General features: G+C 69.0%; 46 protein-coding genes and 1 pseudogene. 25 read left to right on the top strand and 22 right to left on the bottom strand.

Going from position 1 to position 50,721, the window contains the following annotated elements:
* Positions 1 to 47: 47 nt before the first annotated feature.
* From CKO28_RS11430 to lon, 5 genes are all read right to left on the bottom strand, one after another.
* Positions 48 to 821 carry an MlaE family ABC transporter permease gene (locus tag CKO28_RS11430; protein WP_200340912.1) on the bottom strand — a complete coding sequence of 258 codons (774 nt, stop codon included), beginning with the start codon at positions 819 to 821 and terminating at the stop codon, positions 48 to 50.
* Positions 822 to 826: 5 nt separating this feature from the next.
* The gene (gene alr, locus CKO28_RS11425) at positions 827 to 2,017 is read right to left on the bottom strand and encodes an alanine racemase (protein ID WP_200340911.1); all 1,191 of its coding nucleotides are present in this window, start codon (positions 2,015 to 2,017) and stop codon (positions 827 to 829) included.
* Complete coding sequence (locus CKO28_RS11420) at positions 2,004 to 3,515, bottom strand: replicative DNA helicase (protein ID WP_200340910.1); 1,512 nt, start codon at positions 3,513 to 3,515, stop codon at positions 2,004 to 2,006. The genes alr and CKO28_RS11420 overlap by 14 nt, the downstream gene beginning before the upstream one ends.
* Before the next feature lie 252 nt (positions 3,516 to 3,767).
* The gene (locus CKO28_RS11415) at positions 3,768 to 5,012 is read right to left on the bottom strand and encodes an SAM-dependent methyltransferase (protein ID WP_200340909.1); all 1,245 of its coding nucleotides are present in this window, start codon (positions 5,010 to 5,012) and stop codon (positions 3,768 to 3,770) included.
* Positions 5,013 to 5,643: 631 nt separating this feature from the next.
* Positions 5,644 to 8,052 (bottom strand): endopeptidase La, encoded by a 2,409-nt coding sequence (gene lon / locus CKO28_RS11410; RefSeq protein WP_200340908.1) that lies wholly within the window; start codon positions 8,050 to 8,052, stop codon positions 5,644 to 5,646.
* A gap of 411 nt (positions 8,053 to 8,463) precedes the next feature.
* Between lon and CKO28_RS11405 the strand changes: the two genes are divergently transcribed.
* Positions 8,464 to 8,796 carry a non-heme iron oxygenase ferredoxin subunit gene (locus CKO28_RS11405; protein WP_200340907.1) on the top strand — a complete coding sequence of 111 codons (333 nt, stop codon included), beginning with the start codon at positions 8,464 to 8,466 and terminating at the stop codon, positions 8,794 to 8,796.
* A gap of 7 nt (positions 8,797 to 8,803) precedes the next feature.
* Positions 8,804 to 10,054, top strand: a complete 1,251-nt coding sequence (locus CKO28_RS11400; RefSeq protein ID WP_200340906.1) for an NAD(P)/FAD-dependent oxidoreductase — start codon at positions 8,804 to 8,806, stop codon at positions 10,052 to 10,054.
* Here the strand turns inward: CKO28_RS11400 and CKO28_RS11395 are convergent.
* From CKO28_RS11395 to CKO28_RS11385, 3 genes are all read right to left on the bottom strand, one after another.
* Positions 10,037 to 10,723, bottom strand: coding sequence for an exopolysaccharide biosynthesis protein (locus CKO28_RS11395; protein ID WP_200340905.1), 687 nt, complete (start codon positions 10,721 to 10,723; stop codon positions 10,037 to 10,039). The two genes, CKO28_RS11400 and CKO28_RS11395, sit on opposite strands and share 18 nt — an antisense overlap.
* A gap of 519 nt (positions 10,724 to 11,242) precedes the next feature.
* Positions 11,243 to 11,935 carry a GTP cyclohydrolase I FolE gene (gene folE / locus CKO28_RS11390; RefSeq protein WP_200340904.1) on the bottom strand — a complete coding sequence of 231 codons (693 nt, stop codon included), beginning with the start codon at positions 11,933 to 11,935 and terminating at the stop codon, positions 11,243 to 11,245.
* Positions 11,936 to 12,153: 218 nt separating this feature from the next.
* Complete coding sequence (locus tag CKO28_RS11385) at positions 12,154 to 12,579, bottom strand: GlcG/HbpS family heme-binding protein (RefSeq protein WP_200340903.1); 426 nt, start codon at positions 12,577 to 12,579, stop codon at positions 12,154 to 12,156.
* Between the two features lie 304 nt (positions 12,580 to 12,883).
* On the opposite strand from CKO28_RS11385, the gene CKO28_RS11380 reads away from it, so the two are divergent.
* From CKO28_RS11380 to CKO28_RS11360, 5 genes are all read left to right on the top strand, one after another.
* The gene (locus CKO28_RS11380) at positions 12,884 to 13,846 is read left to right on the top strand and encodes a 2-hydroxyacid dehydrogenase (protein WP_200340902.1); all 963 of its coding nucleotides are present in this window, start codon (positions 12,884 to 12,886) and stop codon (positions 13,844 to 13,846) included.
* A gap of 320 nt (positions 13,847 to 14,166) precedes the next feature.
* Positions 14,167 to 15,333 carry a TRAP transporter substrate-binding protein gene (locus CKO28_RS11375; protein WP_200340901.1) on the top strand — a complete coding sequence of 389 codons (1,167 nt, stop codon included), beginning with the start codon at positions 14,167 to 14,169 and terminating at the stop codon, positions 15,331 to 15,333.
* A gap of 349 nt (positions 15,334 to 15,682) precedes the next feature.
* Positions 15,683 to 16,279, top strand: a complete 597-nt coding sequence (locus CKO28_RS11370; RefSeq protein WP_200340900.1) for a TRAP transporter small permease subunit — start codon at positions 15,683 to 15,685, stop codon at positions 16,277 to 16,279.
* On the top strand, positions 16,276 to 17,598 hold the full coding sequence (locus CKO28_RS11365; protein WP_200340899.1) for a TRAP transporter large permease: 1,323 nt from the start codon (positions 16,276 to 16,278) through the stop codon (positions 17,596 to 17,598). Before CKO28_RS11370 ends, CKO28_RS11365 begins: the two co-directional genes overlap by 4 nt.
* 121 nt (positions 17,599 to 17,719) lie before the next feature.
* On the top strand, positions 17,720 to 19,078 hold the full coding sequence (locus CKO28_RS11360; protein ID WP_338050109.1) for an amidase: 1,359 nt from the start codon (positions 17,720 to 17,722) through the stop codon (positions 19,076 to 19,078).
* 72 nt (positions 19,079 to 19,150) lie between these two features.
* Here the strand turns inward: CKO28_RS11360 and CKO28_RS11355 are convergent, their stop codons facing one another.
* Positions 19,151 to 19,345 (bottom strand): hypothetical protein, encoded by a 195-nt coding sequence (locus CKO28_RS11355; protein ID WP_200340898.1) that lies wholly within the window; start codon positions 19,343 to 19,345, stop codon positions 19,151 to 19,153.
* A gap of 200 nt (positions 19,346 to 19,545) precedes the next feature.
* On the opposite strand from CKO28_RS11355, the gene CKO28_RS11350 reads away from it, so the two are divergent.
* The 3 genes from CKO28_RS11350 to CKO28_RS11340 all read left to right on the top strand — a co-directional run bounded on the left by CKO28_RS11350 (position 19,546) and on the right by CKO28_RS11340 (position 22,699).
* The gene (locus CKO28_RS11350; RefSeq protein ID WP_338050110.1) at positions 19,546 to 20,454 is read left to right on the top strand and encodes a 2-hydroxy-3-oxopropionate reductase; all 909 of its coding nucleotides are present in this window, start codon (positions 19,546 to 19,548) and stop codon (positions 20,452 to 20,454) included.
* A 249-nt stretch (positions 20,455 to 20,703) separates the two neighbouring features.
* Complete coding sequence (locus CKO28_RS11345; RefSeq protein ID WP_338050108.1) at positions 20,704 to 21,963, top strand: ABC transporter substrate-binding protein; 1,260 nt, start codon at positions 20,704 to 20,706, stop codon at positions 21,961 to 21,963.
* 166 nt (positions 21,964 to 22,129) lie between these two features.
* Positions 22,130 to 22,699, top strand: a complete 570-nt coding sequence (locus CKO28_RS11340) for a nicotinamidase (protein ID WP_200340896.1) — start codon at positions 22,130 to 22,132, stop codon at positions 22,697 to 22,699.
* A gap of 167 nt (positions 22,700 to 22,866) precedes the next feature.
* On the opposite strand, the gene CKO28_RS11335 is transcribed toward CKO28_RS11340, so the two are convergent.
* The gene (locus CKO28_RS11335; RefSeq protein WP_200340895.1) at positions 22,867 to 25,533 is read right to left on the bottom strand and encodes an AMP-binding protein; all 2,667 of its coding nucleotides are present in this window, start codon (positions 25,531 to 25,533) and stop codon (positions 22,867 to 22,869) included.
* A gap of 508 nt (positions 25,534 to 26,041) precedes the next feature.
* Between CKO28_RS11335 and clpS the strand changes: the two genes are divergently transcribed.
* Positions 26,042 to 26,377 carry an ATP-dependent Clp protease adapter ClpS gene (gene clpS / locus CKO28_RS11330; RefSeq protein ID WP_200340894.1) on the top strand — a complete coding sequence of 112 codons (336 nt, stop codon included), beginning with the start codon at positions 26,042 to 26,044 and terminating at the stop codon, positions 26,375 to 26,377.
* A gap of 7 nt (positions 26,378 to 26,384) precedes the next feature.
* Positions 26,385 to 28,772, top strand: coding sequence for an ATP-dependent Clp protease ATP-binding subunit ClpA (gene clpA, locus CKO28_RS11325; RefSeq protein WP_200340893.1), 2,388 nt, complete (start codon positions 26,385 to 26,387; stop codon positions 28,770 to 28,772).
* A 100-nt stretch (positions 28,773 to 28,872) separates the two neighbouring features.
* Here clpA and CKO28_RS11320 read toward each other — a convergent pair whose 3' ends face one another.
* The 9 genes from CKO28_RS11320 to CKO28_RS11280 all read right to left on the bottom strand — a co-directional run bounded on the left by CKO28_RS11320 (position 28,873) and on the right by CKO28_RS11280 (position 36,542).
* The gene (locus CKO28_RS11320) at positions 28,873 to 29,325 is read right to left on the bottom strand and encodes a copper chaperone PCu(A)C (protein WP_200340892.1); all 453 of its coding nucleotides are present in this window, start codon (positions 29,323 to 29,325) and stop codon (positions 28,873 to 28,875) included.
* Positions 29,326 to 29,492: 167 nt separating this feature from the next.
* Positions 29,493 to 30,668, bottom strand: coding sequence for a GNAT family N-acetyltransferase (locus CKO28_RS11315; RefSeq protein ID WP_200340891.1), 1,176 nt, complete (start codon positions 30,666 to 30,668; stop codon positions 29,493 to 29,495).
* A 433-nt stretch (positions 30,669 to 31,101) separates the two neighbouring features.
* Positions 31,102 to 32,484 carry a glutamine synthetase family protein gene (locus tag CKO28_RS11310; RefSeq protein WP_200340890.1) on the bottom strand — a complete coding sequence of 461 codons (1,383 nt, stop codon included), beginning with the start codon at positions 32,482 to 32,484 and terminating at the stop codon, positions 31,102 to 31,104.
* Positions 32,485 to 32,544: 60 nt separating this feature from the next.
* Complete coding sequence (locus tag CKO28_RS11305) at positions 32,545 to 32,796, bottom strand: hypothetical protein (RefSeq protein WP_200340889.1); 252 nt, start codon at positions 32,794 to 32,796, stop codon at positions 32,545 to 32,547.
* 189 nt (positions 32,797 to 32,985) lie between these two features.
* Complete coding sequence (locus CKO28_RS11300) at positions 32,986 to 34,455, bottom strand: cryptochrome/photolyase family protein (RefSeq protein WP_200340888.1); 1,470 nt, start codon at positions 34,453 to 34,455, stop codon at positions 32,986 to 32,988.
* Positions 34,456 to 34,687: 232 nt separating this feature from the next.
* Positions 34,688 to 35,476 carry a flagellar type III secretion system pore protein FliP gene (gene fliP / locus CKO28_RS11295; protein WP_200340887.1) on the bottom strand — a complete coding sequence of 263 codons (789 nt, stop codon included), beginning with the start codon at positions 35,474 to 35,476 and terminating at the stop codon, positions 34,688 to 34,690.
* Complete coding sequence (locus CKO28_RS11290; RefSeq protein WP_200340886.1) at positions 35,473 to 35,784, bottom strand: flagellar biosynthetic protein FliO; 312 nt, start codon at positions 35,782 to 35,784, stop codon at positions 35,473 to 35,475. Before CKO28_RS11290 ends, fliP begins: the two co-directional genes overlap by 4 nt.
* A gap of 33 nt (positions 35,785 to 35,817) precedes the next feature.
* Positions 35,818 to 36,183, bottom strand: a complete 366-nt coding sequence (locus tag CKO28_RS11285; RefSeq protein ID WP_200340885.1) for a hypothetical protein — start codon at positions 36,181 to 36,183, stop codon at positions 35,818 to 35,820.
* The gene (locus CKO28_RS11280) at positions 36,180 to 36,542 is read right to left on the bottom strand and encodes an EscU/YscU/HrcU family type III secretion system export apparatus switch protein (protein WP_200340884.1); all 363 of its coding nucleotides are present in this window, start codon (positions 36,540 to 36,542) and stop codon (positions 36,180 to 36,182) included. Before CKO28_RS11280 ends, CKO28_RS11285 begins: the two co-directional genes overlap by 4 nt.
* Before the next feature lie 247 nt (positions 36,543 to 36,789).
* Here CKO28_RS11280 and CKO28_RS11275 point away from each other — a divergent pair, with 247 nt between their 5' ends.
* Together CKO28_RS11275 and CKO28_RS11270 are read left to right on the top strand one after the other, a co-directional pair.
* Positions 36,790 to 36,957 carry a hypothetical protein gene (locus tag CKO28_RS11275; protein WP_200340883.1) on the top strand — a complete coding sequence of 56 codons (168 nt, stop codon included), beginning with the start codon at positions 36,790 to 36,792 and terminating at the stop codon, positions 36,955 to 36,957.
* On the top strand, positions 36,944 to 37,378 hold the full coding sequence (locus tag CKO28_RS11270) for a type II toxin-antitoxin system death-on-curing family toxin (RefSeq protein WP_200340882.1): 435 nt from the start codon (positions 36,944 to 36,946) through the stop codon (positions 37,376 to 37,378). Before CKO28_RS11275 ends, CKO28_RS11270 begins: the two co-directional genes overlap by 14 nt.
* A gap of 196 nt (positions 37,379 to 37,574) precedes the next feature.
* Here CKO28_RS11270 and csrA read toward each other — a convergent pair whose 3' ends face one another.
* On the bottom strand, positions 37,575 to 37,850 hold the full coding sequence (gene csrA, locus CKO28_RS11265; RefSeq protein WP_200340881.1) for a carbon storage regulator CsrA: 276 nt from the start codon (positions 37,848 to 37,850) through the stop codon (positions 37,575 to 37,577).
* Positions 37,851 to 38,025: 175 nt separating this feature from the next.
* Between csrA and flgB the strand changes: the two genes are divergently transcribed.
* The 9 genes and pseudogenes from flgB to alaS all read left to right on the top strand — a co-directional run bounded on the left by flgB (position 38,026) and on the right by alaS (position 47,508).
* A complete protein-coding gene (gene flgB, locus CKO28_RS11260; protein ID WP_200340880.1) occupies positions 38,026 to 38,433 on the top strand; it encodes a flagellar basal body rod protein FlgB in 408 nt (135 codons plus the stop codon).
* 77 nt (positions 38,434 to 38,510) lie between these two features.
* Entirely contained in the window at positions 38,511 to 38,918 is a 408-nt protein-coding gene (gene flgC, locus CKO28_RS11255; RefSeq protein ID WP_200340879.1) for a flagellar basal body rod protein FlgC, read from the top strand.
* A gap of 119 nt (positions 38,919 to 39,037) precedes the next feature.
* A complete protein-coding gene (fliE, locus tag CKO28_RS11250; RefSeq protein ID WP_200340878.1) occupies positions 39,038 to 39,352 on the top strand; it encodes a flagellar hook-basal body complex protein FliE in 315 nt (104 codons plus the stop codon).
* Between the two features lie 109 nt (positions 39,353 to 39,461).
* The gene (fliQ, locus tag CKO28_RS11245) at positions 39,462 to 39,728 is read left to right on the top strand and encodes a flagellar biosynthesis protein FliQ (protein ID WP_200340877.1); all 267 of its coding nucleotides are present in this window, start codon (positions 39,462 to 39,464) and stop codon (positions 39,726 to 39,728) included.
* Positions 39,729 to 39,747: 19 nt separating this feature from the next.
* Positions 39,748 to 40,506: a flagellar biosynthetic protein FliR gene (gene fliR / locus CKO28_RS11240; protein WP_200340876.1), complete on the top strand. Its 759-nt coding sequence runs from the start codon at positions 39,748 to 39,750 to the stop codon at positions 40,504 to 40,506.
* Between the two features lie 9 nt (positions 40,507 to 40,515).
* The gene (gene flhB / locus CKO28_RS11235; protein WP_200340875.1) at positions 40,516 to 41,601 is read left to right on the top strand and encodes a flagellar biosynthesis protein FlhB; all 1,086 of its coding nucleotides are present in this window, start codon (positions 40,516 to 40,518) and stop codon (positions 41,599 to 41,601) included.
* 175 nt (positions 41,602 to 41,776) lie between these two features.
* Positions 41,777 to 43,090: pseudogene (locus CKO28_RS11230) on the top strand (response regulator); the annotation flags it as partial.
* Positions 43,091 to 43,366: 276 nt separating this feature from the next.
* Positions 43,367 to 44,476 carry a recombinase RecA gene (recA, locus tag CKO28_RS11225; protein ID WP_200340874.1) on the top strand — a complete coding sequence of 370 codons (1,110 nt, stop codon included), beginning with the start codon at positions 43,367 to 43,369 and terminating at the stop codon, positions 44,474 to 44,476.
* Between the two features lie 365 nt (positions 44,477 to 44,841).
* Positions 44,842 to 47,508, top strand: a complete 2,667-nt coding sequence (gene alaS, locus CKO28_RS11220; protein WP_200340873.1) for an alanine--tRNA ligase — start codon at positions 44,842 to 44,844, stop codon at positions 47,506 to 47,508.
* Between the two features lie 345 nt (positions 47,509 to 47,853).
* Here the strand turns inward: alaS and gcvA are convergent, their stop codons facing one another.
* A complete protein-coding gene (gcvA, locus tag CKO28_RS11215; RefSeq protein ID WP_200340872.1) occupies positions 47,854 to 48,807 on the bottom strand; it encodes a transcriptional regulator GcvA in 954 nt (317 codons plus the stop codon).
* Positions 48,808 to 48,940: 133 nt separating this feature from the next.
* Here gcvA and CKO28_RS11210 point away from each other — a divergent pair, with 133 nt between their 5' ends.
* Together CKO28_RS11210 and CKO28_RS11205 are read left to right on the top strand one after the other, a co-directional pair.
* Positions 48,941 to 49,156, top strand: a complete 216-nt coding sequence (locus tag CKO28_RS11210; protein WP_200340871.1) for a hypothetical protein — start codon at positions 48,941 to 48,943, stop codon at positions 49,154 to 49,156.
* 134 nt (positions 49,157 to 49,290) lie between these two features.
* Positions 49,291 to 50,355: an IS630 family transposase gene (locus CKO28_RS11205; RefSeq protein ID WP_200340870.1), complete on the top strand. Its 1,065-nt coding sequence runs from the start codon at positions 49,291 to 49,293 to the stop codon at positions 50,353 to 50,355.
* A 163-nt stretch (positions 50,356 to 50,518) separates the two neighbouring features.
* On the opposite strand, the gene CKO28_RS11200 is transcribed toward CKO28_RS11205, so the two are convergent.
* The coding region (locus CKO28_RS11200; protein ID WP_200340869.1) for a transposase at positions 50,519 to 50,721 on the bottom strand (203 nt) is incomplete at its 5' end.

Raw genomic sequence — 50,721 nt, 5'->3', positions numbered from 1 at the left:
CCGCGGGGTGGCCTGCGGGGTGGCGCGGGCGTGGCCGTTCGTTTCGGTCATCGGGCGAAGAACAGCTCCGTGATCACGTAGTTGAACGACAGGATCAGGATCGAGGCCGAGACCACCGCGTTGGTGGTCGCGCCGCCCACGCCCTGCGCCCCGCCGCGGCTGTGGTAGCCGTGGTAGCAGCCCATCAGCGCGATCAGGAAGCCGAACACGCCGGCCTTCACGAGCCCGGAGACGACGTCCATCACTTCCAGGAACTCGCGGGTGTTGTTGAGGTAGACGGCCGGGTTGAAGCCCAGCTTGTAGGTCGACACCAGATAGCCGCCGAAGATGCCGATCGCATCCGCCGTCAGCACCAGGATCGGCAGGGTGATGATGCCGGCCCAGAGCCTGGGGGCGACCAGGTACTTGAACGGGTTGGTGGCGAGCGTGGTGAGGGCGTCGATCTGCTCGGTCACGCGCATCGTGCCGATCTCCGCCGCCATCGCCGCGCCGACGCGGCCCGCGACCATCAGCCCGGCCAGCACCGGACCGAGTTCGCGGGTGATCGACACCACCACGACGTTCGGGATCGCGCTTTCCGCGGAGAAGCGGGCAAAGCCGGTATACGACTGCAGCGCCAGCACCATGCCGGTGAAGATCGCCGTCAGCCCGACCACCGGCAGGGAATAGTAGCCGACGTCCAGGATCTGCCGGCCCAGGCTGCGCCAATAGAACGGCGGGCGCGCCATGTGCGAGACGGCGTGGGCGGTGAACAGGAACAATCGGCCGGCGGCGGCCAGGAAATTCAGGAAGGTCCGCCCGACGATCTGCAGCAGGACCATACGGTTCAGCCGCCCCCGCCGGTGTAGACGCGGTGATAGCGGGCGCCGAGGCTGGTCAGCACCTCGTAGCCGATCGTTCCGGCCTCGGCGGCCAGCGCGTCCTGGTCGTGCGCGTCGCCGATCACGTCGACGAAGTCGCCGGCGACCGGCGCCTCGTCGCCGAGGGCGGTGACGTCCAGCGTGATGGAATCCATGGAAACCCGTCCGACCACGGGCGCGAGGCGGCCCCCGACCGCAACGTGCCCGCTGTTCGAGAGATGGCGCAGCAGCCCGTCGGCGTAGCCGGCCGCGATCGTGGCGATCCGGCTTGGCCCCTGGGCGCGGAAGCTGGCACCGTAGCCAACCCCCCGATGAGCGTCAATCTGGCGGACTTGCAGGACGCGTGCCTTCAGCGTCACCACCCGCTGCATCGGGTTGGGCTGTCCGGGCGTCGGGTTGACGCCGTAGAGCGCCACCCCCGGCCGGGCCAGATCGCGGTGGTACGCGCGGCCTAGAAAGATGCCCGAGGAGTTGGCGAAGCTGACCGGCGCGGCCGGCAGCCGGGCGAGCGCGGCGTCGAAGCGCGCCAACTGGGCGGCGTTTTCCGGATGCGCCGGATCGTCGGCGCTCGACAGGTGGGTCATTACCTGGGCGAGGTCGATGTCGGCGAGCGGCGTGGGGTCTTCGGCCAGGCGGGCGACCTCGTCGTCGGGCAGGCCGAGCCGGCTCATCCCGCTGTCGACGTGCAGCGCGGCCGCCGGGCGCACGCCCGCGGCGCGGCCGGCGGCGCGCCACAGCTCCAGATCCCCCAGGCTGTTCAGCACCGGCGTCAGGCGGGCCTCCAGAAGCTCCCGTTCGGTGCCCGGCAGCGGGCCGTTGAGGACGTAGATCCCGGCCTCGGGCCAGCCCGCGTCGCCCAGCACGCGGCGCAGCTCCAGCCCCTCCTCGATCGTGGCGACGAAGAAGCTGCGCGCGCCCGCCGCCGCGAACGCGGGCGCCAGCCGGCCGACGCCCAGGCCGTAGGCGTTCGCCTTGACCACGGCCGCGCATTCGGTGCCGGGGGTCAGCTGGTCGCACAGCCGCCGGTAGTTCCAGGCGGCGGCGTCCAGGTCGACCTGCAGGATCGCGCCGGCGCGCCGCGCGGCGGGGTCCGCCTGCAGCGCCGCGCCGCGCCCGGCTGCGTGCGGCGCCGCGCCGCCGGCTTCAGCCGATTTCATCGGGCAGCTGATCCTCGCGGGCGAGGTTGCCGAACTTGGTGGTCGCCCCGTCGAAGGCGAGCTCGATCTTACCGGTCGGGCCGTGGCGCTGCTTGGCGACGATCGCCTCCGCCTTGCCCCACGCCTTTTCCAGGCGCTCGCGCCACTTGTCGTAGCGCTCCTGGTGCTTTTCCTCCGACTCGTCCGCGCGCTGGGTCGGCTCCGCACGCTCCAGGTAGTACTGCTCGCGGTAGACGAACATCACCATGTCGGCGTCCTGCTCGATCGTGCCGGATTCGCGCAGGTCGGCCAGCTGCGGGCGCTTGTCCTCGCGCTGCTCGACCGCACGCGAGAGCTGCGACAGCGCAATCACCGGGATGTTCAGCTCCTTGGCGATCATCTTGAGCCCGCGGGTGATCTCGGAGATCTCCTGCACCCGGCTTTCCGGCCGGCTGCCGGCGGTCGGCTGCATCAGCTGGATGTAGTCGACGATGATCATGCCCAGGCCCTGCTGGCGCTTCAGCCGGCGCGCGCGGGTCCGCACCTGGCCGACCGACACCGCCGGCGTGTCATCGATGTAGAAGGGCAGGGTGGAGAGCTCGTGGCTTGCCTGGACCACGCTCTCGAAGCTGTCGGCCGACAGCTTGCCGCGGCGGATGTCCTCGCTGGGCACGGTCGAGGATTCCGACAGGATACGGGTGGCCAGCTGCTCGCTCGACATCTCGAGCGAGAAGAAGCCCACGACCGCGCCGTCCTCGCCGCCGCTGTCGCGGTGCCGGCGGGCGGCGTTGAAGCCGACGTTGGTGGCGAACGCGGTCTTGCCCATGCCCGGTCGGCCCGCGAGCACGACCAGGTCGGAGTTGTGCATGCCGCCCAGCATCTCGTCGAGGTCGACGAAGCCGGTCGGCACCCCGGCGATCTGGCCCTCGCGCCGGTGCGCGCTCTCCGCCATCTCGATCGCGCCGGCGAGCGCGTGGCGGAACGACTGGAAGCCGCCCTCGGTCTGGCCGCTTTCGGACAGGTTGAACAGCTTCTGCTCGGCGACCTCGATCTGGCGCGTGGCGGGGCTGTCCAGGTCGTAGTCGAACGCCTCGTGGACTACTTCCTCACCCAGCTCGATCAGCTGGCGGCGCAGGTAGAGGTCGTGGACCGCCTTGCCGTAATGCTCGGCGTTGATGACGGTGACGTAGGCGCTCTGCAGCTCGGCCAGGTACTGCGCGCCGCCGACCTCCTGCAGGTCGCCGTCCTGCTCGAAGACGTTCTTCAGCGTCACCGCGTTGGCCATCTGGCCGCGGTTGATCAGCTTGCCGCAGGCCTCGAAGATCCGCGCGTGCACCGGATCGGCGAAGTGCTCCGCCTGCAGGAAGTCGGCGACCCGCTCGTAGGCTTGGTTGTTCGCCAGCACGGCCGCGAGTAGCGCCTGCTCGGCCTCGTAGTTGACCGGCGGGGCGCGGTAGCCGGTCTGCTCGCCGTCGCCGCCCGGGCCCGGCAGGTGCGCGATGTTGCTGCTGTCGCTCATGCGGCGAGCCTAGCAGAGTCGGGGTGCCGGGATGAAAGTTTGTGTGCGGGCGAGGCGAAATCACACAGGCCGTTGGCGCCGGTTACATCGGCTGCCCAACTTATTCCCTCTCCTCCAGTGGGAGGAGAGGGCGAGGGAGAGGAGGGTGCCCGCGGCATGAGCGCTCGTGGTTCCTCCTCCCCTAGCCCCTCCTCCCAGTGGAGGAGGGGAATCAGTTTGGGGGTGGAAGAGGGGGCTGACGGCCGCCGCCCGCTACTCCGCCGCGGCGCTCTGGCCCTCGGCGATCTGGGCGCGTTCCCAGTCGGTGATGTAGTCGCGGGTCAGCGGCACCGCGTCCTGGCGCCGGCTGAGCTGCATCTGGAACACCATCTGGCCCATCTGCCGGAACGACAGTTCGCAGCCGATCAGGTAGAACTCCCACATCCGGCAGAAGCGCTCGTCGTAAAGTTCGCGCACCCGCGCGCGGTTGGCCTGGAAACGGTCGTACCAGCGGCGCAGCGTCTCGGCGTAGTGCAGGCGCAGGATCTCGATGTCGGTGACCCAGAGGTCGCGCCGCTCGACCACCGACAGCGTCTCCGACAGCGCTGGCGTGTAGCCGCCCGGGAAGATGTACTTGCGCAGCCAGGCGTTGGTCGAGCCGGGCGGGCTCATCCGGCCGATCGAGTGGATCATCGCCACCCCGTCGTCGGCCAGCAGGTCGTGCACCTTGCGGAAGAACTCGTGGTAGTGCTGCGTGCCGACGTGCTCGAACATCCCGACCGAGACGATCCGGTCGTAGCGGCCGCTCAGGTTGCGGTAATCCTGCAGCTGAAACTGCACCTGCTCCTCGAGCCCGGCGTCCTTGGCCCGCTGGCGGCTCTTCTTGACCTGCTCCTCGGACAGGGTGACGCCGGTGACGTTGGCGCCGGCCTCGCGCGCCAAGTACATGGCCAACCCGCCCCAGCCGGAGCCAATATCGAGCACCTCCAGCCCCGGACGGTCGAGTTTGAGCTTGGCCGCGATGTGGCGCTTCTTGTTCGCCTGCGCCTGCTCGATCGTCTCGCTCTTGGGATCGAGGAAATAGGCGCAGGAATATTGCCAGTCGTCGTCCAGGAACAGGTCGTACAGTTCCCCGGACAGGTCGTAGTGGTGGGCGACGTTCTTCCGCGCCCGGCCGACCGGGTTGTAGTACAGCAGCGGCCGCAGCAGCGCGCCGGCGCGCTCGAACATGCCCCACAGCGGGTGGTTTTCCAGCCGCAGGACGTTGCGCCCGCAAATGTTCAGGAAGTCGTAGAGGCTGCCCTCCTCTACCAGAAGGCGGGAGTTCATATACGCCTCGCCCAGGTAGAGCTTGGGGTGGGCGGCGATTTTCGCCTCGGTCGCTCGGTCGGTGATCCGCACCGTCGCGTGGGGCTCGTCGCGGCGGCCGGAGCCGTAGGTTTCCGACCGACCCCGAGAGTCCACGACCGTGAGCGTCCCCTCGCGCACGATCTGGCGGAACAGGATGCCGGTAAGCATTGTCCCGAACCCTCCCATCTTCGCTCGTCCGCGGCCCACCGATCGCGCCGGGGGTCATCAGGACCCCGGGTGTCCCGGGATGTCCCCGAAGGCCCCGGCGGAGGCCGCCTGCGTCGTGTTATCCCGCCCGGATCGCACGCCCGGGCTTGTTCACTGCGTCACGCGCCGAGAGCGCGAGGCCGGATCGGCCTGCTGACTGAATTTCGCGCTAACGCCTTAGTTCGAAGGCAAGATCCTGCCGCAAGGTGGTTCCACCTTGGAGCCTCTTGCCCGTGGCGCGAATGCTGGCCCAAAACCCACTCCCGCTCGCATGACAACGCCGTGACACCCCGTATTGTTTCTCATATCAGGCTAAGACGAATTAACCTAAGTCGGGAAGCCCCAACTTGATTGCCGGCGCCTACCCCCCCCCCCGGAGGGGCCCGGACCCGGTCCCGATCTGCCGCACAGAAAAGGCCCCGGTCCGCCGTGGCGGCCCGGGGCCTTGCCATCTCGCCGGGGCGCGGGTGACCGCGCGTCGAGAGCAAGATGCTGAAAGGTGAAGCCACCTTTCAACTGAATCTTGCCGTCTCTTCAAGCAGTTAGAGCAAAGTTCACGATGAAGGTCGACGCGACCTTAATCGATTTTGCTCTAGTGCTTGGTCACCCCACCGCGGGCCGGCTCGCTCGGCCGGGCCAGCTGATCGACTTCGGTCTCCTCGACCACGTCGACCGGGGTCGGCTTGGTGGTCAGCGCCCGGTCGAGCACTTCGTCGACCGTGTCGACCGGGACGATTTCCAAGCCCCGCTTGACGTTGTTCGGGATGTCGGCGAGGTCCTTCTCGTTCTGCTTGGGGATCAGCACCGTCTTGATCCCGCCGCGCATCGCCGCCAGCAGCTTCTCCTTGAGGCCGCCGATCGCGAGCACGCGGCCGCGCAGCGTGACCTCGCCCGTCATCGCCACATCGTGGCGCACCGGGATGCCGGTCAGCGCGGAGACGATCGAGGTCACCATGGCGATGCCGGCGGACGGCCCGTCCTTGGGCGTGCCGCCCTCGGGCACGTGCACGTGCACAGACTTACGGTCCAGCAGGTTCGGCTGAATGCCGAACTCCGGGGCGCGTGCCTTGATGAAGTACTCGCTCGCCTGGATCGATTCCTTCATCACCTCGCCGAGTTTGCCGGTGGAGGTCACCTTGCCCTTGCCGGGCACGGTCACGCTCTCGACCGACAGCAGCTCGCCGCCGACCTCGGTCCAGGCCATCCCGGTGGCGACACCGACCAGATCCTCGGTTTCCGCTTCGGTGTGCTTGAAGCGCGGCACGCCGGCGTACTTCTCCAGGTTCTGCTTGGTGACGTGCACCTGGGTGGCCTTGTTGAGCTGGATCTCCTTGACCGCCTTGCGGGCCAGGGTGCCGATCTCGCGCTCCAGGTTGCGCACGCCGGCCTCGCGGGTGTAGCGCCGGATCAGCGCGCGCAGCGCGGTGTCGGAGATCGACCACTCCTGCTCGGTCAGGCCGTTCTCGGTGCGCTGCTTGGTGATCAGGTGGCGCTTGGCGATCTCGACCTTCTCGTCCTCGGTGTAGCCCGGGATCCGGATGATCTCCATCCGGTCGAGCAGGGCCGGGGGCATGTCGAGCGTGTTCGCGGTGGTGATGAACATCACCCCCGACAGGTCGTACTCGACGTCCAGATAGTGGTCGACGAACTTGTCGTTCTGCTCCGGATCCAGGATCTCCAGCAGCGCCGAGGTCGGATCGCCGCGCCAGTCGGCGCCCAGCTTGTCGACCTCGTCGAGCAGGAACAGCGGGTTGGTCGTCCCCGCCTTCTTCATCCCCTGGACCACCTTGCCGGGCATCGAGCCGATGTAGGTCCGGCGGTGACCGCGCATCTCCGCCTCGTCGCGGACGCCGCCCAGCGACTGCCGGACGAACTGCCGGTTGGTGGCGCGCGCGATCGACTTGCCGAGCGAGGTCTTACCCACGCCGGGCGGGCCGACCAGGCACAGGATCGGGCCCTTCACCTTGCCCATGCGCTGCTGCACGGCGAGGTACTCCAGGATCCGGTCCTTGACCTTGGTCAGCCCGTAGTGGTCGGCGTCCAGCACCTCGCGGGCGTACTGCAGGTCGTTCTTCAGCTTGGAGCGCTTCTTCCACGGCACCGCGACGATCCAGTCGAGGTAGTTGCGCACCACCGTCGACTCCGCCGACATCGGGCTCATGTTCTTGAGCTTCTTGAGCTCCTGGTCGGCCTTCTCGCGGACCTGCTTGGGCAGCTTGGCCTTCTTCAGCTTGTCCTCAAGCTCCTGCAGTTCGTCCTGGCCGTCGTCGCCCTCGCCAAGCTCCTTGCGGATCGCCTTGAGCTGCTCGTTGAGGTAGTACTCGCGCTGCGTCTTCTCCATCTGCTTCTTGACGCGGTTGCGCACGCGCTTTTCCGCCTCGAGGCCGCCGATCTCGCCCTCGATATAGCCGTAGATCTTCTCCAGGCGCTCGGCGACCGTGTCGGCCTCCAGCAGCTCCTGCTTGTCGGCGATCTTGAGCGACAGGTGCGAGGCCACCGTGTCGGCCAGCTTCGAGGGTTCCTCGATCTGGCTGACGGTGTTCAGCACCTCCGGCGGGATCTTCTTGTTCAGCTTGATGTACTGCTCGAACTGCGAGACCACCGAACGCCGCAGCGCGTCCAGATCGCGCTCCTCGCTGGTCTCGTCCTCGGCGATCACGTCCGCCTCGGCTTCCAGGAAGCTGTCGTTTTCGGTGAACTGCTTGACGCGGGCGCGCTGACCGCCCTCGACCAGTACCTTGATCGTGCCGTCGGGCAGCTTCAGCAGTTGCAGGATCGAGGCGAGCGTGCCGACGTCGTACAGATCGCCGGACTGCGGGTCTTCCTTTTGCGCATCCTTCTGCGCCACCAGAAGGATCTGCTTGTCCTCGCGCTTGACTTCCTCCAGCGCGTTGACGGACTTCTCCCGGCCCACGAACAGGGGCACGATCATATGGGGGAAGACCACGATATCGCGCAGGGGAAGGACTGGGTAACGGTTGCCTTGGGACAGCTCCAGCATGGTTCCTCGTGCTCTGCCGCGTCCTTTCGGGGTGCGGCCGTTGCGGGCCGACGGCGTGCCGCGCCTGTCGACCCAAGTTCCTGAGTGCTAACCGGTATCTTGGCCCGCACGGGGGGTGCTTCAAGTCCGTGACAGCGGGCGTGCGTGCGCGATGTGCGCGCGCTCACACCCCAGCCGGACCGCCGTTGGCCGGATCACCCGGCGAGTCGCGCCCCGTCTGCCGCGCCTTTCGGGTGGCTGCTCCGCCCGCGATCGTGACACACCCGCATGCCGTCACGCCATGGCGAGGCGCCCCTGGTCGATGCTATGTAGCGATGGCACAGCGCGCACCGGCGACGGCTCCGCGCCGCCCTGTCCGGCTGCCTGACGCCGTCTGCGCCAAACCAAATCGACCAGCATGAGGGACCCGACATGGCCGACGACACCCTGGAGTGGCACGCCGTCACCAAGGCGAGCGAGCTTGAGGAGCAGGAGCCGGAGCACGCTCGGATCGGCGATACGCTGATCTGCGTGGTTCGGCTGGAGGACGGCATCTTCGCCATCAACGATGTCTGCAGCCACGAGTTCGCGCAGCTGTCGGAGGGCTTCGTCGACGGCGAGGAGATTGAGTGCCCGCTGCACCAGGCGACCTTCAACCTGAAGACCGGCGAGGCGACCGCGCCGCCGGCCGACGATCCGGTCGAGACCTATCCCGTTAAGATCGAGGACGATCAGGTCTACGTCGGCTTCAAGAAGCAGGCCTGAGGCCGCGTTGGCCGACCCGACGTCCAACCAGACCTTCATCGTCGTCGGCGGCGGCCAGGCCGGCGGGCGCGCCGTCGAGGGTATCCGCAAGGCCGGCTTCGACGGCACCGTGATCCTGCTGGCCGAGGAAGAGCGGGCGCCCTACGAGCGCCCGCCGCTCTCCAAGCAGGTGCTGACCGGGGAGGCCGAACCGGACAGCGCCAAGCTGCGCGAGGACGGGTGGTACCGGGAGCACGGCATCGACCTGCGCCTGGCCACCCGGGCCGGCCGGATCGACCGGGCGCGCAAGCGCATGGTGCTGGCGGACGGGCGGGAGCTGGCCTACGACCGGCTGCTGCTCGCCACCGGCGCGCAGCCCAAGGTGCCCGGTCTGCCGGGCGTCGAGCTTCCGGGCGTGCACGTGTTGCGCGACGTCGCCGACAGCCTGGCGCTGCGCGACGCGATGCGGGCCGGCGCGCGGGTTGCCCTGGTCGGCGGCGGCTACATCGGCCTGGAGGTCGCGGCGGCGGCGCGCAAACTGGGCTGCGACACGACCGTCCTGGAGGCCGCGCCCAGCCTGATGCGCCGGCAGGTCGCCCCGGAGCTGGGCGACTGGTACGCCCGTCTGCACCGCGACCACGGCGCGGACGTCCGCCTCGAAGCCGAGGTCGCGCGGCTGCTGGGCAGCGCCCGGGTGGCCGGCGTCGAACTGGCCGACGGGAGCCGGATCGACGCCGATCTGGTGGTGATCGGGGTGGGTATCCGCCCGAACGTCGAACTGGCGATGCAGGCCGGCCTGGACGCCGACGACGGCATCGAGGTCGACGATCAGGGCCGGACCAGCGATCCCGAGATCTTCGCCGCGGGCGACGTCACCCGGCAGCCGACCCCTTACGCCGACGGCAAGATCCGGCTGGAATCCTGGCAGAACGCCCAGAACCAGGCGCTGGTCGCCGGTCAGGCGATGGCTGGGGCCACGGCGGTCCGGCACGCCGACCTGCCGTGGTTCTGGTCGGACCAGCACGGCATCAACCTGCAGATGGTCGGGATGCCGACCGGCCCGGTGCGCCACGTCTGGCGCGGCGATCCGGCCGCGGGGCCCGGCTTCACGCTGTTCTACCTGGACGACGGCGGCCGCCTGGTCGGCGCCAACGCGGTCGACCGGCCGGCCGACATCGCCGCCGTGCGCCGGATGATCGAACGCGGTGTGAGTCCGGATCCAGCGCAGCTGGCCGATCCGGACGTGTCGCTGAAGAAGCTGTTAAAAGGCCAGGCCTGAGGCCAACGCCAGCGCGGGCGCGGCGGGCACGGCCTCGGACGCCAGCTGCGCCATCTGCTGGATTTTCTCGCCAGCCTCGACCAGTCCCGCGACGACCGCGACGAACACCCCGATCGCCGCGGCCCCAAGCGCCAGGCCGGTGGCAACGATCATGCCGTCGCGCTCCAACAGACCCAGGGCCACGATCAGCAGCGCGGCCCCGGGCAGCCAGCCGGTCAGCGGCAGCGGGGCGAGCGAGACCAGCGAGATCACCACGCAGCACAGGCCGACCAGCCGGTCGGCCGGCGGCTGCCAGATGTGCCGCCAGCGCGTCCGGATCACCCGTTCGATCCGGCGCATCAAGGGTGCCGTGCGCCGGCACGCGCCCAGCACCTTGTCGCGCGTCACCGGCCGGTCGAGCACCCATTCGGGCAGCCACGGCTGCCGGCTGCCGGCGGCCATCTGCAGAGTGACCAGAAGGATCGGCAAGGCCAGCGCGTTGGACACGCCGAGCGGCAGCGGCAGCAACTGCGGGGCGCTCAGCACCAACAAGGCGGACGCCATACCCCGGTCGCCCAGCGCCTCCAGCAGACGACGCAGAGGGATCCGTTGCTCGTCGAACAGCCGCGGAAAGGTCTCCAGCAGATCCGCGGTCGACGGGGCGGTGCGCGGCTCCTGGCGATGATCCAAGCCTGTGCCTCCAGACTCGCCGCCGGCCGGGCCGGCCGACGCGGACACTCCTGGCTCCCGGTCCGTGGCTTCCCGGCCCGCGGCCTCAGGGTTCCTCGCATGAGGCTCTCCCGCCTCGGGGTCCCTCGCCTCGGAGTCCGGGGCCTTACCGTCCGCACCCGTGCGGGCCCGTCGGTGCGGCGGCGCGGCCGCCGCGCGATCGCTGTCGGCATACCGCGTACGTGTCATGGCACGGATGGAATCGCAGGAACAAGCCTTAGGCAAGGCGTAATTGGCGTACGCTCCGTGCTTTCCATACGTACGGCTCGCGCCCGTGCGCGCACGGGCTCGAATGTACGTTGGCGGGCGCACAGCCGTACCGTGCGTTAGCGCACGCACGCCGACCGACGCGGTCCGCCCCGGCATCCGGGGATCAGCGCTGGGGGTCGGCCGCAAACCGGCCGTGCGTACAGCCGGTGGGGCGGCACGCACGGCCGGTCGATCGCGCCTTACGGTATTGATACCAGGGAGAGGTGCCGCTCAGCGGCGGTTCAGGCCGGCCAGGGTTTCGAAATCCTGGCGGACATCGCGGCTTTCGCGGAATTCGCCCAGCATCCGGCTGGTCGTCATCATCGCGCCGTTCTGGCGCACGCCGCGGGTCGCCATGCACTGGTGCTGGCTGCGCAGCACGACGGCGACCCCGCGCGGATCGAGCACGTCGTTGATCGCGTTGGCGACCTGGGAGGTCAGGCGCTCCTGGATCTGCAGGCGCTTGGCGTAAATCTCCAGCACCCGAGCCAGTTTGCTGACGCCGACCACGCGCGTCTTCGGCAGGTAACCGATGTACGCGGTGCCCACGATCGGGACCATGTGGTGCTCGCAATGGCTCGTGAACTCGACGCCGTCCAGGACGATCATCTCGTCGTAGCCGTCGGTTTCGTCGAACGTACGCGCCAGGATGTCTTCAGGGTCCTGGGTGTAGCCGCCGAAGAATTCGTCGTACGACTTGATCACGCGCTTGGGCGTGTCGGCGAGCCCTTCGCGGTCCGGGTTCTCGCCGATATAGGTCAGGAGGGTGCGTACGGCGGCCTCGGCCTCCGCGCGGCCGACCTTGGCGGCGTGGCCGTTGGCATGGCCGGCGGCGGCGGCGGTGTCCCGGCTGGGCGGGCCGTCGGCCGCGGGGGCCTCCGCCTGCTGGTTCCGCAGGGCGTCATGCAGCTCGAACGGAGCCATTGGGCAAGTCCCTTTCGTTATGCGTCCGCGCGTTCGCAACGGGAATTAGGCGGATCGGCGCGTCCGTCCACCCCCAAACGTGTGGGCCGGGGCTTGTGATCCCGCGAAACTGACAGGCGGTGACGATTCTGTGCTTGCCTCTGCTTGCCGCCGGCCCGCCATGAACCCGGCGTCCGCGGGGGCCCGGCGCTGGACCGGGCGCCGGGCCCGCGCGGCGGTCAGCGTTCGGCGAGAAAGCTGTCGATACCGGCCTGCGCGCAGTCGCCGTCCTGGTCCGGGGTGCCGGACGAACAGCCGACGGCGCCCGCGACCTGGCCGTCGACGGTCACCGGGACGCCGCCGCCGACGACCGAGAAGCGCCCGCCGATCGCGGTGTGGATGCCGAAGGTCAGGCTGCCCTCGGCTTGGACGGCCTTGTTGTAATCCGCCGTCGATTTGCGCTGCGCGGCCGCCACCATGGCTTTGTCGCGCGCGATCTCGATCGACAGCACCTTGGCGCCGTCCATCCGCTCGAAGGCGATCAGGTTGCCGCTTTCGTCGGTCACGGCGATGCACATCGGCACGCCAATCTCTTCGGCGCGCCTGGCCGCGCCGGCGATCAGGCTACGGGCGTCGCTCAGCGACAGTCGGGCGATCTGCAGCATGTCGGGCAGTCTCCTGTTGGGTGCGGACTGAAAACGGGGCACCGGCGGGCTCGACCGGCCGGCCGCCGGCCGTGCCGTGGCGGGCCGGGCCGGGGCCGGGGCTGGGCGAAGCCTAGTGGCGCACCCGGCGTTTGACCATCGCCGACCGGCCCTGGGCGCGCCCGCCGGGACCGCGGCGCCGCCGCGGGGGTGCCGAAGCCGGCTTGGAACGTGCTAGAAGCGCGCCGGTACCCGCGCAGGGTGGCCGGCCGCGGTCGGCCGCGCGCGGCCACGACGACAGAAGAACCATTGGGGAGGCACCGCCATGGCGAAGCCGAGCATCCTGGTGACCCGGCGCCTGCCGGACGCCGTGCAGGCGCGGATCGCGCGCCACTACGACGCGGAATTCAACGACGACGACCACGTCTTCTCGACCGACGAATTGCTCGAGCGGTGCGCGGGCAAGGACGCCGTGCTGCCCTGCCATTCCGAGCACTTCACCGCCGCGGTGATCGACCAACTGCCGGCCAGCGTGAGGATCATCGCCAACTTCTCCGTGGGCGTCGACCACGTCGACCTGGAGGCCGCCAAGCAGCGCGGCATCGTGGTCACCAACACGCCCGACGTGCTGTCCGACGCGACCGCCGAGATCGCGCTGCTCCTGACCCTGGGCGCCGCGCGCCGGGCGAGCGAGGGCGAGCGGCTGGTGCGCGGCGGCGCATGGAAGGACTGGAGCCCGTCGTTCATGGTCGGCACCCAGGTCACCGGCAAGACGGTTGGCATCGTCGGCATGGGCCGGGTCGGCCAGGTCGCCGCCGCGCGCTTCCGCGGCTTCGATATGCAGGTGCGCTACCACAACCGCAGCCGACTCGCGCCGGAGAAGGAGCGGGGCGCGGTCTACCACGCCGACCTGGACGAGATGCTGGGGCAGTGCGACGTGATCTCGCTGCACTGTCCGGCGACGGCCGAGTCCAAGGGCCTGATCAACGCCGGCCGGCTGGGTCGGATGAAGGACGGCGCGATCCTGGTGAACACGGCGCGCGGCGCGCTGGTCGACGACGACGCGCTGCTCGACGCGCTGCGATCGGGCAAGCTCGCCGCGGCCGGTCTGGACGTGTTCAACGGCGAGCCGGGCGGCGACCCGCGCTACCGCGAGCTGGAGAACGTGTTCCTGCTGCCGCACATCGGGTCGGCCACGGTGGATACGCGCAACGCGATGGGCGATCGCGCGCTGGATAACCTGGACGCGTTCTTCGCCGGCGACGCCCCGGGCGACCGGGTCGCGTGATGCTCCGCGCGTACGGCCGGTATGCCAGGGATACCGCAGGTTTTAGCCGAAGCCAGGGCTGCAGCCGGGGTCTTGTTAACAGCCGGCCGCGCCGCTAAGCTCCAGGCGCGTCAGGCCCGCGGCGCGGGGCTGCCGGGGCCGGGAAAAACGGACAAGCTGTCCAGTCCGGTGAAGCTTTAGGCTGCGAAAACAACGACCTGGCGGCAGACCACAAAGCAAGCCGCTGGCCGACCGGGCCGGATGCACACCGCTCCCTTGGGGCTTCCTTGGGGCGGTCGCCAGCCGGTCCAGCCAAAGAGAAAAGGGAGGTAGAGTACGCCATGACCGATCAGAAGGTCACGCAGGCGGACGGCGAAACGTCGGAGGCTCCGACCAACGCGAACCGCCGCAAGTTCCTGACGGGCGCCGCCGCCGCGGGCGCCGGTGCCGCCGCGTCGATCGCGGCGCCGCAGATCTCGCGCGCCCAGACCACCACCATCAAGATGCAGGGCGCCTGGGGCTCCGGCGACATCTTCAACGAGTACGCCGAAGACTATGCCCGCATGGTCAACGAGATGGGCGGCGGGCGCCTCAAGATCGACTATCTGACGTCCGGCTCGGTGGTGAAGGCGTTCCGGGTGCAGGACGCCGTCGACAAGGGTGTGCTCGACGCGGGCCACCAGGTCGCCGCGTACTGGTACGGCAAGAACAAGGCCGCCTCGCTGTTCGGCACCGCGCCGGTTTACGGCTGGGACGCGCACATGGCGCTCGGCTGGATCTGGCAGGGCGAAGGCCTGGAGCTGTACCACGAGCTGGTGCAGGACATCCTGGGTCTTAACATCGTCGGCTTCTTCGCGATGCCGATGCCGGCGCAGCCGCTCGGCTGGTTCAACCAGACGATCAACTCCGCCGAAGACATGGAGGGTCTGAAGTACCGCACCGTGGGCCTGGCGACCGACGTCATGCAGGCGATGGGCGTCAACGTCACCCAGCTGCCCGGCGGTGAGATCGTGCCGGCCCTGGAGCGCGGCGTGATCGACGCGTTCGAGTACAACAACCCGACCTCGGACCGTGCGTTCGGCGCCCACGACGTGGCCAACCACTACTATCTCGGCTCCTATCACCAGGCGATGGAGTTCTTCGAGATCATCTTCAACAAGGGCGTTTACGACGGCCTTGCGGACGAGCAGAAGGCGATCCTGCGTCACGCCGCCAAGGCGGCCTCCTCGGACAACTACTGGAAGGGCCTGGACCGCTACTCCAGCGACCTGCGGTGGTTCGAGAACGAGGGCGGCGTGAACGTGCACCGCACCGACAAGTCGATCCTGCAGGCGCAGCTCAAAGCCTGGGACCAGGTGCTGGAGAATCTCCGCGCCGAGAACGCCTTCTTCAAGAAGGTCACGGATTCCCAGCGCGCCTGGGCCGAGCGGGTCGGCTACTACCTGCACGCCGACCAGCCGGACTACGTCATGGCCTGGAAGCACTACTTCGGCGAGTTGCCCTCCTAAGGTCAGCTCCGCCACAACGGCCGGCGGACGCGGTCAGCCGCGGTCGCCGGCCACGGCGACGTGCGCGGGGCGGCGGCCCACACCGCCGCCCCGCGTCTTTGACGGGCGCCCGCCGGCGGCCTGATGGGCCGGTGACAGCCGCGACGGCGATCGTGGACCGTCTGGCGGTCGGTACGGCCGGCATCCGTATCGGCCCGGCCGCGCCGCCGGGGCCGGCGCCCCGCCTCACGACGTTGCACCCGTCACGCGGTGCACGGCGACGCCCACCGGCGGCGTTGCCGGCACGCGCCCTCCGCACGGCCGAAGCATCCCTTCCGGCCATCCGCAGTCCAGCGTGGGGTTACCGCGCATGCAGTACCTGTATTTCGTCGACCGGCTCAGCATGTTCACCGGCAAGGCATTTGCCTGGTGCATCATCATTCTGACGCTGGGCGGTAGCTACGAGGTCTTCGTCCGCTACCTGCTGAACGCGCCGACCGGCTGGGCGTACGACATGAGCTACATCATGTACGGCGCCCTGTTCCTGATGGCCGGCCCCTACACCCTATCGCGCGACGGTCACGTGCGCGGCGACGTCGTCTACCGGCTGTTTCCGCAGCGCGTGCAGGCGGCCGTGGATATGGTCCTGCACCTGATCTTCCTGCTGCCGGCGGTCTGCGCGATGATCTATCACGGCAGCCTGTACGCGCGGGAAAGCTGGGGCTACATGGAAATGTCCATCTTCTCGCCGATGGGCATCCCGATTTATCCGCTGAAAACCCTGATCCCGGTGGTCGGCGTGCTGCTGTTCCTGCAGGGCACGGCCGAGGTGACGCGCTGCGTGTGGTGCATCAAGCACGGCTACTGGCCGCAGCGCCTGCGCGACGTCGAGGAGACCGAGACCGCGATCATGCACCAGAAAGAGGCCGAGCACGCTGATCAGCTCGGCACGGGAGGCCGGTCATGACCGATCCCCAGATCGGCATTATGATGATGGTGTTGTTCATCTTCACCATCCTGCTGGGTTATCCGATCGCCTTCACGCTGCTCGCCATGGGGCTGATCTTCGGCTTCTATGCGATGGGCGCCAACGTGTTCGACCTGATGGTCCAGAACACCTTCGACGTGATGGCCAACGACATCCTGACGGCCGTCCCGCTGTTCCTGTTCATGGGCTATGTGATCGAACGGGCGAACATCATCGACCGCCTGTTCTTCTCGATCCAGGTGGCGGCCCGGCGGGTGCCGGCGTCGATGGCGGTCGCCGCGCTGATCACCTGCGCGGTGTTCGCAACGGCGACCGGCATTATCGGCGCGGTGGTCACCCTGATGGGCCTGCTCGCCTTCCCGACCATGCTGAAGGCGGGCTACGACCAGCGCTTCGCCTCCGGCGTGATCTGCGCGGGCGGGTGTCTCGGCATCATGATCCCGCCGTCGATTCTGCTGATCGTATATTCCGCGACCGCGGGCGTCTCGGTGGTGCAGCTTTACGCCGGGGCGCTGTTCCCGGGATTGATGCTCGCCACGATGTACATCGTCTACGTGATCGGCCGGGCGTTGCTGAACCCGAAGCTGGCGCCGAAACCCAAGCAGGAAGAGATGGACGTTCCGATCGGGCAGGTCCTGAGGCTGATGGCGACCAGCTTCTTCCCGCTTGCGGTCCTGATCATGTGCGTGCTGGGCGCCATCCTGGCGGGCCTCGCCACGCCGACCGAGGCGGCGGCTGTCGGCTCGCTGGGCGGTCTGGTGCTGGCCGCGGGTTACCGCGCGTTGTCCTGGGAGCGGCTGCGGGAATCGGTGTTCCTGACCGCGCGCACCTCGGCGATGGTCTGCTACCTGTTCATCGGCTCCTGGACGTTCGCGTCGATCTTCTCCTACCTCGGCGGGCACGAGCTGATCGAGGCGTGGATCCTGGGTGCGGAGCTGAACCGGGTGCAATTCCTGATCCTGGCCCAGCTGATCATCTTCCTGCTCGGCTGGCCGCTCGAGTGGACGGAGATCATCATCATCTTCGTGCCGATCTTCCTGCCGCTGCTGGAGCCGTTCAACGTCGACCCGCTGTTCTTCGGCATTCTGATCGCGTTGAACCTGCAGACATCCTTCCTGACGCCGCCGATGGCGATGTCGGCGTACTACCTGAAAGGGGTCGCGCCCCCGAACGTGGAGTTGATGAACATCTTCCGCGGCGTGATCCCATTCGTCGGCATCGTCATCCTGGCGATGGTTGCGCTGTACGTCTTCCCGGGGGTGGCGCTCTACCTCCCCGAGGTGATGTACGGCAGATGACGGCCGAAGCCGGCCGAGGCCGCGCGCCGGGTGCGCGCGGTCCCGGCCGGCCGTCGCGGCCGCCGCCGGCAGGCGGCGCCGCGCCCAGTCAACCGACGACGCATCGAGGAGGCGGGTTCCTGTGAGTAGCGGCGCAACGTCGACCGGGACGGATTCGGACAGCAGTGCGACCGCGCTGGTCCGTCGGATCGCCGAGGGCGAGATCACCGCCAGCGAGGCGCTCGAGGCCTACCTCGCGCGGGTCGACGAGTCCGAGGAAACGATCCGGGCCTGGGACCATCTGGCGCGCGACAACGCGCGCAAACAGGCCGAGATCGCCGACAAGGCCCGGCGGCAAGGCGCGCCCGTGGGCGCGCTGCACGGCGTGCCGCTGGGGGTGAAGGACATCTTCGACACCTTCGACATGCCGACCCAGTACGGCACGCCGCTGCACCAGGGCCGCCGCCCGCGCGAGGACGCCTTCGCGGTCGAGCGGCTGCGCAGCCAGGGCGCGATCATGCTGGGCAAGACCTCGACCACCGAGCTTGCGACCTACGCGCCCGGCGTCACCAAGACGCGCAACCCGCACAACCCGGAGCACACGCCGGGCGGGTCCTCCAGCGGGTCGGCCGCGGCCGTGGCGGCCGGGCACGTCCCGGCGGCGCTGGGCACGCAGACCAACGGTTCGGTGATCCGGCCGGCCAGCTTCTGCGGAGTTTGGGGCTACAAGCCCAGCTTCGGCGCGATCTCCCGGACCGGCGTGCTGCGCCAGGCGCCGGCGCTGGACCAGGTGGGCGTGCTGGCAGCGACGCTGCGGGACGCCGGTCTGGTGGCCCAGCACATGATGGTCCACGACGGCCGGGATTCCGCGATGCGCCCGCGGGCGGCGCCGGACCTGCAGGCGGCCGCCGACGAACTGCCGCCGGTCACACCGCTGATGGCGTTCGTGAAGACGCCGGTCTGGGATCAGGCGGACAGCGAGACCCAGGAGGCGTTCGGCGAACTGGCCCAGGCGCTGGGCGAAGCGGTCACCGAGATCGCGCTGCCGGACAGCTTCGCGCACATCCACACCATGCATAAAACGGTGATGGAGGCGGAGATCGCGCGGAACTACCACCGCGACTACGAACGCGGCGCGGACCAGTTGTCCGACAGCCTGCGCAGCCAGATCGAACGCGGCCGCGAGGTCAAGGCGATCGACTACATCCGCTCGATCGAATCGATCGGTGCCCTGGCGGCGATCGCCGATGAGATACTGAACGACTACGATGCGTTCCTGACCCCGGCCGCACCGGGGACGGCGCCGCACGGCCTCGAGAACACGGGCAGTGCGACGTTCTGCACGATCTGGACCTACCTTGGCATGCCGGCGCTCTCGATCCCGCTGATGACCGGGTCCAACGGGTTGCCGATCGGCGTGCAGCTGGTCGGCGCGCGCGGCGACGACGCCCGGCTGTTCCGGATGGCGAACTGGCTGGTCGGGGCGGTCAGCGGCGGCTGACGGCGGGCCGCAGGCACGGATCGCGGGGCCGGCATCCGCGCCGGCCCAAGCGACGGCGAGAGGTGCGGGCGATCAGGCGCTGGAGTTCGGGTTGTCCGAATCCTCTTCCTTCATCGCCTGGTAGAAGTCGAACACCAGCATTCCCATCGTGACCAGCATGACGATCCAAAGCGGCAGCGAGTTGATCGAGACCACCATCCAGCCCAGGAAAAGCAGCGCGATCGCGCAGGAGATCACGCCGGCGAGCAGGGCGGCGTTGCGATACATGGCTGGACTCCTCTTGGCCGTTTAACCGAATTGCCGGGCGCGCGAGGTTAGGGATCGCAGGCGCACCGGCGCCACTAGCGGCGGATTGAAGCATTCCGGTTGCGCCCTGACAAGCGGCCGTCGGCCGGCCAGCCGGCGATCGCCGAGGCAACCCACGCCGGCCGTGCCCGCGGGGCGGGCACGGCGCCACACGACCTGCAATCAGCAAGGAGGCGAAGGCCATGAAAATCGGCTTCATCGGACTGGGCATCATGGGCCGGTGGATGGCCGGCCACCTGGCCGAGGCCGGCCACGAGATCTTCACCGTGACCAACCGCAACCCGGTCCCGGACAACCTGACCGGCAAGGTGAGCGAGTGTTCCAGCGGCAAGGAGGTCGCCGAGGCGTCCGAGGTGATCATCCTGATGGTTCCGGACACCCCGGACGTGAAGAAGGTCCTGTTCGCCGACGGCGGCGTTCACGACGGGTTGAAGGACGGCAAGATCGTGGTCGACATGTCGTCGATCTCGCCGACCGAAACCAAGGCGTTCGCCGCCAAGGTCAGGGAAGCCGGCGCCGGCTATCTGGACGCCCCGGTGTCCGGCGGCGAGGGCGGCGCCAAGAACGCCCAGCTGACGATCATGGTGGGCGGCGCGCAGGAGACCTTCGACAAGGTCAAGCCGCTGTTCGACATCATGGGCGGCTCGGTCACGCTGGTCGGCACAGCCAACGGCGACGGGCAGACCTGCAAGGTCGCCAACCAGATCGTGGTGGCGCTGACCATCGAGGCGGTGGGCGAGGCGCTCACCTTCGCCTCCAAGGCCGGCGCCGATCCGGAGAAGGTGCGCGAGGCGCTGCTGGGCGGCCTGGCGCAGTCCAAGATCCTGGAGGTCCACGGCCAGCGTATGATCGACCGCAGCTTCGACCCCGGCTTCCGGATCGAGCTGCACCAGAAGGACCTGAACCTCGCGCTGCAGGCGGGTAAGCAGCTGGGCGTGTCGCTGCCCAACACGGCGGGCGCGCAGGAGCTGTTCAACGTCTGCAACGCGCTGGGCGGCCAGGCCTGGGACCACTCCGGCATGGTCAAGGCCCTGGAACACATGGCCCAGCACAAGGTAAAGGACGACTGAGCCACGCCAGATCGACCGGGGCCCACGTCAATCGGGGCCCTCGTCGACCGGGGGCCGCGGGGAAGCCGCGCGGCGTTTTGCGTTGCGCCCCCGCGGGCGGCCCCGGTACCCTTTTACGGCGTGTTGGGGGCGTCAGGCTTCGAACACGCCAGCCCTGCCTCTTTACCGTTCACGAACGATCCCGCCAGCGTGCGACACCAACGCCTTTCAGCATCGCTTTTCGCACGCGCTCCACGCCGCGCGTTCTGTGTGCTCCGCCCCCCACGGCCGGCGCTGCGCCGCGGCGCGCGGCGCGCCGCAACGCTCGCCTCCGTCGTGCTGCTGGCGGTGCTGGTCGCGGTTCCGGCGATGCGCGGCGACGCCGCGATCTCGCGCGACGTGCTCAAGATCGGCGTCCTGAACGACCAGTCCGGGGTCTACGCCGACCTGGCAGGCCAGGGCTCGGTCGAGGCCGCGCGCTTGGCGGTCCAGGATTTCGGCGGCGAGATCAAGGGCCGGCCGATCGAGATCCTCTCGGCCGACCATCAGAACAAGCCGGAGCTCGGCGCCTCGATCGCCCGCGAGTGGATCGAGGTGGACGGCGTCGACGTGATCGTCGACGTACCCACCTCCGACGTCGCGCTGGCGGTCCAGAAGGTGACCGAGGACACCGATACCGCTTTCCTGATCAACGGCGCCGCGACCTCGAGCCTGACCGGCGAGTTCTGCTCGCCGACCAGCGTGCACTGGGCCTACGACACCTACTCGCTGGCCGCCGGAACGGTCCGGGCGATGCTGGAAGAGGGGCTGAACAGCTGGTTCTTCGTCACCGCCGACGATGCCTTCGGCAAGAGCCTGCAGGCCGCCGCCCAGCAGGTGATCGGCGCCAACGGCGGTGAGGTGCGCGGCCAGGCCCGCCACGCGCTGAACGCCGGCGACCTGACGGCGCACCTGATGGAAGCGCAGGGGTCGGAAGCCGACGCGATCGGGCTGGCCAACGCCGGCGAGGACGCGGTGCGGGCGGTCCGCCGCGCGCACGAGCTGGGCGTCCACCGCGGCCCGCAGCGGATCGTGCCGCTGCTGTTGTTCCTAACCGACGTCAAGCAATTGGGGCTGGAAGTCGCGCAGGGGCTGCCGCTGACCACCGCGTTCTATTGGGACCGGACCGACGCCAGCCGCGCGTTCGCCGAACGGTTCGCCGCCCGGCGCGACGGCCAGCGGCCGACCATGGTGCAGGCCGGCGTCTATTCCTCGCTGATGCACTACTTGCAGGCCGCCGCGGAGGTCGGCGACGACAGCGGCCAGGCCGTGGTCGACCAGATGAAGCGGATGCCGGTCGACGATTTCTTCGCCACCGACGGCCGGGTTCGCCCGGACGGCCTGATGGTGCACGAGATGTACCGGGCGCGGGTGAAGCGCCCGGCGGAATCCGAGGGGCCCTGGGACCTCTACGAGATCGTCGAGACGATCCCGGCCAAGCTCGCGTTCCGGCCGCTGTCGGAGAGCGACTGCCCGCTGGTCGACGACTGAGCGCTCCCCCGCCTGACACCGCGATACCCGAGGTCGTCGCGGGGCGCCCGCGGCCGGGCCGCCTGCGACGCCCCGGCGTGCTGGACGTGCGCCCGGGTAGTGCCTACCTCCGAGGTGTAAACGGCGATCTGGCGTCGCCGCGCGCAACTCAGGAGGGCCAAGCGTCATGACGATCGATCCCAACCGCGATCTGAGCCCGGCGGACGCCGTGCTGATCGTCGACGTTCAGAACGACTTCTGCCCCGGCGGCGCGCTGGCGGTGCCCGAGGGCGACCGGGTGGTCCCGATGCTGAACGATTGGGCCGAGGCCGCCGTGCGGGCGGGCGCGCGGGTCTACGCCTCGCGCGACTGGCATCCGGGCGACCACGTCAGCTTCGTCCCCGAAGGCGGGCCCTGGCCGCCGCACTGCGTGCAGGACACCGCCGGCGCGGCGTTTCACCCCGATCTGCGCCTGCCGGACTCGGCGATCCTGGTGTCCAAGGGCACGCGCTTCGACCAGGACCAGTACAGCGCGTTCGACGAAACCGGGTTCGCCCAGGAACTCAACCGCAAGGGCGTGCGCCGGGTGATCCTGGGCGGCCTTGCCGAGGACGTCTGCGTGCGTGCGAGCGCGCTCGACGCCATTCAGCACGGCTTCGAGGCCGTGCTGATCCGCGCGGCGACCCGCGCGATCACCGACGACGGGCGCGAGAGCACGGAACGCGAACTCGCCGAGGCCGGCGTGGCGTTCACGTAACCGCGGGTTTAAGGTCCGGAAAACTCTATAAGCACATCCTGAGCGGGCTGGCAAAGCCAGCCGTGTCGAAGGGTCCCTCACGAGCCTCCAGCGAGCTACGTGGACCCTCTTCGACGGAAAGCGGAGGGAACCCGTCGCCGCCGTCGTGCGCACCGGCGTCCGTCGGGTTACGGCTGCGCGCGCTGCGACAGCGCCGCCACCCTGGCGCGCAGGGCCTCGGCGACCGCCTCAGGGGTGGCGTCCGGGCCCGCGAGGTCGCCGGCGGAGACCGGCGGGCCGAAGCGCACCGTGACCGTGCGCGCCTTCGGCCAGCGGGCGCCGCGGGGCATCGCCTCGTAGGTGCCGTCGATGTAGCACGGCAGCGCGCGGGCGTCCGTGTCGAGCAGCAGCCGGCCGATCCCCGGCAGGAAGCGTTGCAGGCGGCCATCGGGCGCGCGCCATTCCTCCGGAAACCAGACCAGGATGTGGCCCTGGCGCAGGACTTCCGCCCCGACCGCGAGGCTGGCGCCGGGGGCGCGGTCGTCGACCGGCACCATGTGTGCGACGCGCGCGAGCACGCGGCCCGGCAGGTTGGTGAACAGGCGCTCCCGGATCGCGCCCCAGACGACCTCGCGGGCGCGCCGGCCGTCCAGCGCGCCGCCGAGCACGACCGGGTCCAGGTCGCTGACGTGGTTCGGCGTGATCACCAACGGCCCGTTGGCTGGCAGGTGCTCCAGACCTTCCACCTTCAGGCCCAGGATCAACCGGGTCAGCCCGCGGGCGACTTGGTGGAGCGCGCGCCCGGTCGTCATCGCGACGGGCCCGCGCGGGCGCAGCCAGTGCCGGGCTTCCGCGACCAGCCGATGGGTGTGCGCGTCCTGGCTGCCCGCCGCGTCCGCCGCGGGCGCCTGGTTAACCTCGTGCAGCAGATCGCGCAGCGTCAGCGTGCGCGCGATCTGTTCTTCCGACAGCGCGATCGCGAAGCGCTCCTGGATCTCCAGTCCGAGCGTCACCCAGGCCAGCGAATCGATGCCGAGGTCGAGCTGCGGGCTGGTGTCCGGGTGCAGCGTATGGTCCGGGAACTTGCCCTGCAGCCAGTCCCAGACCTGCCGGCCGCGGCCGGTTTCCAGCAGCGCCCGGTCGTCGTCCGACCAGGGCGCGTCGGCCGGGCCCTGGCCGCGCTCGGCGCGGTCCAGCAGCGCGGGCAGCTTGTGCCGTTGATACTTGCCGAGCTGCGTGCGCGGCAGCGGCTCGCGCACCAGCGCCCAGTCGCTCAGACGCTTGTAGGCCGGGAGCCGGGGCCCAAGCTCGCCCAGCGACACCCGGATCACGTCGCTGACCCCGTGCCCGGCGCCGCGCAGGGCGTCCATGTCCGGCACGACCAGGCCGACCAGCCGGCCGTGCCGCTCCAGCACCGCGATCTGCCGGATGTAGGGGCTTTCGCCGTAGACCGCCTCGACCTCGTCCGGGGCGACGTTCTTGCCGTCGGGCAGGACGATCATGTCCTTCACCCGGCCGACGATCACAAGGTAGCCGTCGGCGTCCAGGTAGCCGAGGTCGCCCGACTTGAACCAGCCATCGCTCGCGAACGCCTTGGCGTTCGCGTCGGCGTTGTTGCGGTAGCCGGGGAACACGTTGGGTCCACTGATCTGGATCTCGCCCTGACCTTCGGGCGCGTCGGGCGCGCTGTCGTGGTCGATCCGCAGCTGCACGCCCGGCGCCGGCTTGCCTGCGGTGCCGAGCTTGGCCGCGCCCGGCGGGTTGAAGGTCGTGATCGAGGCGGTTTCGACCAGCCCGTAGCCGGACAGCACCATCCAGCCGAACGCCTCCAAGGTCTGCGCCGTCTCCGCCTCCAGCTTGGCACCGCCGGAGGCCATCAGCCGCAGGTTGGGCGCCAGGCGCTTGTGCAGCGGGCGCAGCAGCGTGCGGCCCCAAAGTACGCCGAACCGCCGGCGCAGCCAGCCCGACAGCCGCAGCAGCCGATACATCGCCCGTTCGACCGCGCCGCCCATGCGCAGCCGGTCGGTCAGACCCTGCGCCAGCGTGTCGTACAGCCGCGGCACGCCGACCACGATGTCGACCGCGCCGGCCGACAGGGCATGGCGGATTTCCGGCCCGCTGACGCCGCTCGGCTGGACCTGCGTCGCCCCGGTGATCAGCGGCATCAGCAGGCCGACGATGAACGGGTAGGAGTGGTGCAGCGGCAGCGGCAGCAGCACCCGGTCGCCCGGGCCAACCAGGTCGAGCGCCAGGATCGCGTTCAGATTGCCGACGATGTTGCGGTGGGTCAGCGGCACGCCCTTGGGCGGGCCGGTGGTGCCGCTGGTGTAGAACAGCGAGGCGGTCTGGTCCGGCGCGACGCGGGGCAGGGCGTCGATCGGCGCGGCCGCCAGGTTGCGCCAGCTGCGCGCATCGTCGTCGGGTCCCGCGTCGAGCAGCCAGACGTCGCGGCCGTCGAGCACGCCGGCGGCGTCCAGATCGTCGAGGTGGGCGCGCACGGTGACGATCGCCTTGGGATCGCTGTCGGCCAGCTGCAGCTTCAGCGGCTCGCGCCCCAGATCGCTGTCGAGCGAGACCGCCACGCCACCGGCCAGCAGCACGCCCAGGCGCGTCTGCACCCAGCGCGCCGAGTTCGGGGCGAACAGCGCCACGAAGTCGCCGGGCACCAGCCCGCGCGCCTTCAGCCCCCCGGCCAGCCGGCGCGCGCTGTCGTCGAGCTCGCGGTAGCTCAGGCGATCCTCGCCGTCGGCCGTAAACGCGCGCACCGCCGGGCGATCGCCGCCCTGGGCCAGGTCGCCCAGCAGGTCGAGCAGGGTGGCGGCGTCGTCGGTGCGGGAAGCTGGGGCGTCGACCATGTCTGCCGAGTGACCTCTCGTGCCGGGTTCGTCGTGCCGGGCTCGGGCAAACCGCGGCCGGATCGCCGCGTGAGGCATTGTGACGCGTGCGCCGGGGCGGTTCATCCGCTTTTGGGCGAACTTCCCGTACCGCGCGGGCGTTTGTCCAGATAACGGACGGCTCGGGGCTGGAACTGGCCCGTCCGGCGTCCTAGAGTCTTGTGGGCAGGCGCGCGGACACGGCAGCCGCGCCGGGCGCCAGCCCAGGCACGGGTGCGGGCAGCGAACAGGCAGCAAGCAGGCGGCAAGCCAGTCCGCCGCCACCAAACACGCCCCAGGGGTCGACGCGGTGACGGGCCGCGGTCCCGGCCGGCCGGTCCCACCGTCCAGCAACCGACAGGCTCCGCGGCGCGGGGCTTCCCAAGCAGGCGCGACAGGCAATATCATTCGACAGACACACACGGCGCGGCCGGCCTCCCAGCGCGCACGGCCGGCACGCGGGCGCAAAGGGCGGGTCGACCTCACGGCCATGAGCGAACGCAAGGACCAAGACCAGAACCCGGACGGCGGGACCTCGACCAATGTCGTGGTCAAAACCCGGTCGAAGACGAAAAAGCCGTCGATGTACAAGGTCTTGATGCTGAACGACGATTATACACCCATGGAATTCGTGGTTCACGTCCTTGAAAGCTTCTTCAGCAAGAGTCGCGAGGAAGCGACCGAGATCATGCTGCACGTGCACCATCGGGGCGTCGGGGTTTGCGGCGTCTACAGCTACGAAGTGGCTGAGACAAAGGTAACCCAGGTGATAGACTACGCCCGGAAGCACCAGCACCCTCTGCAATGTACGCTAGAGAAGGAATAGGCCGCGGATGCTCTCGGCAAACCTCGAACAAACGCTCCATCGCGCGCTGGCTTACGCCAACGAGCGCAGGCACGAGTACGCCACGCTCGAGCACCTGGCTCTGGCGCTGATCGAGGATCCGGACGCGGTGGCGGTGCTGCGCGCGTGCGGCGTCGATCTGGACCGCTTGCGCAACGACCTGAACGACTATCTGGACAACGAGCTGTCCAACCTGATCACGACCCAGGTCGGCGACGCCAAGCCCACCGCGGGCTTCCAGCGCGTGTTGCAGCGCGCCGCGATCCACGTCCAGTCCAGCGGGCGCGAGGAAGTGACCGGCGCCAACGTGCTGGTCGCCATGTTCTCCGAGCGCGAAAGCCACGCCGTGTACTTCCTGCAGGAGCAGGAGATGACCCGGCTGGACGCGGTCAATTACATCTCCCACGGCATCGCCAAGGTGGCCGGTCGCAGCGAGGCACGCAACGTGGACGGCGCGGACGACGAACAGCAGGGTGAAAAGGTGGTCCGGAAGGGTCACGAGGCGCTCGACGCCTACTGCATCGACCTCAACCAGAAGGCCGAGGACGGCAAGATCGACCCGCTGATCGGCCGCGATCACGAGGTCGAGCGGACGATTCAGGTGCTGTGCCGGCGGACCAAGAACAACCCGCTCTATGTCGGCGACCCGGGCGTGGGCAAGACCGCGCTGGCCGAGGGCCTGGCCCGGCGGATCGTCACCGGCGACGTGCCGCACGTGCTCTCGGACGCGCAGATCTTCTCGCTCGACATGGGCGCGCTGCTCGCCGGCACCCGCTACCGCGGCGACTTCGAGGAGCGCGTCAAGGCGGTCCTACAGGAGCTCGAGCAGCAGGACCACGCGATCCTGTTCATCGACGAGATCCACACCGTGATCGGCGCGGGCGCGACCAGCGGCGGCGCGATGGATGCCTCCAACCTGCTCAAGCCCGCGCTGCAGAGCGGCACCCTGCGGTGCATCGGCTCGACGACCTACAAGGAATACCGCAACCACTTCGAAAAGGACCGGGCGCTGGTCCGGCGTTTCCAGAAGATCGACGTCACCGAGCCGACGGTCGAGGACGCGGTCAAGATCCTGCGCGGTCTGAAGCCGCACTACGAGAAGCACCACCGGGTTAAGTTCACCAATGAGGCGATCCGCTCGGCAGTTGAGCTGTCGGCGAAGTACATCTCCGACCGCAAGCTGCCCGACAAGGCGATCGACGTGATCGACGAGGTCGGCGCGGCGCAGATGCTGCTGCCGGATTCCAAGCGCCGCAAGACGATCGGCGTGAAGGAGGTCGAGGGCATCGTCGCCAAGATCGCCCGGATCCCGCCGAAGTCGGTGTCCAAGGACGACAAGGCCGCGCTGCAGAACCTGGAGCGCGACCTCAAGACCATGGTGTTCGGCCAGGACCAGGCGATCGAGGCGCTGTCCAGCGCGATCAAGCTGTCCCGCGCCGGGCTGCGCGAGCCGGAGAAGCCGATCGGCAACTACCTGTTCTCCGGGCCGACCGGCGTCGGCAAGACCGAGGTCGCCAAGCAGCTGTCCCGCTCGCTGGGCATCCAGCTGACCCGCTTCGACATGTCGGAGTACATGGAGCGGCACTCGGTCAGCCGGCTGATCGGCGCGCCTCCGGGCTACGTCGGCTTCGACCAGGGCGGCCTGCTGACCGACGCGATCGACCAGCACCCGCACTGCGTGCTGCTGCTGGACGAGATCGAGAAGGCGCACCCGGACCTGTTCAACGTGCTCCTGCAGGTGATGGACTACGGCCGGATGACCGACCACAACGGCAAGTCGGTCGACTTCCGCAACGTCATCCTGATCATGACCACGAACGCGGGCGCGGCCGAGATGGCCAAGCCGGCCATGGGCTTCGTCAACGAGGCGCGCGGCGGCGACAGCGAGGAGGCGATCAACCGCCTGTTCACGCCGGAGTTCCGCAACCGCCTGGACGCGGTGATCCCGTTCCGCAACCTGGACCAGGAGATCATCGCGCGGGTGGTCGACAAGTTCGTCATGGAGCTGGAAGCGCAGCTCGCCGACCGCAACGTGACGATCGAGCTGACCGACGAATCCCGGGAGTGGCTCGCCAACAACGGCTACGACATGCTGTACGGCGCGCGTCCGCTGGGCCGGGTGATCCAGGATCACATCAAGAAGCCGCTCGCCGAGGAACTGCTGTTCGGCAAGCTCGCCAAGGGCGGCGTCGTCCGGGTCTCGATCGATCCGGAGACCGACAAGCCGACCTTCGAGTTCGTCGAGCAGGGCTCCGGCGGCGGCTCCAACAAGGGCGGCGGCTCCGGCGGCGGCCGGCGCAGCAAGGGCACGGACGACGACTCCGGCTCCGGCGGCGGCGGCGCCCAGGAGGAGAGCAAGCCCGAACTGGTGCAGTAGGGCGGCCCGTTCCTAAGCCGGGCGGTCGCCCCGAAAGAAAAGCCCCCGTCAGCGGCGCTGGCGGGGGCTTATTCGTTGTGCGATCTATGCAAGAGGCGCCTCAGCTGGGCAGCTCGACGGTCGTCTCAGGGTCCATCGTGTTCTGGCCAATCGCGAGCTTGACGGTCACGGACGCGCCGTCGGCGCGGTGGAAGGTCACCGGCACCGCCTTGCCGGCCGGCAACGCCACGGTCAGGTCCCGGAGCGAAAGCGCGAAGCGTTCCGCCGGCAGGGTTGCGCCGCTCGCGATTTCCACCCGCTCGGCAACCTGGCCGTCACGGATCATCTGGATCGACCGCGCGGCCCGGCTGGTGACGCGGGTCAGGGTGATCGTGCCCTCGGACTTGTTGACCAAGGTCGGGTGGGCGGTTGTGTCCGCGCCGGCCTTGGCGGGTTCAACCCAGGGGTGGACCACCTGCAGGCCCCCGGAACTGGCCGAGTGCGCGAGGGCGCCCGCGGCCAAGCCGACCGTGGCCGCACCTGCAAGGGCCAGGGTTCGGATTTGGCGAGTCATCTCTCCTCCTCACGGTCGGTGAGCGCTCGGGACAGTTTCAACCTTCCAGGGGATGAAACGACAAGACCGCCCGCAATGATCCAGCGGTCATCAATTCGTGACCCGGCAAAACCGCAAAATAGATTTGACGACGGCGGGATCGCGTTCGCCCCGGACGTCCTCAAGCCTCAGCTTTCCGTCTGCTTGTACGGGCTGTGCTGGCTGAGGCCGGCGATCTGGCGCTCGACCGCGCGGCGTTCGCGCTGCAGGAAGTCGTCGACCGCCTGTTCCAGCGCGGGGTCGGCGATCCAGTGGGCGGAGTGCGTGGCGACCGGCAGGTAGCCGCGCTGGATCTTGTGCTCGCCCTGCGCGCCCGCCTCGACGCGCGACAGGCCCTGCTCGATCGCGAACTCGATCGCCTGATAGTAGCAGGCCTCGAAGTGCAGGAAGTCGTACTCCTCGATCGCGCCCCAGTTGCGGCCGTAGAGCGCGTGCCGGCCAATCAGGTTGAGGGCGCCCGCGACCGGCGTGCCGTCGGATTCTTCCGCCATCACCAGCAGGATTCTGTCCGGCATGCGCCGGCCGATTTCGTGGAAGAACTCTTCCGTCAGATAGGGAAAGCCCCAGCGCTTGTCGGCCGTGCGCAGGTAGAAGGCATAGAACGCGTCCCAGTGCCGGGGCTCCAGGTCGCTGCCGGTCAGGCGGCGCAGCCGCAGGCCCGTCTCCGCGACCTCCCGGCGTTCGCGCTTGATCTGTTTGCGCTTGCGGCTCTGCAGCGCGGCAAGGAAGTCGTCGAAGCTTCGGTAGCCTGGATTGTGCAGGTGGTATTGCAGCCCGATGCGCGGCAGAAAGTCGGCGTTCGCCAGGCGGTCGCGTTCGCCCTGCGTCGGAAAGGTGACGTGCAGCGACGACACGCTGTGCCGGCGCGCGACCTCCTCCAGCCCGGCGACCAGGGTGTCCGCGACCGACTCGCGCGTTTGCGCGGGGAGATCCTGGTTCACCAGCAGGCGCGGGCCGGTTACCGGCGTGAACGGCACGGCGCATTGCAGCTTGGGGTAGTAGCGCCCGCCCGCGCGCTCGTACGCATCCGCCCAGCCCCAGTCGAACACGTATTCGCCGTAGGAGTGGCTTTTCAGATACAGCGGCGCGGCGCCGACCACCCGGCCGTCGGCGTTGCGCGCGACCAGATGCTGCGGCAGCCAGCCGCGGTCGCCCACGGCGGAACCGCTCTGCTCCAGGGCATCCAGGAAGGCGTGGGAGAGAAACGGATCGTCACCGCCGGCGCAGGCGTCCCACTGGGCCGCGTCGACCTGCGCGATTTCGGAAACAACTTCGATCCGGGTGGCGTCGGCGCCGTCGGGCATGGCCTCAAGGTGGCGTGGCGCCGGCGCTGGGACAAGCGCTCGGTAGCGCCTTTCGCGCCAGCGCGATCAAAGGCGGTTCGGATCAGCGGGCGTCGCTGATCCGGAAGGCGTTGTTGTCGAGCCGCTTGTGCGCCTGCTCGCGGGCCTCCAGGTCGCCCTGACGGTCGTCGTGCTGGACCTCGTCCAAGCTCCGGACCGGGCGGCGGAGGTAGGGGCTGAAAGCGCGGTGCGCGCTGTTTTTCCGCTTTTCTTCCACAGGGTTTTCCCCAGATTCATCCGCAAGTTAATGCGTCTCTATTTGCCGCATGGGGCTAAATGTGCCACGAGGCGCCTTAATGGGTGGTTAAGCGCCGGCGCGCGTGTAAGCCGTAGCCGGGGCGCGGATGGCCGGCGGCGCACCCCGAACGGAGGGGTAAGGCTTACCGCGACCGCCCTAATCCGCCTGCAGGTACCATCGGAATTCGAGCGGCGAGGGCTCGCTTTCGAACTTGTCCATCTCGGCCTGCTTGCAGGCGGCGTAGGCGTCGACGTAGGCGTCGCCCAGGTAGCGGCGCAGGACCGGCGCGTCGTCGAGCGCCTCGAACGCGCGGCGCGGGCGCCAGGGCAGGGCGTCGTCGAACGCGTGGCCGGCGTTGCCGGTGTCCGGTTCGCCCGGGTCCAGCTGGTTGGTGATGCCGTGGTGGGCGCCCGCGAGCACGGTCGCCAGCGCCAGGTAGGGGTTGGCGTCCGCGCCCGCGACCCGGTGCTCGATCCGCCGGGCGTGACCGGCGCCGTGCGGGATCCGTAGCGCGACCGAGCGGTTCTCGAAGCCCCAGGACCGGCGGATCGGCACGAAGATGTCGGGCTGGAACCGGCGGTAGCTGTTCGGGTTGGGCGCCAGCATGCCCATCGCTTCGGGCAGGCTTTCCAGGATCCCGGCGATGGCGTGGCGCAGGGTGGCGCTCGCCGGGCCGCTGTCGCCGCCGTCGAAGACGTTGTTGCCGTGCCGGTCGAGCATCGAGAGATGCATGTGCATGCCCGAGCCGGCCTGCTGCGGGTAGGGCTTGGCCATGAAGGTCGCCTGCAGGCCGTGGCGCTTGGCGACGCCCTTCACCACGCGCTGGAACAGGACGCAGTGGTCGGCCGCCATCAGCGGATCGGCGACGTGGCCCAGGTTGATCTCGAACTGACCGGGCGCGTACTCCGCGCTGATCGCGCCGGTCGGCACGCCCTGGGCGGCGCAGGCGCGGGTGATCTCCTCCAGCACGGTGTCGAACGCGTCGACGTCCGCCATGCCGTAGACCTGCGTGCCGGTGTCGCGCGTGCCGGTCAGCGGCGAGATCGGCGGCTGCGGCGCGTCGCCGGGCGCGCGCTCGGGATCGATCAGGTAGAACTCGAGCTCGAACGCCACCACCGGCCGCAGGTCGAGCGCCGCGATCCGCTCGGCCACGGCGGCCAGCACGTTGCGCGGCTCGTAGGGGTAGGGGCGGCCGTCCTGGTTGCGGAACGACAGCAGCACCTGCGCCAGCGGCTTGGGCGCCCAGGGGACCGGCGCCAGTGTGCCGGGGATCGCCACCGCCGGCACGTCCGGGTCGCCGTCGGAAAAGCCGAGTCCGGCCGGATCGTGGCTTTCGCCCACCACGTCGAGCAGGAACGTCGAGCCGGGGAACGCCAGCCCGTGGGTGAAGATCTTGTCCAGATCGTCGATCGGGTAGCGCTTGCCGCGCACCACGCCGGACAGATCGGCGAAGATCGCGTCGACGGCGCGGGTCTCGGGGTGCTGCTGCAGGAAGTCGGCGACCTCCTGCGGGCGTTCCGGCGAAAAGTCTTCGCTCATGCGCGGGGCAACTGGGTTACGGCGGGGAGAAAACGCGCCAGGGCGGCGGCCGGACGGCCGTTACTGGCCGTCGCCGCCGTCCTGGTTGCTGTCGGCGCTCGGCTGGCTGAACGCGCCGTTGCGCACCTTTTCCGGCAGGCTCTCGATGATGCCGGCGGTGGCTTCCTCGCCGTAGTCGTTGACGAAGTTGGTCACGGCGGCGGACAGCGTGACCAGCTTGACCACGTCCGGCTCGACGCCTTCGTCGATGGCGGCCTGCATCGCCTCGAGGACCTTCTTGGCGGCGACGTCGCGCTGCTGCTGCTCGTCCATGGGGGTGGGGGACCTTCTTGTCGCGGTTCGGGAGTGTGGACGGGGGCGGCCGGGCGCGCGACGGGGCGGCCCAGCGGCCCGGCATGTCTAACGACGCATCGTCCCACGGTCACGGACAAATCGCAAATGGGTGGCGGCGACGGCGGGCGTGTCCCGCGCCGGGGCGGCCCCCGCGGCCCGGCGCGCCCGTCAGCCCTGCTTGATCTGCTCGAACGCGTCCAGCGCACGCTTGCGCGCCGCCTTGTGGTCGACGATCGGCTCGGGGTAGCTGTCGCCCAGGCGCACGCGGGCGTCCGCCAGCACGCGGTCGGGCGCGGTCCACGGGGCGTGCAGGTACTTGTCGGGCAGCCGGGCGATCTCGGGCACCCAGCGGCGGACGTAGGCGCCTTCGGGGTCGAACTTCTGCCCCTGGGTGACCGGATTGAAGATCCGGAAGTACGGCGCGGCGTCGGCCCCGCAGCCGGCGACCCACTGCCAGGAGGCGGAGTTGGCGGCGAGGTCGGCGTCGACCAGCGTGTCCCAGAACCACCGCTCGCCCTCGCGCCAGTGCACCAGCAGGTCCTTGACCAGGAACGAGCCGACGATCATCCGCACCCGGTTGTGCATCCACCCGGTGGCGTAGAGTTCGCGCATCCCGGCGTCGACGACCGGGTAACCGGTCATCCCGCGCTGCCACGCGCGCAGGCCGGCGGGATCGTCGGCCCAGGGGAACTGCTTGAAGTTGTCCTTCCAGGTCTCCTCCGGCAGCGACGGCCACCAGTACAGCAGGTGGTAGGAGAACTCCCGCCAGCCGATTTCCTGCAGGTAGGCCAGGGCGGAGTCCTGGCCGCCGGATCGGTCGTCCATGCGGTGCTGCACGGCGGCCCAGACCTGCCGCGGGCCGATCTCGCCGAAATGCAGGTGCGCCGACATCCGGCTGGTGCCTGGCTTGTCGGGGCGGTTGCGGGTGTCGTCGTAATACGGCAGCCAACCGTCCAGGAACGCCGCCAGCCGGTCGTGCGCGCCGCGTTCGCCCGGTGTCCAATGTGCGCGCAGGCCGTCCGCCCAGTCGGGCTCGCGGGCGCCCGGCGCGCCCGGCAGCAGCACCCAGTCGGCAAGTCTGTCGCTCGCGACCGCCGGGCCGGGCGGGATCGCGTTCGGGGCGGACAGCGGGGCCGGCGGCGGCGCCAGCTTCCGTAGCTCCTTCCAGAACGGCGTGAACACCTTGTACGGCTGGCCGCTGCCGGTCTTGGGCGTCCAGGGTTCGAACAGCAGACGGGCGTTGAAGCTCTCGACCGCCACGCCGCGCCGCTTCAGCTCGGTCTTGATCGCGGCGTCGCGTTCGTTCGCCCAGGGCTCGTAAAGCCGATTCCAGAACACCGCCGCCGCGCCGGTTTCCCGCACCACCTGCGCCACTGCCTCGCCAGCCTCGCCGGCGCGCAGGACGAGCGGCGCACCGAGCGCGTCCAGGTCCGCCGCCAGCGCCGCCAGCGCATGGTGCAGCCACCAGCGTTGCGCGCCGCCGGGCGTCCAGGCGCCGGGTGTTTCGTCGTCCAGCACGAACAGCGGAACCACCGGCCGGCCGCTGTCGACCGCGGCGCTCAGCGCCGGGTTGTCGGCCAGGCGCAGGTCGCTGCGGAACCAGACGATCGCGGGGGCTGGGGCAGGGGAATCGGGCATCGCTGTCCTCGTCGCGGGGTGACGCGACAGGCGACCTAGCACGCAGGCGCGCGCGCGCAAGGGCGGCACCCGATGTGTCGCCTAAATACCCGTCGGGCATCTTTCGAGACGGTGTGCCGCGCACAGCTCCTCAAGACGGAGGGGCGTGATGTCTGGCGATAGCTTCGTGCCGAGGAGGCCGGACCGTAGGGTCGGCCGTCTCGCGGCATCGGTGACGCGCGCCGCCGCACGCTCAGCCGCCGTAGGACTGCACCAGCGAGCCCGCGATCAGGTACCAGCCGTCGACCATGACGAAGAAGATCAGCTTGAAGGGCAGGGAGATCATCACCGGCGGCAGCATCATCATGCCCATCGACATCAGGATCGAGGCGACCGTCATGTCGATGATCAGGAACGGCAGGAACAGCAGGAAGCCGATCTCGAAGGCGCGCTTCAGCTCCGAGATCATGAACGCCGGGATCAGGGCGCGCATCGGCACGTCCTGCGGGTTCTCGGTCAGCTCCGCGTCCGCCATGTCCATGAACAGCTGCAGGTCCTGTTCGCGCACGTGCCCCAGCATGAACTCCCGCACCGGGGCGGAGGCCGCGTCGAGCGCCTGCATCTCGTCGATCTGCTGATCGACCAGCGGGACCACCGCGTCCTCGTACACCCGTTCCAGGGTCGGCATCATGATGAACACGGTGAGGAACAGGGCCAGGCTGATCAGCACCGAATTGGGCGGTGTCTGCTGGATGCCCAGCGCCGAGCGCAGGAACGACAGCACCACCACGATCCGGGTGAACGAGGTCACCATCACCAGGATCGACGGCGCCAGCGAGAGCACGGTCACCAGCGCAATCAGCTGGATCATGGTGGAGGCCGTGCTGGCCCCGCCTTCGCCGCCGAAATCGAGGCTGAGCGACTGCGCCGCCGCCGGTCCGGCGGTCGCCACGGCCACACCGGCCAGCAGCGGGCCGAGCAGGCCGGCGACCAGCCAGCGCCGGCGCACAAGGGCGCTCAGGGTGCGTGCAATCCGGCTCATGCGCCCGACTCCCGCTGCAATTGCGCGGCGAAGCTGCCGTCGGCGCCGATCCGGGTTTCCACCACCGTCTCCGTATTCTGGCCCAGGATGATCAAATGCTCGCGGTCGTCGCGCTTGATCAGGACGAGCTTGCGCCGGCCGTCCAGCGGCTGCACTTCGACGATCCCAAGCCGCCGGTGGCGCCCGGCGTTGGTCGGCGCCAGCCGGCCGCCCAGGCCCAGGCGCTTGGCGAGGTAGGCGAGCGCGCCGATCAGCCCCAGCACGAACACCAGGACGAGCAGGAAGCGCAGGTAGGTCTCAAAATCCATGTATGGGGCTTTGCCGAAAACGCGGGGGGCGGGTTAGCGGTGGCCGTCCGACGCGCCGCCAGGCGTGCCCGCCTTGCCGTATGCCCGTACCGCGGACTGCCGGGCGCCGTGCTGCTTCAACTCGACCCCGATGCCGTCCAGCCGGCCGCGCATGGCGCCGCCGATCCGGTCCAGCGCGTCGGTCAGATCCTGCAGGCGCGGCAGGTAGCTCTGCCCGCGCTCGCGCGGCAACGCAGCGATATCCGCACAAATCCGCTGGATGCCGGCCTCCAGCGCCGTCGTCTCGGGCTCGCGGCCCTCGGCGAATGCGGCCTCCAGCCCGCGCGCGTCGGCGAGCAGGGCGTCCAGGCGCGTGTCGATCCCGGTGTCGGTCGGGCCGTCTGTCGGGCTGGCGGTCATTCGGGGGCCTCGTCGGTTGGATGGCCGGACAGGCCGGCGGTGTCGGCGTCGTCGGTCGGGCCGGGCGCGGCCGTGCCGTTCGCCCGGTAGAGATAAGCCAGGATTTCCGCCACCGCGACGTAGGCCGCGTAGGGGATCTCCCGGTCGAGTTCGCTGGCGCGCAGCACCTCCGCCAAGTCGGCGTCGGTGCGCACCTTTATCCCGCGGTCGAACGCCACCTGCAGGATCTGCTCGGCGAGCGCGCCTTCACCCTTGGCGGTGACCGTGGGGGCGTCGGCGCGGTCGGAGTCCCATTGCAGGGCAACCGCGACCGGCCGCCGGCCGCGGCGGCCCGGGGCATCGTCTGTGCGGTCGTCCATCTGCCGGCGCCGTTCCGCTTCAAAGGGCGGGCGCCCGTCGACCAGGGGCGGACGCCCATACCTTGCAGACTGCGGGAAACGTGCTTAACGCCGGGTAAACGGCGTTAACGAATCGCCGGCACCCGATCGCCGGCCGCCGGCGGCGACGCGGATATTGTTCCGGTCCGGAGGGATACCTAGCTATCCTGGGCGGGAGACTGCCGTATCGGCTGTCCGAATCGGCCCATCCGGATCGAGTTGAGAGGGCATGAGCCAGGAACCCGGATTCACCGTCGAAGCGGCGCACGCGCGCGACAAGGAAAAGACCACCGTGTATCCGCCGATGCCGGTCGCCGAGACGCCGGACTACGACGCGCTGCGTGCGCGCGTCTTGAAGGCCACACAGGAGACGCGAGGCAACCTTGGCGACGCATGAGGCGACATTTCAGGCCGGCGGCGAACCGCACTGGCTGCCGCCGGAGCAACTGACCCGCCTGCACGCCGAGGCGCTGGGGGAGGGCAGCCAGGGCCCGCAGCTGACCGACCTGAGCGGGGTCGAACGCGCCCTGCAGCGCCCGCGCCAGCTGTACAGCTACCACGACGAGCGCGACGTGGTGCGCCTCGCCTGCGCCGTCCTGGTCGGGCTGATCGAGGAAAAGCCGTTCGCCCAGCACAACCTGGGCACCGGCATCGCGGCGCTGATGCTGTTCCTGGAGCTCAACGGCTACCGCTGGGCCGGTCCGGACGGGCCCGTTCTCGGGGCCTACGTCAAGGCCCTCGCGGAGGGGCGCTACACCGAGGAGGGCCTGGCGGAGACGCTGCGGCCCGACATTTACCCGCTGCAAGGCGCGGCCTGAGCGGCTGGCGGTCGAGGGTAGCGGCCAGGGGTGGCGGTAGGCCGGAGTCGCTGGGTCAGGTGCGATCCGCCGTGTTGAACGCGAGGTGTGGAACGCGCGCGGCCGGCACGATGGAAGGCCGCCGCGGACCAGCACCCCGACCGCGTTCCGACCGCGTTGCCCGGGATCGCCCGTGACGCCCGGGCGTCTGCGTGCCTTACCCGCCGTTCTTGTCGCTCTGGCCGCTGGCGTCGCCGGGGTCCGCCGACGGCTCGCCGTCGGTGCCGAAGGTGGCGGCGAAGGCTTCCGCGCCGCCCGCGGCCGCGCGGTTTTCTTCCTGAATCCGGTCGTGGATCTCCCGGCGCAGGACGCTCGCGTCCGCGGGGAAGTTGAAGCCGAGCTTGATCGACTTGCCACGGATATCGACGACCGTGACCTCGATCTCGTCATTGATAATGACGGACTCGCCGATCTTGCGGGTTAAATACAGCATCCGGGCAGACTTCCCCATGGGCCGGCCGCTATATGCGACCGTCGTTGCGGCGCAATTTAGCCGGCTTTACCGCTTCTTAACAAGCAACCTGCGAGGTTTGATCCACTACGGGCCCCGGGTGCGAAGCCCCGGGACAGCCGCGCGTTCATAACGGCAAACGGGGCCGGCAAGCGACATGGGTGTGCAGAACTTTACCGTCTTCGATGCCCTGCAGCGCAAGATGGGCTGGCTGAGCCAGCGCCAGGGCGTGCTGGCGCAAAACATCGCCAACGCCGACACGCCCGGCTACAAGCCGCGCGACGTCAACGAGGCGCCGTTCCAGCGGGTGATCGAGCGGATGCTCAAGCCGATGGCGCCGAAGGTGACCCATCCGGGCCACGTCGACGCGTCGATCCCGGACGAGGCGCGGCTCGACGTCGACGAGGCGAAGGAAAAGTACGAGACCTCGCCGGTCGGCAACGCGGTCGTGCTGGAAGAGCAGCTGGTCAAGGTCTCGGAGACGCAGATGGACTACCAGACCATGACCAACCTCTACAAAAAGCACATGGGCATGTTTCGCATCGCGCTGGGCCGCAACCAGTAACCCGCGCGCCGCGCTTGCCGAACCGGTAAGCCGCGGGTCGCGCTTCCCCGAAGCCTGATCGGGCAGGACGCTAGACGATGGATCTCGCCAAGACGCTGCACATTTCCGCGGCCGGCATGAAGGCGCAAGGCGTGCGCCTGCGCGTGCTTTCGGAGAACGTCGCCAACGCCGATTCCGTGGCGCGCACGCCCGACGGCGAACCCTATCGGCGCAAGCTGGTCACCTTCGCCAACGAGATGAACAAGGAATTGGGCATCCATCAGGTGAAGATCGACAAGATCGAGACCGACCGCAGCGCGTTCGGCCAGGAGTACCGGCCCGGCCATCCGGCGGCCGACGACCAGGGCTACATCAAGACGCCCAACGTCAACAGCCTGATCGAGATGTCCGACATGCGGGAAGCCCAGCGCAGCTACGAGGCCAACCTGAAGGTCATCGAAAGCTCGCGCACGATGCTGAGCCGCACGATCGATCTGCTGCGCTAAACGCCTGAGTCTGAAACATTCCGGCGGCCAGGACGGCCGCCGGTCGACGGTTCGCCGGCTTGGCCGGGGCACGTATGCCCGAAGCCCGTCGGCCCAGCTAGAAAGAGAGCCCGGTTCCGATGGCAGTGTCCTACAGCGAGGCCCTGGCGGCCTACAAGCGGGTCGCCGAACAAGCCAAGGTCCAGCCGCCCAAGGCTGAGGGCACCCAGGCGATCACCAGCGACTTCGCGCAGATGCTGCGCAGCGCCGGTGAGGACGCGATCCAGGACGTCAAGGGCGGCGAGCGGATGTCCCTGGCCGCCGCGGCGGGCAAGGCGGACATCAACGACGTCGTGATGGCGATGTCGCAGGCCGAGCGCACGCTGCAGACCGTGGTGACGCTGCGCGACAAGGCGGTGCAGGCCTACCAGCAGATCATGCGGATGCCGATCTGACCCCAGGGTCGGCCCTGACGGACGTTTTCTGACACTCGAACCTGGCCCGCGCGGGCGGCCGACCACGCCGACCCAGCCGCGGGCTTGTTTTAAAGCTGGATCGTTAACCATGAATCAGACCGAAGTGATCGAGGTCGGCCGCGAGGCGGTCTACGTCATGCTCAAGGTGTCGAGCCCGGTCCTGCTCGCGGCGCTTGGCATCGGCATCGTGATCGCGCTGTTCCAGGCGCTGACCCAGATGCAGGAGATGACGCTCACCTTCGTGCCCAAGATCCTGGTGGTCATGGTGGCGCTGATCGTGATGGCGCCGTTCATGCTGAACGCGCTGTCGGCCTTCACGCTGGAGTTGACCGACAAGATCATCGCCGGCGGCTAAGCCAAGGGGCGCGCGGCCGATGTTCCAGGAACTGCTTCCGGCCACGCTGTTTTCGGTGCTGCTGGTGTTCGTGCGTATCGGCGCGGCGATGTCGACGCTGCCCGGTTTCGGCGAGGCTTACGTCACCCCGCGCGCCCGGCTGATCCTGGCGCTCGCGGTCGCGCTGCTGGTCACCCCGCTGGTCTCCGACACGCTGCCGGGCGAACCCGACCAGGCGAGCGTGCTGCTGGCGCTGCTGGCGGGAGAGTTCTTCATCGGCCTGTTCATCGGCACGCTGGCACGGGTGTTCATGTCCGCGCTCGTCACCGGCGGCATGGTGATGGCCTACATGTCGACCATGGCGAACGCCCTGGTGAACGATCCGGCGAGCCAGCAGCAGGGGTCGATCATCGGCGCGTTCCTCAACATCACCGCGCTCGTCGCGATCTTCGGGCTCAACCTGCACCACGTCATGCTCGCCGCGGTGGTCGACAGCTACGTCGTGTTCCCGGCCGGCGTCCCGCCGCCGGTGGGCGATTTCGCCCAGCTGATGAGCCAGACGGTCGCGCGCTCGTTCCTGGTGGCGATGAAGCTCGCCGCGCCGTTCGTGGTCGCGGGCCTGGTGCTGTATCTCGGCATCGGCCTGCTGTCGCGCCTGATGCCGCAGGTGCAGATCTTCTTCGCGGCGATGCCGCTGCAGATCATGAAGGGCCTGTGGCTGCTGATGATCAGCCTGCCGGTGATCATCGGCTACTTCACCGGCGAGTTCGCCGACATCTTCACGGTTTTCCAGCGCTAGGGGCGGACGGTGGCCGAAGAGCAGACCGACAAGAGCCAGAAAACCGAAGACCCGACCCCGAAAAAGCTCGAGGATTCGCGCAAGAAGGGCCAGGTCGCCAAGTCGCAGGAGATCAACCACTGGTTCATCATCCTGGCCCTGGGGCTGATCCTGACCATCCTGGCCCCGGCGATGGCGGGCGGGGTCACCGACACGCTCCGGCGGTTTATCGCCAAGGCCGCGCAGCTGCCCACCGACGGCGGCATTCTGCCGGTTCTGACCGAAACGCTGCTCGACATGCTGTGGGTGCTGCTGCTGCCCATGGGCCTGCTGGTGGTCGCCGCGCTGGCGGCGAACGTCTTGCAGTTCGGGTTCCTGCTGAGCGCGGAAAGCCTAAAGCCGAAGGCCGAGAAGGTATCCCCGATCAAGGGTGCCAAGCGGCTGTTTTCCACCCGTGCGCTGGTCGACTTCGCCAAGGGCGTGGCCAAGCTGTCGCTGGTCGGTCTGGTCGCTTTCCTGGTGATCTGGCCGGAGCACGACAGCCTGCCGCAGCTGATCGAGATCGGTCTGGTGGCGCAGCTGGAGGTGCTGCAGATCTACGCCATCAAGGTCACCGTGGCGGTGCTGGCGGTGATGACCATCATCGCGGCGCTGGACTTCGCCTACCAGCGCTACAAGCACCATGAAGAAATGAAGATGTCCAAGCAGGAGATTAAGGACGAGTTCAAGCAGTCCGAAGGTGACCCGCAGGTCAAGCAGCGGCTGCGCCAGCTGCGCATGGAAAAGTCGCGCAAGCGCATGATGGCGGCCGTGCCGCAGGCCGACGTGGTGGTCACCAACCCGACCCACTTCGCCGTCGCGCTCGCCTACACCCACGGCGAAATGGCCGCGCCGACGGTGGTGGCGAAGGGCGTCGACGAGGTCGCCCGCCGGATCCGCGAGGTGGCGGAAGCGAACGACGTGCCGCTCGTGGAGAACCCGCCGCTCGCCCGCGCCCTGCACGCGACCGTCGAGCTGGACCAGGAGATCCCGGCCGAGCACTACAAGGCGGTGGCCGAGATCATCGGCTACGTGATGCGCCTCAAGGGCCGGATGCCGGCCGGTGCGGGGCGCTGACCCGTGCATCCCGCGCGTCCCGGCTCGAGGCCACACAGCCTTTGCACGGCGCGCGCTTTGGCGCGACTGTGGGCTGGGCGCGCGTTGGCGCCGACGGAAGGGCTGCTGGGTGCCGGCGATACGGGGTTGAGGAGTGGCGGAGGCTTGAACGGCGGGGTTTGGCTTTGGGCGGCGGCCGCCCGCCCGCGCGGCCGCGGAGCCGGACACCGTGTGCCGCGTCTTCGCCACCCCGCTGGACGCGGACGCCGGCGCGGGCGACCCCCGGCAGGAGCGCGAGGGCCACGTCCTGCACCTGATCGACGCGACCGAACGCAAGAACCTGGAGGAGCAGTTCGCGCAGTCGCAGAAGATGCAAGCGGTCGGCCAGCTGGCCGGCGGCATCGCGCACGACTTCAACAACCTGCTGACCGCGATGATCGGGTTCTGCGACCTGCTGCTGCTGCGCCACCGGCCGGGCGACCAGTCGTTCGCCGACCTGATGCAGGTCAAACAGAACGCCAATCGCGCGGCCAACCTGGTGCGCCAGCTGCTGGCGTTCTCCCGCCAGCAGACCCTGCGCCCGACCGTGCTGTCGGTGACCGACGTGCTGCAGGAGCTGATGCACCTGTTGCGCCGGCTGATCGGCGAGAACATCCAGCTCGACGTGATCCATGGCCGCAACCTGTGGGAGGTCAAGGTCGACCAGGGCCAGCTGGAGCAGGTGATCATCAACCTGGCGGTCAACGCCCGCGACGCGATGGCGGAGCGCGGCGGCGAACTGGCGATCCGGACCAGCAACCAGCAGCTGACCCGCCCGCTCAAACGCGAGGGCGAGACGGTGCCGCCCGGCGACTACGTGCTGATCGAGGTGGCGGACAGCGGCTGCGGCATCGCGCAGGAGAACCTGGACCGGATCTTCGAGCCGTTCTTCTCCACCAAGGAAGTCGGCGCGGGGACCGGCCTCGGCCTGTCCACCGTCTACGGCATCGTCAAGCAGACCGGCGGTTTTATCCTGGTCGACAGCGCGCCCAGCGTGGGCACCAACTTCCAGATCTACCTGCCGCGCCACCGGCAAGCCGCCGGCGAGCCGGCGCCGGGCAAGAGCGCGCACAGCCAGGTCACCGATCTGACCGGGATGGGCACGCTGCTGCTGGTCGAGGACGAGGACGCGGTGCGCGCCTTCTCCGCCCGGGCGCTGCGCAAGAAGGGGTACGACGTCCTGGAGGCGAGCTCGGGCGAGCAGGCGCTCGACGTCATGGGCGAGCAGGGCGACAAGGTCGACCTGCTGATCACCGACGTGGTGATGCCCAACCTGGACGGCCCGACGCTGGTGCGCCGGGTCCGGGAGACCCACCCGGAGGTCAAGGTGATCTTCATCTCCGGCTATACCGAGGACTCGTTCCGTCGCAACCTGGGCGAGGAATCCGACATCCACTTCCTGGGCAAGCCGTTCACCCTGAAGCAGCTCGCCGGGATGGTGAAGGACGTGCTCTACGCCGACGCGGGTTAGGGCAAGATGCTGAGGCGGAATCACCCTTCAGCTGAATCGTGGCCGCTTTCCAGGAAGTTAGAGCTACATGCGATGGGGGCCGGCGGTCCGCCGCGGGATCGCTGTTCTCCCCCTCGCAAAAGGCCGTTTCCGCGGAGTCGCGCGCGGATGTTCTCTTAAGTTGTTGTTTTGTTCTTGTCTTGCGTGAACGAACCCGGTACAATGAAACCGACGCGAACCGGTCCACCACGCGTTGCCCCGGCCGCGAAGGCTGTGGGATAAGGGGGGCATCCACTCATGTCGCAGCAGAACGTTTTATCCTTGGCCAACAAGAAATCGTCCTACAAGCAGCCGAATTCCGACCAGGACAAGAGCAAGGCGCTGGACGCCGCGCTCGGGCAGATCGAGCGCGCCTTCGGCAAGGGCTCGGTGATGCGCCTGGGCGACCGCGAGCAGGTGGTCGAGGCGGAGACCGTCTCCACCGGCTCGCTCGGGCTCGACATCGCGCTCGGCATCGGCGGCCTGCCGCGCGGCCGGGTGGTCGAGATCTACGGGCCGGAGTCGTCGGGGAAGACGACGCTGGCGCTGCACGTCGTTGCCGAGGCGCAGAATGCCGGCGGCACCTGCGCCTTCGTCGACGCCGAGCACGCGCTCGATCCGACCTACGCCAAGAAGCTGGGCTGCGACGTCGAGGAGCTGCTGATCTCCCAGCCCGACGCCGGCGAGCAGGCGCTGGAGATCGCCGACACGCTGGTGCGCTCGGGCGCGATCGACGTGCTGGTGATCGACTCGGTGGCCGCCCTGGTGCCGCGCGCCGAGCTTGAAGGCGAGATGGGCGACAGCCAGCCCGGCCTGCAGGCGCGCCTGATGAGCCAGGCGCTGCGCAAGCTGACCAGTTCGATCGCGCGCTCCAACACCATGGTGGTGTTCATCAACCAGATCCGGATGAAGATCGGCGTCATGTTCGGCTCGCCGGAGACCACCACCGGCGGCAACGCGCTCAAGTTCTACAGCTCGGTACGTCTCGACATCCGCCGGATCGGGTCGATCAAGGACCGCGACACCGTGGTCGGCAACCAGACCAAGGTGAAAGTGGTCAAGAACAAGATGGCGCCGCCGTTCCGCACGGTGGAGTTCGACATCATGTACGGCGAGGGCATCTCGAAGACCGGCGAACTGCTCGACCTCGGCGTGTCCGCCAACATCGTCGAGAAGGCCGGCGCCTGGTTCTCCTACAACGGCCAGCGGATCGGCCAGGGCCGCGAGAACGCCAAGAAGTTCCTCAAGGAAAACCCGCAGATCGCCAAGGAGGTCGAGGACAAGATCCGCGAGAACGCGGGCCTCGTCGCCTCCAACATGCTGGAAGGCCCGGACGACCCGAGTGGCGAGTACGACGCCCAGGGCTAGTCGGCGCTAATGCGGGCCAAGGCGCTCGGATCGCGCCGGGCCGAACGGCGGTTGTGACCAAGATGCTGTAGGGGGGATTGCGGCGATTGCGGCAATCCACCGCCGGTGCCGCGGCGCCGGCGCGCTCAACGCGCGCTGCCAACGCCCAAAGCCGTCGGGACCGGTCTCGACCGGACGCGGTTCCCTATCCCTGTCCGAGTCCGCGTCCGGGGCCGTGTCCGGGGCCGCCCACGGGCGCGGGTGGACAGCGCGGCGGGCCACTGGCTACATAGCCGGCCAGAACACCGGCATCCGCGCCGGCCACGCCCGCGACGGTCGTCTCCGCCGCGGGCGCGGCCGGGCGCGGCAGGCACGCGAAGGGGATCATGACCACCACCAACGAAATCCGCCGCCAGTTCCTGGATTACTTCGGCCGGCACGACCACGAGATCGTGCAGTCGGCGCCGCTGGTGCCGCGCAACGACCCGACGTTGCTGTTCACCAACGCCGGGATGGTCCCGTTCAAGAACGTCTTCACTGGCCAGGAGCACCGCAGCTACACCCGCGCGGTGTCCTCGCAGAAATGCGTGCGCGCCGGCGGCAAGCACAACGACCTGGAGAACGTCGGCTACACCGCCCGGCACCACACCTTCTTCGAGATGCTGGGCAACTTCTCGTTCGGCGACTATTTCAAGGAACGCGCGATCGAGCTCGCCTGGCAGATGGTCACCCAGGAGTTCGGCCTGCCCAAGGACCGGCTGCTGGCGACCGTCTACGTCGACGACGACGACGCCTTCGAATTGTGGAAGAAGATCGCCGGCCTGCCGGAGGACCGGATCCTGCGGATCGCCGGCTCCGACAACTTCTGGTCGATGGGCGATACCGGCCCCTGCGGGCCGTGCTCGGAGATCTTCTTCGACCAGGGCCCCGAGCTTGCCGGCGGCCTGCCCGGCACGCCCGAGGAGGACGAGGGCGAACGCTACAAGGAGATCTGGAACCTCGTCTTCATGCAGTACGATCAGCCCGAGCCCGGGCAGAAGGTCGACCTGCCGCGCCCGTCGATCGACACCGGCATGGGCCTGGAGCGGATCGCCGCCGTCCTGCAGGGCAAGCAGGACAACTACGATATCTACCTGCTGCGCCGCCTGATCGAGGGCTCGGCCGAGCTGTCGGGGGTCGAGCCGGACGGCGACTTTCGTCCCTCGCACAAGGTGATCGCCGACCACCTGCGCGCGACCACCTTCCTGATGGCGGACGGCGTGCTGCCGTCGAACGAGGGCCGCGGCTACGTGCTGCGCCGGATCATGCGCCGAGCGATGCGCCACGTGCACAAGCTGGGCGTGCGCGAGCCGATGATCTACAAGATGGTGCCCGAGCTGACCCACCTGATGGGCGAGCATTTCCCGGAGATCCGCCGGGCCGAGGCGCTGGTCACCGAGACCCTGAAGATGGAGGAGGGCCGGTTCCAGGAGACGCTCGACCGCGGCCTGCGCCTGCTCGAGGACGAGACCGCGCGGCTGGGCGCGGGCGGCACCCTGCCGGGCGAGGTTGCGTTCAAGCTGTACGACACCTACGGCTTTCCGCTCGACCTGACCCGCGACATCCTGCGCGGCGAGAACCTGGGCCTGGACGAGCAGGGCTTCGAGACCGCGATGGAGGAGCAGCGCCGCAAGGCCCGCGCGGCCTGGGCCGGCTCCGGCGAGCAGGCTGACGAGAAAGTCTGGTTCGCCGTGCGCGACCACTATGGCGCGACCGAATTCCTGGGCTATGAAACCGACGCGGCCGAGGGGGCGATCCTGACCCTGGTCAAGGACGGCCAGCAGGTGAGCGAGATCGCCGCGGGCGAGACCGGCTTCCTGATCGCCAACCAGACCCCGTTCTACGGCGAGTCCGGCGGCCAGGTCGGCGACACCGGGACGGTGCTGGCCGAAGGCGGCGCCAAGGCCCGCGTCACCGACACCCAGAAGAAGGTCGGCGACCTGCACGTGCACACGGTCGAGGTCGAAAGCGGCACGCTGAAAGCCGGCGAGCCCGCGCACCTGGCGATCGACGCCGAGCGGCGCACCCGCCTGCGCGCGCACCACTCCGCCACCCACCTGCTGCACGAAGCGCTGCGCCGGCGCCTGGGCGCGCACGTCACGCAGAAGGGCTCGCTGGTCGCCCCCGACCGGCTGCGCTTCGACATCTCGCAGCCCAAGCCGGTCAAGGAGGGCGACCTGCGCGCCGTCGAGGCCGAGGTCAACGCCCGGATCCGCGGCGACACCCCGGTCGAGACCCGCTTCATGGGCAAGGACGAGGCCATGGAGGCGGGCGCCATGGCGCTGTTCGGCGAGAAGTACGGCGAGGAGGTCCGGGTGATCTCGATGGGCGGCTTCGACGAAGGCGCCAACACGCCCTACTCGATCGAGCTGTGCGGCGGCACGCACGTCGCGCGCACCGGCGAGATCGGCTTCTTCAAGATCGTCCGCGAGGAGGGCCCCGGCGCCGGCGTCCGCCGGATCGAGGCGGTCGCCCACGACGCCGCCGAACGGTTCGTGCGCGAGCAGGAGCAGCAAATCAAGACGGCGGCGAGCCACCTGCGGACCACCCCGGGCGAACTGACCAACCGGATCGACCAGCTGCTGGACGAGCGCAAGCGTCTGGAGCGCGACCTCTCCGAGGCCCGCAAGAAGCTCGCCGCCGGCGGTTCCGGCGGGCCAGCCGTGGAAACCCGGGAGGTCGGCGGCATCAAGCTCGCCTGCCAGGTGGTCGCCGATGTCCCGCCGGGCGAGCTCAAGGGCATGGCCGACGAACTGAAGAAGCAGATCGGCTCCGGCGTCGCCGCCGTCGCGACATCCTACGACGGCAAGGCCTCGCTCGTGGTCGGCGTGACCGGCGACCTGACCGGCACCGTCTCCGCGGTCGATTTGGTCCGGGCCGGCGCGGCCGCGCTCGGCGGCAAGGGCGGCGGCGGCCGCCCCGACATGGCCCAGGCCGGCGGCCCCAACCCCGACGCCGGCCAAGCGGCGATGCAGGCGATCGAGAACGCACTGAAGGAGACGGTCGCGGCGTAGCTGCGGCCTGTCGCCGCTGCACGGCGCATCGGCGGGCCGCCTTTCCGCGCCTCGGAGAGACGTCCGCCCGGCATGTCGAGCCCCCGGGTGGGGTCCTTCGACACGCACGCCGTCGGCGTCCTATTCGGGATCAAGCCTGAGGTGTGTTGGGAGCTTACCGTTATCTTCAGGCGGAATAGCCCGTCCTGACCTTATCGAAGGGCCGGCGTCTCGAAGCACGTCCCACGGGCGGCTCCTGCCCGCGACGTCGGCTCTCCCACCGGTCTGCCCGGGCGATCGCCGTAGCTTTGAATCGCCGCGTCCGCGGCCTTCCGTTGTGCGCCGGTCGGCGTCGCGGCGCCCGGCCTATGAGACTTCCGCGGTCACCGCCGCCGCCAACAATGGGTCGTCGGCCTGGCCGCGGGCCTGTTCGACCAGCCAATCCACCATCGCGCTGACCCGCGGCTGCTGCGCCAGGGCCTGCGTGGCGACGGCGTAGTAGCTAAAGCGCGTGCGCACGATCGGGCCGAACGGGCGCACCAGGCGCGCGTGTTCCAGATCGTCCCGGACCAGCGACAGCCGGCCGAGCGCCACCCCCTGGCCAGCGGTCGCCGCCTGCAGGACGAGCGCGGCATCGGAGAAGTGTCGGGCCGGCCCGTCGGGCACGGTCGTGCCGGCCGCCCGGCACCAGACGACCCAGCCCGGATCCTCCACGGTGTCGTCGACCTTGTCGTGCAGCAGCACCTGGCCCGATAGGTCGGAAGGCGTACGCAAGGGCGGATCGCCGTCGACGCGGGCTGGCGCGCAGACCGGAAAGATCGCCTCGTCCATCAGGTGGGTCGCGACCAGCCCGTGCGCTTCGGCGCGTTCGCGGGTGGTGAAGCGCACCGCGAGGTGGAAGTTTTCCCGGTGCAGGTCGGCCGGCCGGTCGCTCGCGGACACCAGCACGTCCAGTTCGGGATGCCGGGCGTGGAAGTCGGGCAGGCGCGGCAGCAGCCAGCGGGCGGTCAGCGACTGCAGCGCGGTCAGGTGGATCGGCCCGCGGCGCGCGCGGTCGGCGACCGCGGCGGTGCTGGCGGCGATCCGGTCCAGTCCGTCGCGCAGCCCGGGCAGATAGGCGCGCCCGGAGTCGGTCAGCTCGATCCGGCGGTTGGCGCGGTGGAACAACTGCACCCCCAGCCAGTCCTCCAGCGCGCGCACCTGATGGCTGACGGCCGCCTGGGTAACCGCCAGTTCGTCGGCGGCCAGGGTGAACGACAGGTGCCGCGCGGCCGCCTCGAAGGCCTTGGCGGCGTTCAGCGGCGGCAACCGTCGGGTCATCGCGCGGGCTCCGGTCTCGCATTAGGTAGGTTTATGCGAGCCAGAGATATCGTCGTTTGTGCGGTTTGGCAATTCGCCGGATTGTTTCCGCAATGGCCCGGGCGTTCCGGGCTCTGGCACGAGGAGACTGCAGATGAGCTGTACCGATCTGACGCGCGACCGGTGCCACGCCGCGCCCGTCGCGTCCTGGGCGTGGCCGCGGGGCCTGTGGCGGACCTTGGTCCGTTGGCGCCGGCGGGCGGTGGAACGCCGGCAACTGGCGCAGCTGCCGCGCGAGCGTTGGCTGGACATCGCCAGGGACCCGGATGCGATCCGCCGGGAGATCGCCAAGCCGTTCTGGCGGCCGTGACCGCGTCCGGACTGTCAGCGCAAGATCGATCAACGCCGACCCGGCCGGCATCGTGAATTTTGCGCTATACCCAGAGTCTGTGGGAACCCGAATTCGGGCTTGACGCGAGGTAGGTTCGGGATTCTGCTCTGAGCATGATACGCCCCGGTTTCCTCTCCCTCGAAGATCGCCGCGAACTCGAAGCGTGCGTGCGTCGGCATCGCGTGGACCACGGCGTTGCACGGCGGGCAAATGCCCTTCTGCTGCTGGATGACGGCAAAAGTTGCGCCCAGATCGCGGAGTTCCTGTATCTGGACGACGATACGATACGGGGATGGCACAAGGCGTATCAGCGCGACGGCTGGGAAGCTCTGGCTCGGGATGATTGGCAAGGCAGCCAATCCCGCATGACGGCCGTGCAGGAAGCCGAGCTGAGCGCTTGGCTGGAAGCGCAGTTTTGCCGATCCACCGCGCCGGTCAGGGCGTACATCGCCACCGAGTTCGGCCTGGAGTACTCACACTCGGGCTGCATCAAGCTTTTGGCCCGGCTGGGGTTCGAATATCGCAAGCCAAAGCCGCTGCCAAAGGTGGCATCGGCGGAAAAGCAGGCGGCGTTCATCGCGCATTACGAGCGCCTGATGCGCGAGCTGAGCGCTGATGAAGCGGTGTATTTCGCCGACGCCGTCCACCCGGAGTATCAGACCAAGCCCGCGTCCGGCTGGGTGAAGAACGGCTCGAACCCCGCCGTCCAAACCACGCCCGGCCGTGGCCGGGTGAACATCCACGGCGCGCTCAACCTGGAAACCTTCGACGCGCCTTTTGTCGAGCCGGACACCGTCGACGGGGCCAGCGCGGCCCAGCTTCTCGCCAAGATCGAGGCGCGCAATCCCGACAAACGTGTGATCCACGTCATCTGGGACAACGCGGCTTACCACAAAGGGCCGGACGTCAGGGAATTCCTGGCGCGTCCCGAGTGTCGCGTTCACCTGATCCAGCTCCCGCCCTATTGCCCGCACTTGAACCCGATCGAGCGATTATGGGCGGTCATGCATCAGCGCGTGACGCACAACCGTCATTACCCCACCCGGAAACAATTCGCCGATGCTATCCTGGTGTTCTTTCGAGACACTATTCCAAGAGAATGGAAGACATTCAGGGAACAGGTGTCCGACAACTTCCGCATCATAACCCACCAAGATTTTCGGATTTTGGAAGGTTAGGGGTATAACGTCCTGACGGAAAGAAAAAATTCAGCTGACGGTGGTCCTTCCGCTCAGCGTATTGCCCGACGCCGCCAAGCGGCCACGAAAACGCCCGGCCGCGGGGGACCGCGCGCCGGGCGTTTCAAGCCTCAGAGTCAGACTCGGAACTAATTCGGCGTTTTCAGGCTCTTCCGAGGCGGTGGACGAGGAGCTGGATATTCGCGAGGTATACCCAGCTTTCGGCTGAAGCGAGGCTGGTCTCGAAGTCCTTACCGAGCCGCCGGTTACGGTTCAGCCAGGCCAGTGTGCGCTCAACCACCCAGCGTCGGGGTAGAACCTCGAAGCCTTGTGCCGTATCGCTTCGACGGACGATCTCGATGGTCC

Origin of the sequence: Rhodovibrio sodomensis, from assembly GCF_016583645.1 — a bacterium.
GTDB lineage: Bacteria > Pseudomonadota > Alphaproteobacteria > Kiloniellales > Rhodovibrionaceae > Rhodovibrio > Rhodovibrio sodomensis.
Note: the sequence above shows the minus strand (reverse complement) of the source record. Positions and strands in the feature narration are given on the sequence as shown.

Excerpts from the sequence above, each read along its gene's own strand:
- CKO28_RS11430 (WP_200340912.1), bottom strand. The coding sequence starts at position 821 with ATGGTCCTGCTGCAGATCGTCGGGCGGACCTTCCTGAATTTCCTGGCC.
- alr (WP_200340911.1), bottom strand. The coding sequence starts at position 2,017 with ATGAAATCGGCTGAAGCCGGCGGCGCGGCGCCGCACGCAGCCGGGCGC.
- CKO28_RS11420 (WP_200340910.1), bottom strand. The coding sequence starts at position 3,515 with ATGAGCGACAGCAGCAACATCGCGCACCTGCCGGGCCCGGGCGGCGAC.
- CKO28_RS11415 (WP_200340909.1), bottom strand. The coding sequence starts at position 5,012 with ATGCTTACCGGCATCCTGTTCCGCCAGATCGTGCGCGAGGGGACGCTC.
- lon (WP_200340908.1), bottom strand. The coding sequence starts at position 8,052 with ATGCTGGAGCTGTCCCAAGGCAACCGTTACCCAGTCCTTCCCCTGCGC.
- CKO28_RS11405 (WP_200340907.1), top strand. The coding sequence starts at position 8,464 with ATGGCCGACGACACCCTGGAGTGGCACGCCGTCACCAAGGCGAGCGAG.
- folE (WP_200340904.1), bottom strand. The coding sequence starts at position 11,935 with ATGGCTCCGTTCGAGCTGCATGACGCCCTGCGGAACCAGCAGGCGGAG.
- CKO28_RS11385 (WP_200340903.1), bottom strand. The coding sequence starts at position 12,579 with ATGCTGCAGATCGCCCGACTGTCGCTGAGCGACGCCCGTAGCCTGATC.
- CKO28_RS11380 (WP_200340902.1), top strand. The coding sequence starts at position 12,884 with ATGGCGAAGCCGAGCATCCTGGTGACCCGGCGCCTGCCGGACGCCGTG.
- CKO28_RS11375 (WP_200340901.1), top strand. The coding sequence starts at position 14,167 with ATGACCGATCAGAAGGTCACGCAGGCGGACGGCGAAACGTCGGAGGCT.
- CKO28_RS11370 (WP_200340900.1), top strand. The coding sequence starts at position 15,683 with ATGCAGTACCTGTATTTCGTCGACCGGCTCAGCATGTTCACCGGCAAG.
- CKO28_RS11365 (WP_200340899.1), top strand. The coding sequence starts at position 16,276 with ATGACCGATCCCCAGATCGGCATTATGATGATGGTGTTGTTCATCTTC.
- CKO28_RS11355 (WP_200340898.1), bottom strand. The coding sequence starts at position 19,345 with ATGTATCGCAACGCCGCCCTGCTCGCCGGCGTGATCTCCTGCGCGATC.
- CKO28_RS11340 (WP_200340896.1), top strand. The coding sequence starts at position 22,130 with ATGACGATCGATCCCAACCGCGATCTGAGCCCGGCGGACGCCGTGCTG.
- CKO28_RS11335 (WP_200340895.1), bottom strand. The coding sequence starts at position 25,533 with ATGGTCGACGCCCCAGCTTCCCGCACCGACGACGCCGCCACCCTGCTC.
- clpS (WP_200340894.1), top strand. The coding sequence starts at position 26,042 with ATGAGCGAACGCAAGGACCAAGACCAGAACCCGGACGGCGGGACCTCG.
- clpA (WP_200340893.1), top strand. The coding sequence starts at position 26,385 with ATGCTCTCGGCAAACCTCGAACAAACGCTCCATCGCGCGCTGGCTTAC.
- CKO28_RS11320 (WP_200340892.1), bottom strand. The coding sequence starts at position 29,325 with ATGACTCGCCAAATCCGAACCCTGGCCCTTGCAGGTGCGGCCACGGTC.
- CKO28_RS11315 (WP_200340891.1), bottom strand. The coding sequence starts at position 30,668 with ATGCCCGACGGCGCCGACGCCACCCGGATCGAAGTTGTTTCCGAAATC.
- CKO28_RS11310 (WP_200340890.1), bottom strand. The coding sequence starts at position 32,484 with ATGAGCGAAGACTTTTCGCCGGAACGCCCGCAGGAGGTCGCCGACTTC.
- CKO28_RS11305 (WP_200340889.1), bottom strand. The coding sequence starts at position 32,796 with ATGGACGAGCAGCAGCAGCGCGACGTCGCCGCCAAGAAGGTCCTCGAG.
- CKO28_RS11300 (WP_200340888.1), bottom strand. The coding sequence starts at position 34,455 with ATGCCCGATTCCCCTGCCCCAGCCCCCGCGATCGTCTGGTTCCGCAGC.
- fliP (WP_200340887.1), bottom strand. The coding sequence starts at position 35,476 with ATGAGCCGGATTGCACGCACCCTGAGCGCCCTTGTGCGCCGGCGCTGG.
- CKO28_RS11290 (WP_200340886.1), bottom strand. The coding sequence starts at position 35,784 with ATGGATTTTGAGACCTACCTGCGCTTCCTGCTCGTCCTGGTGTTCGTG.
- CKO28_RS11285 (WP_200340885.1), bottom strand. The coding sequence starts at position 36,183 with ATGACCGCCAGCCCGACAGACGGCCCGACCGACACCGGGATCGACACG.
- CKO28_RS11280 (WP_200340884.1), bottom strand. The coding sequence starts at position 36,542 with ATGGACGACCGCACAGACGATGCCCCGGGCCGCCGCGGCCGGCGGCCG.
- CKO28_RS11275 (WP_200340883.1), top strand. The coding sequence starts at position 36,790 with ATGAGCCAGGAACCCGGATTCACCGTCGAAGCGGCGCACGCGCGCGAC.
- csrA (WP_200340881.1), bottom strand. The coding sequence starts at position 37,850 with ATGCTGTATTTAACCCGCAAGATCGGCGAGTCCGTCATTATCAATGAC.
- flgB (WP_200340880.1), top strand. The coding sequence starts at position 38,026 with ATGGGTGTGCAGAACTTTACCGTCTTCGATGCCCTGCAGCGCAAGATG.
- flgC (WP_200340879.1), top strand. The coding sequence starts at position 38,511 with ATGGATCTCGCCAAGACGCTGCACATTTCCGCGGCCGGCATGAAGGCG.
- fliE (WP_200340878.1), top strand. The coding sequence starts at position 39,038 with ATGGCAGTGTCCTACAGCGAGGCCCTGGCGGCCTACAAGCGGGTCGCC.
- fliQ (WP_200340877.1), top strand. The coding sequence starts at position 39,462 with ATGAATCAGACCGAAGTGATCGAGGTCGGCCGCGAGGCGGTCTACGTC.
- fliR (WP_200340876.1), top strand. The coding sequence starts at position 39,748 with ATGTTCCAGGAACTGCTTCCGGCCACGCTGTTTTCGGTGCTGCTGGTG.
- recA (WP_200340874.1), top strand. The coding sequence starts at position 43,367 with ATGTCGCAGCAGAACGTTTTATCCTTGGCCAACAAGAAATCGTCCTAC.
- alaS (WP_200340873.1), top strand. The coding sequence starts at position 44,842 with ATGACCACCACCAACGAAATCCGCCGCCAGTTCCTGGATTACTTCGGC.
- gcvA (WP_200340872.1), bottom strand. The coding sequence starts at position 48,807 with ATGACCCGACGGTTGCCGCCGCTGAACGCCGCCAAGGCCTTCGAGGCG.
- CKO28_RS11210 (WP_200340871.1), top strand. The coding sequence starts at position 48,941 with ATGAGCTGTACCGATCTGACGCGCGACCGGTGCCACGCCGCGCCCGTC.
- CKO28_RS11205 (WP_200340870.1), top strand. The coding sequence starts at position 49,291 with ATGATACGCCCCGGTTTCCTCTCCCTCGAAGATCGCCGCGAACTCGAA.